This window comes from Agrobacterium sp. SOY23, from assembly GCF_027212525.1.
Classification (GTDB): domain Bacteria; phylum Pseudomonadota; class Alphaproteobacteria; order Rhizobiales; family Rhizobiaceae; genus Agrobacterium; species Agrobacterium tumefaciens_I.
Map to the genome: position 1 here is coordinate 114,676 of NZ_JAPWDT010000002.1, position 55,973 is coordinate 170,648.

General features: G+C 59.3%; 59 protein-coding genes and 1 tRNA gene (2 of these 60 only partly in view). 24 read left to right on the forward strand and 36 right to left on the reverse strand.

From position 1 onward, the window contains the following. The 10 genes from phnE to phnG all read right to left on the reverse strand — a co-directional run. Positions 1-111: the 5' portion of a phosphonate ABC transporter, permease protein PhnE gene (phnE, locus tag O3S81_RS05715; RefSeq protein ID WP_269341496.1), read on the reverse strand. The gene continues 876 nt to the left of window position 1, outside the view; 111 of the gene's 987 nt are visible here — the first part of the coding sequence; its start codon is at positions 109-111; the stop codon falls past the left edge of the window. Between the two features lie 70 nt (positions 112-181). Beyond that, positions 182-1,087 carry a phosphonate ABC transporter substrate-binding protein gene (gene phnD, locus O3S81_RS05720; RefSeq protein ID WP_060722755.1) on the reverse strand — a complete coding sequence of 302 codons (906 nt, stop codon included), beginning with the start codon at positions 1,085-1,087 and terminating at the stop codon, positions 182-184. 85 nt (positions 1,088-1,172) lie between these two features. Further along, complete coding sequence (phnC, locus tag O3S81_RS05725) at positions 1,173-2,033, reverse strand: phosphonate ABC transporter ATP-binding protein (protein WP_269341497.1); 861 nt, start codon at positions 2,031-2,033, stop codon at positions 1,173-1,175. A gap of 236 nt (positions 2,034-2,269) precedes the next feature. Further along, a complete protein-coding gene (locus O3S81_RS05730; RefSeq protein WP_269341498.1) occupies positions 2,270-2,887 on the reverse strand; it encodes a transferase hexapeptide repeat family protein in 618 nt (205 codons plus the stop codon). Further along, on the reverse strand, positions 2,884-3,591 hold the full coding sequence (gene phnL / locus O3S81_RS05735) for a phosphonate C-P lyase system protein PhnL (protein ID WP_269341499.1): 708 nt from the start codon (positions 3,589-3,591) through the stop codon (positions 2,884-2,886). The genes O3S81_RS05730 and phnL overlap by 4 nt, the downstream gene beginning before the upstream one ends. Positions 3,592-3,658: 67 nt before the next feature. Further along, complete coding sequence (gene phnK / locus O3S81_RS05740; RefSeq protein ID WP_004439249.1) at positions 3,659-4,435, reverse strand: phosphonate C-P lyase system protein PhnK; 777 nt, start codon at positions 4,433-4,435, stop codon at positions 3,659-3,661. Further along, positions 4,432-5,334 (reverse strand): alpha-D-ribose 1-methylphosphonate 5-phosphate C-P-lyase PhnJ, encoded by a 903-nt coding sequence (locus tag O3S81_RS05745; protein WP_269341500.1) that lies wholly within the window; start codon positions 5,332-5,334, stop codon positions 4,432-4,434. The genes phnK and O3S81_RS05745 overlap by 4 nt, the downstream gene beginning before the upstream one ends. 133 nt (positions 5,335-5,467) lie before the next feature. After that, complete coding sequence (locus O3S81_RS05750; RefSeq protein ID WP_269341501.1) at positions 5,468-6,577, reverse strand: carbon-phosphorus lyase complex subunit PhnI; 1,110 nt, start codon at positions 6,575-6,577, stop codon at positions 5,468-5,470. A 1-nt stretch (position 6,578) separates the two neighbouring features. Then, on the reverse strand, positions 6,579-7,187 hold the full coding sequence (phnH, locus tag O3S81_RS05755) for a phosphonate C-P lyase system protein PhnH (RefSeq protein ID WP_269341502.1): 609 nt from the start codon (positions 7,185-7,187) through the stop codon (positions 6,579-6,581). Continuing rightward, a complete protein-coding gene (phnG, locus tag O3S81_RS05760) occupies positions 7,187-7,648 on the reverse strand; it encodes a phosphonate C-P lyase system protein PhnG (protein ID WP_269341503.1) in 462 nt (153 codons plus the stop codon). The genes phnH and phnG overlap by 1 nt, the downstream gene beginning before the upstream one ends. An 82-nt stretch (positions 7,649-7,730) precedes the next feature. Here phnG and phnF point away from each other — a divergent pair, with 82 nt between their 5' ends. After that, positions 7,731-8,468: a phosphonate metabolism transcriptional regulator PhnF gene (gene phnF / locus O3S81_RS05765; protein WP_269341504.1), complete on the forward strand. Its 738-nt coding sequence runs from the start codon at positions 7,731-7,733 to the stop codon at positions 8,466-8,468. A gap of 8 nt (positions 8,469-8,476) precedes the next feature. On the opposite strand, the gene dapB is transcribed toward phnF, so the two are convergent. The 4 genes from dapB to mepA form a co-directional block, all read right to left on the reverse strand. Next, positions 8,477-9,304 carry a 4-hydroxy-tetrahydrodipicolinate reductase gene (dapB, locus tag O3S81_RS05770; RefSeq protein ID WP_269342398.1) on the reverse strand — a complete coding sequence of 276 codons (828 nt, stop codon included), beginning with the start codon at positions 9,302-9,304 and terminating at the stop codon, positions 8,477-8,479. A 135-nt stretch (positions 9,305-9,439) separates the two neighbouring features. Beyond that, complete coding sequence (locus O3S81_RS05775; protein WP_269341505.1) at positions 9,440-10,462, reverse strand: glucokinase; 1,023 nt, start codon at positions 10,460-10,462, stop codon at positions 9,440-9,442. A 21-nt stretch (positions 10,463-10,483) separates the two neighbouring features. Further along, entirely contained in the window at positions 10,484-10,867 is a 384-nt protein-coding gene (locus O3S81_RS05780) for a methylglyoxal synthase (protein ID WP_269341506.1), read from the reverse strand. 99 nt (positions 10,868-10,966) lie between these two features. Then, a complete protein-coding gene (gene mepA, locus O3S81_RS05785) occupies positions 10,967-12,028 on the reverse strand; it encodes a penicillin-insensitive murein endopeptidase (RefSeq protein ID WP_269341507.1) in 1,062 nt (353 codons plus the stop codon). Between the two features lie 201 nt (positions 12,029-12,229). Between mepA and O3S81_RS05790 the strand changes: the two genes are divergently transcribed. The 7 genes from O3S81_RS05790 (at position 12,230) to O3S81_RS05820 (ending at position 22,388) form a co-directional block, all read left to right on the forward strand. After that, a complete protein-coding gene (locus tag O3S81_RS05790; RefSeq protein ID WP_269341508.1) occupies positions 12,230-14,074 on the forward strand; it encodes an extracellular solute-binding protein in 1,845 nt (614 codons plus the stop codon). 141 nt (positions 14,075-14,215) lie between these two features. Further along, positions 14,216-15,310: a microcin C ABC transporter permease YejB gene (locus O3S81_RS05795; protein ID WP_269341509.1), complete on the forward strand. Its 1,095-nt coding sequence runs from the start codon at positions 14,216-14,218 to the stop codon at positions 15,308-15,310. Further along, positions 15,310-16,455: an ABC transporter permease gene (locus O3S81_RS05800; RefSeq protein WP_269341510.1), complete on the forward strand. Its 1,146-nt coding sequence runs from the start codon at positions 15,310-15,312 to the stop codon at positions 16,453-16,455. The genes O3S81_RS05795 and O3S81_RS05800 overlap by 1 nt, the downstream gene beginning before the upstream one ends. Positions 16,456-16,460: 5 nt before the next feature. Then, entirely contained in the window at positions 16,461-18,101 is a 1,641-nt protein-coding gene (locus O3S81_RS05805) for an ABC transporter ATP-binding protein (protein ID WP_269341511.1), read from the forward strand. 101 nt (positions 18,102-18,202) lie between these two features. After that, entirely contained in the window at positions 18,203-19,450 is a 1,248-nt protein-coding gene (locus tag O3S81_RS05810; RefSeq protein ID WP_269341512.1) for an NAD(P)/FAD-dependent oxidoreductase, read from the forward strand. 273 nt (positions 19,451-19,723) lie between these two features. Then, a complete protein-coding gene (locus O3S81_RS05815; protein ID WP_269341513.1) occupies positions 19,724-21,085 on the forward strand; it encodes a glutamine synthetase family protein in 1,362 nt (453 codons plus the stop codon). 1 nt (position 21,086) lies between these two features. Beyond that, positions 21,087-22,388 (forward strand): NAD(P)/FAD-dependent oxidoreductase, encoded by a 1,302-nt coding sequence (locus O3S81_RS05820; protein WP_269341514.1) that lies wholly within the window; start codon positions 21,087-21,089, stop codon positions 22,386-22,388. Here O3S81_RS05820 and O3S81_RS05825 read toward each other — a convergent pair. The 7 genes from O3S81_RS05825 to rirA form a co-directional block, all read right to left on the reverse strand. After that, a complete protein-coding gene (locus tag O3S81_RS05825; RefSeq protein WP_269342400.1) occupies positions 22,385-22,873 on the reverse strand; it encodes a gluconokinase in 489 nt (162 codons plus the stop codon). The genes O3S81_RS05820 and O3S81_RS05825 overlap by 4 nt on opposite strands. 108 nt (positions 22,874-22,981) lie before the next feature. Next, entirely contained in the window at positions 22,982-23,722 is a 741-nt protein-coding gene (locus tag O3S81_RS05830; RefSeq protein WP_269341515.1) for an ABC transporter permease, read from the reverse strand. Beyond that, positions 23,719-24,657 (reverse strand): ABC transporter ATP-binding protein, encoded by a 939-nt coding sequence (locus O3S81_RS05835; RefSeq protein ID WP_269341516.1) that lies wholly within the window; start codon positions 24,655-24,657, stop codon positions 23,719-23,721. The genes O3S81_RS05830 and O3S81_RS05835 overlap by 4 nt, the downstream gene beginning before the upstream one ends. Then, a complete protein-coding gene (locus tag O3S81_RS05840; protein WP_269341517.1) occupies positions 24,654-25,820 on the reverse strand; it encodes an ABC transporter permease in 1,167 nt (388 codons plus the stop codon). Before O3S81_RS05840 ends, O3S81_RS05835 begins: the two co-directional genes overlap by 4 nt. Positions 25,821-25,904: 84 nt before the next feature. Then, entirely contained in the window at positions 25,905-26,816 is a 912-nt protein-coding gene (osmF, locus tag O3S81_RS05845; RefSeq protein WP_269341518.1) for a glycine betaine ABC transporter substrate-binding protein OsmF, read from the reverse strand. A gap of 149 nt (positions 26,817-26,965) precedes the next feature. Further along, entirely contained in the window at positions 26,966-28,012 is a 1,047-nt protein-coding gene (locus tag O3S81_RS05850; RefSeq protein WP_269341519.1) for an AbrB family transcriptional regulator, read from the reverse strand. Positions 28,013-28,178: 166 nt separating this feature from the next. Further along, entirely contained in the window at positions 28,179-28,649 is a 471-nt protein-coding gene (gene rirA, locus O3S81_RS05855) for an iron-responsive transcriptional regulator RirA (protein ID WP_269341520.1), read from the reverse strand. Positions 28,650-28,822: 173 nt separating this feature from the next. Here rirA and O3S81_RS05860 point away from each other — a divergent pair, with 173 nt between their 5' ends. After that, positions 28,823-29,872 carry a Fe(3+) ABC transporter substrate-binding protein gene (locus O3S81_RS05860; RefSeq protein WP_269341521.1) on the forward strand — a complete coding sequence of 350 codons (1,050 nt, stop codon included), beginning with the start codon at positions 28,823-28,825 and terminating at the stop codon, positions 29,870-29,872. Positions 29,873-29,967: 95 nt separating this feature from the next. On the opposite strand, the gene O3S81_RS05865 is transcribed toward O3S81_RS05860, so the two are convergent. Next, complete coding sequence (locus O3S81_RS05865) at positions 29,968-31,464, reverse strand: CoA-acylating methylmalonate-semialdehyde dehydrogenase (protein ID WP_269341522.1); 1,497 nt, start codon at positions 31,462-31,464, stop codon at positions 29,968-29,970. Between the two features lie 106 nt (positions 31,465-31,570). Here O3S81_RS05865 and O3S81_RS05870 point away from each other — a divergent pair, with 106 nt between their 5' ends. The 7 genes from O3S81_RS05870 to pncB all read left to right on the forward strand — a co-directional run bounded on the left by O3S81_RS05870 (position 31,571) and on the right by pncB (position 38,447). Continuing rightward, positions 31,571-32,452 carry a LysR family transcriptional regulator gene (locus tag O3S81_RS05870; protein WP_269341523.1) on the forward strand — a complete coding sequence of 294 codons (882 nt, stop codon included), beginning with the start codon at positions 31,571-31,573 and terminating at the stop codon, positions 32,450-32,452. A 125-nt stretch (positions 32,453-32,577) separates the two neighbouring features. After that, positions 32,578-33,495, forward strand: a complete 918-nt coding sequence (locus O3S81_RS05875; RefSeq protein ID WP_442864891.1) for a DMT family transporter — start codon at positions 32,578-32,580, stop codon at positions 33,493-33,495. 293 nt (positions 33,496-33,788) lie between these two features. After that, positions 33,789-34,895: a DUF475 domain-containing protein gene (locus O3S81_RS05880; RefSeq protein ID WP_269341525.1), complete on the forward strand. Its 1,107-nt coding sequence runs from the start codon at positions 33,789-33,791 to the stop codon at positions 34,893-34,895. A gap of 364 nt (positions 34,896-35,259) precedes the next feature. Further along, on the forward strand, positions 35,260-35,604 hold the full coding sequence (locus tag O3S81_RS05885) for a MarR family transcriptional regulator (protein ID WP_010970731.1): 345 nt from the start codon (positions 35,260-35,262) through the stop codon (positions 35,602-35,604). A gap of 18 nt (positions 35,605-35,622) precedes the next feature. Further along, entirely contained in the window at positions 35,623-36,474 is an 852-nt protein-coding gene (locus O3S81_RS05890) for a C40 family peptidase (protein ID WP_269341526.1), read from the forward strand. 95 nt (positions 36,475-36,569) lie between these two features. Then, positions 36,570-36,929 carry a hypothetical protein gene (locus tag O3S81_RS05895; RefSeq protein ID WP_269341527.1) on the forward strand — a complete coding sequence of 120 codons (360 nt, stop codon included), beginning with the start codon at positions 36,570-36,572 and terminating at the stop codon, positions 36,927-36,929. 213 nt (positions 36,930-37,142) lie between these two features. Next, positions 37,143-38,447, forward strand: coding sequence for a nicotinate phosphoribosyltransferase (gene pncB, locus O3S81_RS05900; protein ID WP_003507389.1), 1,305 nt, complete (start codon positions 37,143-37,145; stop codon positions 38,445-38,447). Between the two features lie 53 nt (positions 38,448-38,500). Here pncB and O3S81_RS05905 read toward each other — a convergent pair whose 3' ends face one another. Then, positions 38,501-39,895 carry a leucyl aminopeptidase family protein gene (locus tag O3S81_RS05905; RefSeq protein WP_269341528.1) on the reverse strand — a complete coding sequence of 465 codons (1,395 nt, stop codon included), beginning with the start codon at positions 39,893-39,895 and terminating at the stop codon, positions 38,501-38,503. A 142-nt stretch (positions 39,896-40,037) separates the two neighbouring features. On the opposite strand from O3S81_RS05905, the gene O3S81_RS05910 reads away from it, so the two are divergent. Further along, positions 40,038-40,862: a tetratricopeptide repeat protein gene (locus O3S81_RS05910; protein WP_269341529.1), complete on the forward strand. Its 825-nt coding sequence runs from the start codon at positions 40,038-40,040 to the stop codon at positions 40,860-40,862. A gap of 85 nt (positions 40,863-40,947) precedes the next feature. On the opposite strand, the gene O3S81_RS05915 is transcribed toward O3S81_RS05910, so the two are convergent. The 10 genes from O3S81_RS05915 to O3S81_RS05960 all read right to left on the reverse strand — a co-directional run bounded on the left by O3S81_RS05915 (position 40,948) and on the right by O3S81_RS05960 (position 50,159). Continuing rightward, positions 40,948-41,934 (reverse strand): type II secretion system F family protein, encoded by a 987-nt coding sequence (locus tag O3S81_RS05915; protein ID WP_269341530.1) that lies wholly within the window; start codon positions 41,932-41,934, stop codon positions 40,948-40,950. A gap of 9 nt (positions 41,935-41,943) precedes the next feature. Beyond that, the gene (locus O3S81_RS05920; RefSeq protein ID WP_269341531.1) at positions 41,944-42,948 is read right to left on the reverse strand and encodes a type II secretion system F family protein; all 1,005 of its coding nucleotides are present in this window, start codon (positions 42,946-42,948) and stop codon (positions 41,944-41,946) included. A 14-nt stretch (positions 42,949-42,962) separates the two neighbouring features. Continuing rightward, positions 42,963-44,432, reverse strand: a complete 1,470-nt coding sequence (locus O3S81_RS05925; RefSeq protein WP_269341532.1) for a CpaF family protein — start codon at positions 44,430-44,432, stop codon at positions 42,963-42,965. Positions 44,433-44,465: 33 nt separating this feature from the next. Continuing rightward, positions 44,466-45,749 carry an AAA family ATPase gene (locus O3S81_RS05930; protein WP_269341533.1) on the reverse strand — a complete coding sequence of 428 codons (1,284 nt, stop codon included), beginning with the start codon at positions 45,747-45,749 and terminating at the stop codon, positions 44,466-44,468. Between the two features lie 34 nt (positions 45,750-45,783). Continuing rightward, positions 45,784-46,476, reverse strand: coding sequence for a CpaD family pilus assembly protein (locus O3S81_RS05935; RefSeq protein WP_269341534.1), 693 nt, complete (start codon positions 46,474-46,476; stop codon positions 45,784-45,786). Between the two features lie 56 nt (positions 46,477-46,532). Further along, a complete protein-coding gene (locus tag O3S81_RS05940) occupies positions 46,533-48,116 on the reverse strand; it encodes a type II and III secretion system protein family protein (RefSeq protein WP_269341535.1) in 1,584 nt (527 codons plus the stop codon). After that, positions 48,113-48,919 (reverse strand): Flp pilus assembly protein CpaB, encoded by an 807-nt coding sequence (cpaB, locus tag O3S81_RS05945; RefSeq protein ID WP_269341536.1) that lies wholly within the window; start codon positions 48,917-48,919, stop codon positions 48,113-48,115. The genes O3S81_RS05940 and cpaB overlap by 4 nt, the downstream gene beginning before the upstream one ends. A gap of 126 nt (positions 48,920-49,045) precedes the next feature. Continuing rightward, entirely contained in the window at positions 49,046-49,558 is a 513-nt protein-coding gene (locus O3S81_RS05950) for an A24 family peptidase (RefSeq protein ID WP_269341537.1), read from the reverse strand. A 97-nt stretch (positions 49,559-49,655) separates the two neighbouring features. Further along, a complete protein-coding gene (locus O3S81_RS05955; RefSeq protein ID WP_269341538.1) occupies positions 49,656-49,847 on the reverse strand; it encodes a Flp family type IVb pilin in 192 nt (63 codons plus the stop codon). Positions 49,848-49,955: 108 nt separating this feature from the next. After that, positions 49,956-50,159: a hypothetical protein gene (locus O3S81_RS05960; RefSeq protein ID WP_269341539.1), complete on the reverse strand. Its 204-nt coding sequence runs from the start codon at positions 50,157-50,159 to the stop codon at positions 49,956-49,958. Here O3S81_RS05960 and O3S81_RS05965 point away from each other — a divergent pair. Next, the gene (locus O3S81_RS05965) at positions 50,104-50,313 is read left to right on the forward strand and encodes a hypothetical protein (protein ID WP_269342454.1); all 210 of its coding nucleotides are present in this window, start codon (positions 50,104-50,106) and stop codon (positions 50,311-50,313) included. The genes O3S81_RS05960 and O3S81_RS05965 overlap by 56 nt on opposite strands. Further along, complete coding sequence (locus O3S81_RS05970; RefSeq protein ID WP_269342402.1) at positions 50,289-50,672, forward strand: pilus assembly protein N-terminal domain-containing protein; 384 nt, start codon at positions 50,289-50,291, stop codon at positions 50,670-50,672. The genes O3S81_RS05965 and O3S81_RS05970 overlap by 25 nt, the downstream gene beginning before the upstream one ends. A gap of 233 nt (positions 50,673-50,905) precedes the next feature. Here O3S81_RS05970 and O3S81_RS05975 read toward each other — a convergent pair. After that, positions 50,906-50,992: transfer RNA gene (locus O3S81_RS05975), tRNA-Leu, on the reverse strand. A 119-nt stretch (positions 50,993-51,111) separates the two neighbouring features. Further along, on the reverse strand, positions 51,112-51,417 hold the full coding sequence (locus O3S81_RS05980) for a SelT/SelW/SelH family protein (protein ID WP_269341540.1): 306 nt from the start codon (positions 51,415-51,417) through the stop codon (positions 51,112-51,114). Positions 51,418-51,562: 145 nt separating this feature from the next. Here O3S81_RS05980 and O3S81_RS05985 point away from each other — a divergent pair, with 145 nt between their 5' ends. The 4 genes from O3S81_RS05985 to O3S81_RS06000 all read left to right on the forward strand — a co-directional run bounded on the left by O3S81_RS05985 (position 51,563) and on the right by O3S81_RS06000 (position 54,397). Continuing rightward, on the forward strand, positions 51,563-52,012 hold the full coding sequence (locus tag O3S81_RS05985; RefSeq protein ID WP_269341541.1) for a DoxX family protein: 450 nt from the start codon (positions 51,563-51,565) through the stop codon (positions 52,010-52,012). 126 nt (positions 52,013-52,138) lie between these two features. Further along, on the forward strand, positions 52,139-52,837 hold the full coding sequence (locus tag O3S81_RS05990) for a type 1 glutamine amidotransferase (protein ID WP_269341542.1): 699 nt from the start codon (positions 52,139-52,141) through the stop codon (positions 52,835-52,837). A gap of 87 nt (positions 52,838-52,924) precedes the next feature. Next, positions 52,925-53,113, forward strand: coding sequence for a YegP family protein (locus O3S81_RS05995; protein ID WP_269341543.1), 189 nt, complete (start codon positions 52,925-52,927; stop codon positions 53,111-53,113). Between the two features lie 177 nt (positions 53,114-53,290). Then, positions 53,291-54,397, forward strand: a complete 1,107-nt coding sequence (locus tag O3S81_RS06000; protein ID WP_269341544.1) for a glycoside hydrolase family 25 protein — start codon at positions 53,291-53,293, stop codon at positions 54,395-54,397. A gap of 13 nt (positions 54,398-54,410) precedes the next feature. Here O3S81_RS06000 and O3S81_RS06005 read toward each other — a convergent pair whose 3' ends face one another. Further along, the gene (locus O3S81_RS06005) at positions 54,411-55,286 is read right to left on the reverse strand and encodes a DMT family transporter (protein ID WP_269341545.1); all 876 of its coding nucleotides are present in this window, start codon (positions 55,284-55,286) and stop codon (positions 54,411-54,413) included. Between the two features lie 116 nt (positions 55,287-55,402). On the opposite strand from O3S81_RS06005, the gene O3S81_RS06010 reads away from it, so the two are divergent. Next, positions 55,403-55,973 carry the beginning of an aminotransferase-like domain-containing protein gene (locus O3S81_RS06010; RefSeq protein WP_269341546.1) on the forward strand. 842 nt of this gene lie beyond the right edge of the window, so only the first 571 of its 1,413 coding nucleotides appear in the window; it begins with the start codon at positions 55,403-55,405; its stop codon lies off the right edge, out of view.

A 55,973-nucleotide genomic window follows, 5' to 3' on the forward strand; every position in this document is an offset into this window, starting at 1 on the left:
GGTATAAATCCGTCGTGTCGCAAGCTGCTGTTGATAGTGACGCATGATCGTCTTGGACGATGCGCTCAACCCCTCGGGCGCGAGGGTATCATGGTGCAGGGTGGTCGCCATGCCGCTTTTCCTTTATTGGCAAAAGCGGCGGCACCGCAAGGCACCGCCGCTTCCGGATATGATCTCAGGATCAGCCGCCGATAACGGACTTACGGGCGTCGATGATCGTCTGGTAGAAGGACGGGTCGACCTTGATGTAGGCGGTGTTCTTGCCCTGGGTGAAGCCCTGGAAGCATGCGAGGTCCTTCTTCGGCAGTTCCATGAAGAAGTTTTCGACCTTCTGCTTCATCGCGTCGCCGAGCTTGTTGGTGACCATCAGCGGGCCGTTCGGGATCAGCGGCGACTTCCAGACTTCGACGATATCGTCCATGTCGAGGTTGCCCTTCTTGACCATCTGGTAGAGGTTGCCGGCGGTGTAGCCTTCTTCCCACTTGCCAACGCCCGAACCGAAGGTGGTGCCAACGTCGAACTTCTTGTCGAGAACGGCGAGAACGAGGTTCTCATGGCCGCCGCCGAAGCCGGTTTCGGAGAAATATTCCTTCACCGGAACGCCGGTTTCCTTCGGAATAGCCACGTTCGGAACGAGGAAGCCGGAGGTGGAGTCAGGGTCGGCGAAGCCGATCTTCTTGCCCTTGGCATCTGCCAGCGTCTTGATGCCGCTGTCCTTGCGGGCAACCATGATCGTGTAATAACCGGTCGAACCATCGGCGCCAGCCGTGGTCAGGATCGGGTCGACGGCCTTCGGGTCGGCCAGAGCGATCTTGGCGTAGGAGGAGGCGCCCATGGAAGCGATGTCGATGGTGCCGCCGAGCAGGCCCTGGATGACGCCGTTATAGTCCGGCGACGGGAAAACCTGAACTTCGGAAACGCCGGTTGCAGCCTTGAGGCCATCGGCAACGCACTTGGTGTTGCGGATCTGGTCGGCTTCGTTTTCGGAACCGTCGAGACCGATGCGCAGAACCTTGACGTCCTGAGCCATGGCGGAACCGGCCAGAACGCCAAGGGCGACTGCCGAAAGAAGGACTTTCTTCAACATGGACTTTCTCCTGTTTCCCGGCGAGCCGGAGTTTGTTGTGAAATGTTGGCCCTTGACGCGGGCGCAAACGATGCTGAGCGGTTCCTCAGAGCCCGGCGAGAGCGAGCGGTTCGGGACCGGCAGATTGCTGCACCGGACGCGCGGGAAGCTGCGCGCCGGGAATATTGATGCTGGTCGACGTCATGGTCTCGTCGATGCCGGAGCCTTGTGAATCGGTTCCGTAAATCTCGGTGACGGCGGCGGCCGTCAGTTCGGCGGGCGTTCCGTCGAAGACAACGCGGCCCTGGGACATGCCGATGATGCGTTCGCAATAGTTGCGCGCCGTATCCAGCGTGTGCAGGTTGGTGATGACGGTGATGCCTTCGCGTTCGTTGATGTCGCGCAGCGCGTCCATCACGATCTTGGCATTGAGGGGATCGAGCGAGGCAATCGGCTCATCGGCCAGCACCATCTTGGGAGATTGCATCAGGGCACGCGCAATGGCGACGCGCTGCTGCTGGCCGCCGGAAAGCGTACCCGCCGCCTGCATGGCCACATGTTCTATGCCGAGGCGCTCCAGCGCGGCGATCGCCATCAGCCGCTCGTCATGGGTGAAGATGTTGAAGAGGCTCAGCGCCGTCGAACGGTGATTGAGGCGGCCGAGCATGACGTTGGTAAGAACGTCGAGACGCGGCACCAGATTGAACTGCTGGAAGATCATCGCGCAGTCGCGCTGCCAGTTGCGCAGAGCCGCACCCTTCAGCGCCGAGACTTCCGTGTCGTTGAAATGAATGGAACCCGAGGAGGGATCGACGAGGCGGTTGATCATGCGCAGCAGCGTCGATTTTCCCGCACCCGAGCGCCCGATCACGCCGACCATCTGACCCTGCGGGATTTCGACATTCACGGAATCGACCGCAGTGTGGTTGCCGAAACGGCGCGTGACTTGCTTCAGGTGAAAGCTCATTTCCCCGTCCAATCTTCTTTTGACGGGGTTCCACGTAACAGTGGTGCGTGAAGTACGAATGTCAGTTTGATGAACAAAATATTACAGATTTCCGGGGTGCGGCTCGCGCCTGTTTGCCGACAAAGCTTTCAGGAGGTATCCCGCTGCGCTGAAATCTGCGCGTGCTTCAAAGGCGTAGAAACAAAAATCCCGGAGCCTTGCCCCGGGATTTGCACTGGTTTCAGCGGAAGGGGATTTCACCCGCCATATTTCGCGACAAAATCCTCTGCCGCCAGATTGCGGAAGTCGTCCAGGGCGCCGCGCAGCGAGGCATGGTCCCAGTCCCACCATTTCAGCTCATCCATTTGCCGGCCCAGTTCGGCCGGGAACCGTTCGCGGATCAGCCGGGCGGGTACACCCCCGACGATGGTGTACGGCGCCACATCTTTGGAGACGACCGCGCCTGCGCCGATCACCGCGCCGTTTCCGACCGTGACGCCAGGCAGGATCGTCGCGCCATGGCCGATCCAGACATCGTGGCCGATCACCACCCGTTTGGCACGGCGGGCGGCAAAGAAGTCCGTCTCGTCTTCGGCATCGTCCCAGTAGCTGCGGGCGCGATAGGTGAAATGGTGCAATGTCGCCCGCTGCATGGGGTGGTTGGTGGCGTTGATGCGCACGGAGGCGGCGATATTGACGAATTTACCGATGGTGGCGCACCAGATTGCGCCATCCTGCATGACATAGGAGTAGTCGCCCATCTCGACCTCCTCGAGGCGGCAGCGCTCCGAAATTTCGGTATAGCGGCCGATCGAGGACTTGGTGACACGGGCACTTTCGTGGATGACGGGTTCGAGACCGACCTTGACGCTCATGCCGCTGCCTTTCGCGGAGAGAATTGCGAGACGTCGAGAATGCGGTCGGCAACGGCTTCGCGCACCTCCTCGTCGTGGAAGATGCCGAGCAGGGCCGTGCCCCTCTCTTTTTTCTCCCTGATCATGTCGACCACCACGCGCCGGTTGGTGGCGTCGAGCGAGGCCGTGGGCTCGTCAAGAAGCAGGATCGCATGGTCGGTGATGAAGCCGCGCGCAATATTGACGCGCTGCTGCTCACCGCCCGAAAAGGTCGCCGGCGGCAGCGACCACAATTCCTGCGGCAGGTTTAGTTTCGAAAGCAGCATGGCCGCCTGCTCGCGCGCATCTTCGGCGGCAACCTTACGCGCCAGAAGCGGTTCGGCAACGACGTCGATGGCCGCGACACGCGGCACGGTGCGCAGGAACTGGCTGACATAACCGATAGTGCGGTGGCGGATAGCGAGGATCGTGCGCGGCGAGGCATTGCCCATATCGATGACCTCACCCTGATGGCGGATGAGAATCTGTCCGCTGTCTATGGCGTAATTGCCATAGAGCATTTTCAGGATCGAGCTTTTGCCGATGCCCGACGGGCCGCCGAGAACGACGCATTCGCCGCCCGAAACGGAGAAATTGACATCGCGGACGACCGGCAGTTCGATGCCGTCGCGAAGATGCATGGTGAAGCTTTTGAAGACTTCCGAAACGATGAGAGGCGTCGTCATGGTGGGTTCTTTCTTCCTGCGCGCGATTTTATCCGAAAACCGGGGACCACTTTTCGGAGCGACGCGGCTAGACCTGCAAGATGGAGGAAACAAGCAATTGCGTGTAGGGCTCGCGCGGATCGTCTAGCACCCGGTCGGTGAGGCCATGTTCGATGACGTCGCCGCCCTTCATCACCATCATGCGATGGGATAACAGACGCGCAACCGCCAGATCATGGGTGACGACGACGACTGCAAGGCCGAGATCGTTGACGAGGCCGCGTACCAGATCGAGCAGGCGTGCCTGCACCGAGACATCGAGGCCACCGGTCGGTTCGTCCATGAAGACGAGGCGCGGCGAGGTGACGAGGTTGCGGGCAATCTGCAGGCGCTGGCGCATGCCGCCGGAAAAGGCGCGCGGCTGGTCGTCGATACGGTCGGTGCCGATTTCCACCCGCTCCAGCCATTCGCTGGCCGATTGCCTGATATTGCCATAGTGCCGGTTGCCAACGGCCATCAGCCGCTCGCCGACATTGGCGCCGGCAGAAACCGCCATGCGCAGGCCGTCTGCCGGGTTCTGGTGCACGAACCCCCAGTCGGTGCGCATCAGGAAACGCCGTTCGGCCTCGCCCATATGGTAAAGATCTCGCATGGAGCCATCGCGCATGCGATATTCCACGCTGCCGGCGGTGGGCATCAGCCGGGTGGAAATGCAGTTGAGCAGCGTGGTCTTGCCGGAACCGGATTCACCGACGATCGCCAGCACCTCGCCCGGATAAAGCTCGAAGGAAACGTTGCGGCAACCGGCGCGGTCGCCGTAATATTTGGAAACGTCCCGGACTTTCAGAAGCGGTGCGTCGCTCATTCTGCGGCCTCCTTCACATCCGCCAGCAGGTGGCCCTTGTGGCCATGGGCACGGCGGTCTTCGCAATGGTCGGTATCGGAGCAGACGAACATGCGTCCGCCCTTGTCATCCAGCACCACCTCGTCGAGATAGACATTCTCCCCGCCGCAGAGCGCGCAGGGCTTGTCGAAGCGCTGGATTTCAAAGGGATGATCTTCAAAATCGAGGCTGACGACGTCTGTATAGGGCGGCACGGCGTAGATTCGTTTTTCGCGCCCGGCGCCGAACAGCTGCAGGGCGTCCGAGAGATGCATTTTCGGATTGTCGAATTTCGGCGTCGGCGAGGGGTCCATCACGTAACGCCCGGCGACCTTAACCGGATAGGCATAGGTGGTGGAGATGCGGCCGTTGCGGGCGATATCCTCATAAAGCTTGACGTGCATCAGGCCATATTCTTCGAGCGCATGCATGACGCGGGTCTCTGTCTCGCGCGGCTCGAGGAAGCGCAGGGGTTCGGGGATCGGAACCTGATAAACGAGCACCTGGCCCGAATGCAGCTCTTCTTCCGGAATGCGGTGCCGCGTCTGGATGATCGTCGCATCCTTCGTACGGGTGGTGATGGCCACATCAGCCACCTTCTGGAAAAAGGCGCGGATGGAAACGGCGTTGGTGGTGTCGTCGGCCCCCTGGTCGATGACCTTCAGCACATCGTCGGGACCGAGGATGGAGGCGGTCAACTGCACGCCACCGGTGCCCCAGCCATAGGGCATGGGCATTTCACGGGAAGCGAAGGGAACCTGATAACCGGGAATGGCGATGGCTTTCAGGATCGCCCGGCGGATCATCCGCTTGGTCTGTTCGTCCAGATAGGCGAAGTTGTAGGCAGCCAGCCCGTCGTCAAATGAAACTTCTTTAAGCATTGCGCGTTAGCCTTGTGAAAAAAGGAGTACAAGCTCATGGAGATTGGAATTCTTGCAGCCGTGTTTTTTGCTGTCTTTGCAGCATCGACCGTCTTTTGCGCCTACTGGTTCGGCGAGCAGCACAGCCGCTGAGCTATTCGGCCGCATCGCTTATCCATTCCGCGCCATTGGCATTGATCGCCTCGAAATCAGCGCGCATCTTTCTGACCAGACCGAGTTCGGCCTGAAAATCCACGTAATGCGGCAGTTTCAGATGTTCGACAAAGCCCGTCGCCTGCACGTTGTCGGCGTGTGAGATGACGAATTCCTCGTCCTGAGCGGGGGCAACGACATCTTCGCCGAATTCACCGGCCCGCAGTGCCCTGTCGACGAGTGACATGGCCATCGCCTTGCGCTCGCTCTGGCCGAAGACCAGACCGTAACCGCGGGTGAACTGTGGCGGCGCCTTGGCCGAACCCTTGAACTGGTTGACCATCTGGCATTCGGTGACCTTGATATCGCCGAGCGAGATGGAAAAGCCAAGTTCCGGCACCTCCAGCTCGATTTCCACCTCGCCGATGCGGATTTCGCCGACGAAGGGATGGGTGCGGCCATAACCGCGCTGCGTCGAATAGGCGAGCGCCAGAAGAAAACCCTCATCACCGCGCGCCAGCGATTGCAGGCGCAGGTCGCGGGCCATCGGAAATTCCATGGGTTCCCGTGTCAGGTCCCCGGCAACATGATCGTCCGGCATGTCGCCGTCGCTTTCGATCAGCCCTTCCTGGGCGAGGATATCGGAAACACGCATGACATATTCCGGCTCGCCTTCCCGCTGGGTGGCGGGTTCGACGGCCTCGTCTTCGAGGAGGGAGGGATCAAGCAGCCGGTGGGTGTAATCGAAGGTCGGGCCCAGCAATTGCCCGCCGGGCAAATCCTTGTAGGTGGCGGAAACACGGCGCTGCACCGCCATCTTCGCGGTATCCACCGGCACCGAATAGCCAAAACGCGGCAAGGTGGTGCGATAGGCGCGCAGCAGGAAGATGGCTTCGATCATGTCACCGCGTGCCTGCTTGACGGCAAGGGCCGCAAGCGACTGATCGTAGAGTGAGGCTTCCGCCATCACCCGGTCTACGGCGAGCGAGAGCTGCGAGACGATCTGCGCCACAGACATGGCGGGCAGGTCGCGGTCTCCGCGCCGCTGGTCGGCCAGCAGCCGGTGGGCATTGGCGATGGCGGTCTCCCCGCCTTTGACAGCAACATACATCTTATGCCTCCACGGGTTTGATGCGCGTCGTACGCGGCAGGCAGACAAATTTATCGCCGGCCGTCAGGATGACATCGACGCCACGCGGGAAGATGGCGTTGTTCTCCGCCCAAAGCCTCGGGAAAATATCCGGCAGGCCGGAGGGGCTGATGATGTTGACGTGGCGGATGCCGGGGCCGGAGAGCAGCAATTCCCGCCCACCGTCCAGATCGGGCAATTCGATGATGAGCGTCGTGGAGCGATCGGGATATTCCTGGCTTCCCTGTGCGAAGAGACCGAAGGACGCGATGGCGCTTCCCGCTTCGATGACGGCGAAATGCGCAGTCCCTTTTTCTTCCGTCGTAACCGCTCCGGTGTGAAATCCGATCCAGCCCGGCACCGCACTCTTGCGCAGCGCGCTGCTCAGCCAGACTGGCGTGTCGTGGTCGCAGAGCGCCAGCAGAACAGCACCGGTGGCAACGGCGAGCGGCAGCGGCGGCGCGACCGCCGTTTCGATCGTCTGCGGCGTGCCCGGACGGGCCATGCCGTCCATCAGCTTCTTGAAAATCCGTTGGGAATCGAAGACGGCGTTGGAAAAGCCGCCCGTCAATGCTTCGGCCTTGGCGCTCATCAGTCCTCTCCTCGAACCATGGTGAAGAAATCGACCCGCGTGGCTGCGGTTTCCCGTGTTTTTCGTTCCTTCTCTTCGCTCAGTCTTTTTTCGACCGGCGAAAGAAGCTCGGTCTCGATGAAGTTCCGGGTCGAGCTTTCCTGCCAGAGCGCGTCGAAAACTGCGGCATACCAGGCCTTCTTGCGGCCGGTGCCGAGAACATGCGCATGGCCGACGGTTCCCGAGGCAAGCTTGACGGTCGCGCGGGTGACGGTGGTTTCACCGAGATTAAAAGGCGCACCGCCGCCGCCGATACGGCCCTTGACCATGACGAGGCCTGTTTCCGGGCCCCGCACGTTTTCCGTCTGCGGACTGGCATCCTGCCGGTTCCAGACCGTTTCAAGTTCCTGAACGGTGGCGCGGGCAAGAAGCGCCGCCACCCGTTTCCTTTCGCCGTGTATATTCGCAGCTTCGTTATTCATCGCTTGACCTCTAATGTCTATTGATATAGACAACTATACAATATAAGCTACAATTAACGTCCGTGAATGACAAGCGTGTGACATGAGCCCTGCGGCAGCGATGAAAAGAAAGAACGGCGTGGCGCTCTGGCGGCAGATTGCCGACCGGATCAGAGGCGAGATTGCGGCTGGCGATCACGACGAAACCGGCATGTTGCCGCCGGAGATGACGCTGGCCGAAAAATTCGGCGTGAACCGCCATACCGTCCGAAGTGCCATTGCCGCGCTGGCAAGCGAAGGCATTCTCGAGCCGATGCAGGGACGCGGCACGATGATCGCCCGCAAGGAGCGTCTGAGCTTTCCGATTTCGCTGCGCACGCGATTTACGGCAGGCATCGGCGATCAGGTGAAGGAGATGGAGGCGCTGCTTCTTTCCCATACGACCGAGCCGGCAAGTGCCGATCTGGCAGCACGGCTGCAATTGTCGGCCGGTGCGCCGCTCGTTCGTCTGGAAACCCTGCGCAAGGCGGATACCCGCCCTGTGTCCCGTTCGACCACATGGTTCCCGGCGGATCGTTTTGCCGGAATAGGTGAGGCCTATCAGAAAAGCGGCTCGATCACGGCCGCTTTCAAGATGCTTGGCGTGGCGGACTACGTGCGCATTTCCACTGTCATTTCTGCTGTCCATGCGGATACGCAGGATCTGGCCGATCTCGAGCTATCGCCCGGGGCCATCCTGCTTGTCACCCAGGCATTGAATGCCGATATGGATGGCGTGCCGGTGCAATATGCCGTCAGCCGCTTCTCGGCCGATACGGTTGAATTCACGGTCGAAAATTAAGCGGGAGGCTACTCCGCCTGTGACAGACCCAGCACATCCAGCATCGAATAGAAGCCCGGCTTCTTGTCGAAGGCCCAGACGGCCGCCGTGATTGCGCCGCGTGCGAAGATGGAGCGGTCGCCGGCATAATGGGAAAGCTCGACGCGCTCACCTTCTCCGGCGAAGATCACCGAATGTTCGCCAATTACCGAGCCGCCACGCAGCGTGGCAAAACCGATGGTGCCGGCCTCACGCGCGCCCGTGTGTCCGTCGCGCACGCGCACGGAAGAGGCCGTGAGATCGACCTTGCGGCCGGCAGCGGCGGCTTCGCCCAGCAGCAGCGCCGTGCCCGAGGGCGCGTCCACCTTGTGCTTGTGGTGCATTTCCAGAATTTCGATATCCCAGTTCTGCGCATCCAGCGCCTGCGCGGCCTGTTGTGTGAGAACACTGAGCAGGTTGACGCCGAGGCTCATATTGCCTGACTTGACGATGCGGGCATGGCGCGACGCCGCCTTGAATTTTTCTTCGTCTTCCGGTGAGCAGCCGGTCGTGCCGATGACGTGCACGATGCGAGCCTGTGCGGCAAGCCCCGCGAAGGTGACGCTGGTTGCCGGTGACGTGAAATCGATCACCCCTTCGGCATGCAGAAAGGCCTGCAGCGGATCGCTGGTGATTTCAACGCCAATGGGGCCGAGACCGGCAATTTCACCGGCATCGCGGCCGACAAATGCCGAACCCTCGCGCGCCACCGCGGCATGCAGCTGGACACCCGGCGTCTGATGAATGAGGCGGATCAGCGCCTGTCCCATGCGGCCCGCCGCGCCGACCACCACCAGTTTCATGCCGCTGCTGCCCATGCTGTCACTCACTTCTCATGTCGGGCGGATCGGAACCCGCCGGTATCGGATGTTTGATGTTTGCTGCCGCGACGTTAAAGACCGTCCGCCCGCTTCGCAAGCATCACATTTAAAGGGCCCGCCGTTCGAAAGCGGTCAGGCTCTCCAGCGCCGGCCATCCAGCGCCAGACCGAAATCGGAAGGGGTTCTGGAATAAGTGGCGAGGCCGGAAAGCGCTGCCTGGGGATGGGTGACGACGAAGGTTGGAATGGTCCGCATCAGCGCACTGTGCGGCGCCTTGTCCTCGAACGCGGCCCGGAATTCCGGGCTCTTCAGCGCCGGAATGATCTTCTGCGAAATGCCGCCGGCCAGATAGACGCCGCCCTTGGCCATGAAGATCAGCGCAAGATCGCCCGCCACGCGGCCGAGATAGGTGCTGAACAGCGAGAGCGTTTCTTTCGCCTGCGGGTTCTGGCCGGAAAGCCCCTGCGAGGTGATGTCGGCCGGATCGGAGAAGACGGCGTCAATGCCGTCAGCCTTGCAAACGGCGCGGTAAAGATTGACCAGTCCACGTCCGCACAGGATCTGCTCACCTGCAACGCGGCCTTCGATGGTTTCGATATGCGGGAAAACCGCATAGTCGCGCGCGCTTCTTGGGCCGATATCGATATGGCCGCCTTCGCCAGGCACCGGGAACCACATATGGCGGGCATAGACCAGCCCGGCAACGCCGAGCCCCGTGCCGGGTCCGAGAACGACGCGCGATGCAAGCACGTCTTTTTTGCCGGAGCCGATGGCCTCGCGATTATCGTCGTCAAGAGCCGCAATCGCCAGAGCCTGCGCCTCGAAATCGTTGATGACGATGACATCCTTCAGGCCCAAATTTGCAATCATACCCTTTGGCTTGACGACCCAGTGGCAATTGGTGAGCGGAATTTCGTCGCCTTCGATGGGGCCGGCAATTGCAAGAATGGTCGAGACCGGCTGGAGCGAGGTCTTGTCCAGAACCGCCTGCTGAATGGCGTCATCGATCGTCGGATATTCCGCCGTCTTCACCGTGGTGAGGTGCACCGGTTCCGCAAAGGAATCGATCAGAATGGAAAAGCGGGCATTTGTACCGCCGATGTCGCCAAGAAGGATGGGGAAGGACAGATATTCGGTATCGGACGTCTTCGGCATTGCCTGTTCCATATTGGTGGGTCAGTCGGCGAGGTGGAAGTCGATCAGGTTTTCTGCGGTGGCGCGGTTGAGCGCCATCGGAATGTCGTAGACGGTGGCAAGGCGCGTCAGCGCCTTCACGTCCACATCATGCGGCATGGCCGTCAGCGGGTCGGTGAAGAAGATCAGCATGTCCACTTCGCCGGTGGCGATCATCGCGCCGATCTGCTGGTCGCCGCCGAGCGGACCGCTTTTAAGGCGAATGACATCAAGCCCCGGGCAGGCTTCCTGCACACGCCCGCCGGTGGTGCCGGTGGCGACGATCTTGAACTTGGCAAGCGTCTTCTGGTGATGACGGGCAAAAGCCGCCATATCGTCCTTTTTCTCGTCGTGAGCGATGAGCGCGATACAGCGTTGCCCTTCCATGATCCCAGCCTGTCCTCAAAGAATTAAATCGATTTGAAGCCTTCTATAACAGCTTGCCGCCATTTGAAAAGGGAAGCTGTTGAATGCCTCATTTCTGTTTCAGTTCAATGTCGGACGCTGGGCGGGAAGCGGAATATCCGACGGCGGCTGCATGGCGGGCGCGGCCTGAATGACCTGTTCCACGCTTTGCTGGCGTGCGGCCGGGGCCTGAGACGGTGCCGGCGAATAGGCCTGGGCGGCAAGACCCTCGGGATTGGCGGAAGGGGCGGCGGCCACGGCGGCGCAGGCCGAGGGCAGGTCGGAGACCATAACCGGGCGCGGTTTCACCGGCTTGGCATTGGGGTCCTTCTTCGGCGGCGCCCATGGTTCCTTGCTGAACCACCAGGCAAGCGACTTGTCGCAGCCGTCGCCTTTGCCGACGGAGGCCTGCGGTTTGCAATTGGGAGCGCCGGGCGGGCATTCGAGACGGATGTGAAAATGCTCGTCATGGCCATAGATCGGCCTGATCTTGCCCATGAAGGTGCGGTCGCCAGTCCATGTCTGGCAGAGCTTCTGCTTGATGGCCGGGTTGACGAAGACACGCTCCACCTGCGGGTAACTTGCCGCCATCATCACCAGCCGGGCATTCAGCGGCGACCATTTGCGGTCATCCACCGTCAGGAACTTGCTCTTGTCCAGCATCGAGATGAAAGGCACCGTTTCGCGCTGTTCCACGGTCAGCCGGGGGGTGGGCATGGGCCGCCACCACACATCGACATCGAGGCCGATCTGGTGTGAGGCGTGGCCGGTCAGCATCGGGCCGCCGCGCGGCTGGGAAATATCGCCGAGCAGCAATCCCGGCCAGCCGATCTTCTGGGCGTCCTGCGAAAATTGCTCAAGGAAGGAAATCAGCTGCGGCTGGCCCCAGCGCCGGTTGCGCGACAGGCGCATGGCCTGCCAGCCGGGGCCGTCCGTCGGCATGGCGATGGCGCCGGACTGGCAACCCTTGGCATAGGAGCCGATCGGCTGCGAGCCCGTGGCGGAAGGCAGGGCCATGTGGCCAAACACTTCTTTCGCGGGCCTGTCTTCAGCCGATGCGGTCTCGATTTGCAATTGCAGCGCCGAGACGACCGACATCGCCAGCATGGCCGCCTTGAAAACTCTTGTTGATCCCGCCGTCATATAGCCTGCCCGTCCGATCAGGTGATTCTCTTCCCCCAAGAATAAACTGGAACGGGATTTTGTTGAAACCATGTTTCGCCTAGTCCTCGCAAAGCGGGGATAAAGACGCCGATAAAGAGCTTGTGAGGCAGCGCATCTGTTTTTTGCCAATCTTTCTTTTATGCTCTCTCCAGCAAGCACAAAAACAGGGACATTCCCCCGATGATATTGGCACCACTGAAATCCCGTATCCTTATCGCTATCGCGGCATCCGCCCTGCTGATACCGGCGGCGGCTTCCGCCCAGTCAGCGGATGTCTGGCGAAAGGGGATTTCGACGGTCGGGGAGCTGAAACATCCTGATGGTTTCGACCATTTCGACTATGTGAATACCAAGGCGCCGAAGGGCGGCACATTGCGCCTGTCGACATCAGGCACTTTCGACACGCTCAACCCGCTGCTCGCCAAGGGCGAAAGGGCGACGGGCCTTTCGCTGGTTTACGATACGCTGATGAAATCGACGGAAGAGGAGCTTTCGGCCTCCTATGGTTTGCTGGCCGAGGGCGTGAGTTATCCCGACGATATTGCGAAGGCGACGTTCCGGCTGCGGCAGGACGCCAAATGGGCCGATGGCAAGCCGGTGACGCCGGAGGATGTCGTCTTCAGCTTCGAAAAAGCGAAGGATCTGAGCCCACAACTCTCGACCTATTATACCCACGTCACCAAAGCGGAAGTGAGCGGCGAAAGAGACATCACCTTCACCTTCGATGAAAAGAACAATCGCGAATTGCCGCAGATCGTCGGGCAATTGCTGATCGTTCCCAAGCACTGGTGGGAAGGCACAGGTCCGGACGGCAAGCCACGCGACATATCGCGCGGTACGCTGGAGCCGGTCATGGGCTCCGGCCCTTACAGGATCGCAGCCGTCTCCCCCGGCTCGTCCGTCACCTATGAACTCCGTGACGATTATTGGGGCAAGGACGTCAATGTGAATGTGGGGATGAATAATTTCAAAACCATTGCCTACACCTTCTTTGCCGATCAGGACGTGGAGTTCCAGGCCTTCAAGTCCGGCACCGTCGATTTCCGGCAGGAAGCCTCCTCCAGCCGCTGGGTCACGGGTTATGATTTTCCGGCCGTGAAGGAAGGCCGCGTCAAGAAAGAGGAATTGCCGAATATCTATCGCTCGGTTGGCATCATGCAGGCCTTCGTGCCGAACATGCGGCGCGAGAAGTTCCAGAACCCGAAACTGCGCAAGGCACTGAACTACGCCTTCGATTTCGAGGAGCTGAACCGCACGCTGGCTTACGGCCAGTTCCAGCGCATCAACAGCTTCTTCATGGGCAGCGAACTGGCCTCCTCCGGACTGCCGACAGGCCGCGAACTGGAAATTCTTCAGGAGCTGAAGAATCAGGTCCCGCCGGAAGTCTTCACGACGGAATATCGCAACCCGGTGGCCGGTGATCCCGCCAAGCAGCGCGACAATCTGCGCGAAGCGGTCAAGCTGATGAAGGAGGCCGGTTACGAGCTGCGCGGCAACCGCATGGTCAATGCGGCAACCGGCCAGCAGCTGGATATGGAGTTTCTGATCGATTCCTCCGGTATGGAAAGAACCATTCTTCCCTATGTCCAGAACCTGAAGAAGATCGGCATCAACGCCACCATCCGCACAGTCGACGCCTCACAATATACCAACCGTACCCGCAGCTTCGATTTCGACGTCACGATCAAGCTCTGGGCGACGTCGGCCAATCCCGGAAACGAGCAGGCGGATTTCTGGGGTTCGGCAGCAGCCGACCGGCAGGGTTCCAACAACGTCGCCGGCATCAAGAACCCGGCCGTCGATGCCTTGGTCAGGAAGGTCATATTTGCGCCCAACCGGGATGAACAGGTGGCCGCCGCCCGCGCGCTCGACCGGGTGCTTCTGGCAAACAGCTATGTCATTCCGCAATTTTACCGTGGCGAGATGTTCATCGCCTACTGGAACACCCTCGTCCGCCCTGAAAACCTGCCCGAATATGGCGTCGGTTTTCCGGACGCGTGGTGGTCCAGCCAGGCCGGGAATTGAGGCCGGCCTTGCTTTCGCGGCGAAGGCTTGATTCACATAGGGCGAGACGAATCGCTTGGAGCGCATGCAAGGCGCTTTCACGAAAGGACCGGGTTTGACTGAAACGAAAACCGCTGGCGTAACGGCCGGGAGCAGAGGCTGATGGGCGCCTATATCCTCAGACGTCTGGCACTGATGATCCCGACGATCGTCGGCATCATGGGCATTTCGTTTCTCGTCATCCAGTTCGCGCCGGGCGGGCCGGTGGAACAGGTCGTGGCGCAGCTGACCGGGCAAGGCGACAGCGCCTCAGACCGGCTCTCGGGCGGCGGCGATCTCATGGGCCAATCCGGTGGTTTCGATGAAAGCGGCTCGAAATATCGCGGCGCCCAGGGTCTTGATCCGGAGCTGATCAAGAAGCTCGAAAAACAGTTCGGTTTCGACAAGCCGCCGCTCACCCGTTTTCTTGAAATGATGTGGAATTACATCCGCTTCGATTTCGGCGACAGCTTCTTCCGCAACTCGTCGGTGATCGATCTCATCATCGACAAGCTGCCGGTCTCGGCCTCGCTCGGCTTCTGGATCCTGATCATTTCCTACATCATCTCCATTCCGCTCGGCATCAAAAAGGCCGTGTCGGATGGTTCGACCTTCGATGTCTGGACATCGGGCATCATCATCATCGGTTATGCGGTGCCGAGCTTCCTCTTCGGCATCCTGCTCATCGTTCTTTTTGCTGGCGGTTCGTTCTTCGACTGGTTCCCGCTGCGCGGTCTGGTGTCTGATAATTTTGACCAGTTGAACTGGTGGCAGAAGATCATCGACTATTTCTGGCACCTGACCCTGCCTTTGATCGCGCTCTCCCTTTCGGCCTTCGCGACGACGACGCTTCTGACCAAGAATTCCTTCATCGACGAGATCAAGAAGCAATATGTCGTCACCGCCCGTGCCAAGGGTCTCACCGAACGCAGGGTTCTCTATGGCCATGTCTTCCGCAACGCGATGCTGATCGTGATCGCCGGTTTTCCGGGTGCCTTCATCTCGGCCTTCTTCACCGGCTCACTGCTGATCGAGAACATCTTCTCGCTGGATGGTCTTGGCCGTCTCGGTTATCTCTCGGTCGTCAACCGTGATTATCCGATCGTCTTCGGCACGCTCTTCATCTTCTCGCTGATGGGCCTCGTCGTCGGCCTCCTGTCCGACCTGATCTACACGTGGATCGATCCGCGCATCGATTTCGAGCGGAGGGACGTGTGATGACGCTTGTCCATCCCGCCGGAACTGAGACGCTGGTAAAGCCGAAGCGCCCGTGGTTTTCGCCGACGACCAAGCGCCGCTGGCAGAATTTCAAGGCGAACCGCCGCGGATACTGGTCCTTCTGGCTGTTCCTGATCCTGTTTTTCCTCAGCCTGATGGCGGAATTCATCGCCAATGACAAACCCATTCTCGCCTCCTACAAGGGCGAGCTTCTGGTGCCGGTCATGGTAGATTATCCGGAGGAGAAATTCGGCGGCTTCCTGGCCCAGACCGATTACAAGTCCTCCTTCATTCAGGACGAGATCAACGCCAATGGCTGGATGATCTGGCCGCCGATCCGTTATTCCTATCAGACGGTGAATTCCAATATTCCGCATTCGGCACCCACGGCACCCTTCTGGCTGATGGATGAAAAGGAGCGCTGCTCGGCCTACCCGCAAGGCAATGCCGATCCCGGCTGCACGCTCGGCAATCTCAACTGGCTCGGAACGGACAATCAGGCGCGCGATGTTACGGCGCGAATGATCTACGGCTTTCGCATCTCCGTGCTGTTCGGCCTGACGCTGACTATCGCATCGGCCCTCGTCGGCGTCACGGCCGGCGCCATTCAGGGTTATTTCGGCGGTTGGACGGACCTGCTTCTCCAGCGTTTCATAGAAATCTGGTCGTCCATGCCGGTGCTTTACATCCTGCTGATCATCGCGGCCATCCTGCCGCCGGGCTTCTTCGTGCTGCTTGGCATCATGCTGCTGTTTTCATGGGTCGGCTTCGTTGGCATTGTCCGTGCCGAATTCCTGCGGGCCAGAAATTTCGAATATGTCCGTGCTGCCCGGGCACTCGGGGTCGGCAACTGGACGATCATGTTCCGCCATCTTCTGCCCAACGCCATGGTGGCGACGCTGACCTTCCTGCCCTTTATCCTTTCGGGTTCGATCACCACGCTCACTTCGCTCGATTTCCTCGGCTTCGGCATGCCGCCGGGATCACCGTCTCTGGGCGAGATGATCGCGCAGGGCAAGAACAACCTTCAGGCGCCCTGGCTCGGCCTCACCGCCTTCTTCACCATGTCCATCATGCTCTCGCTGTTGATCTTCGTGGGTGAAGCGGTGCGCGACGCCTTCGATCCACGCAAGACGTTCCGGTGATCGCCATGACGGAAACAAATATCCAGCCGCTTCTCTCCGTCCGTGATCTCTCCGTCGCCTTCCATCAGGGGGGCGCGACCAGCGTCGCTGTCGATCACGTCTCCTTCGACCTGATGCCGGGCGAAGTTGTCGCTCTCGTCGGGGAATCCGGTTCAGGCAAATCGGTGACGGCGAATTCCATCTTAAAATTGCTGCCCTATCCGGCGGCGAGCCACCCATCGGGCAAAATCCTGTTCGACGGCAAGGACATGCTGACCCTGCCGGAACGGGCGCTGCGTGCCGTGCGTGGCAACGATATCACCATGATCTTCCAGGAGCCGATGACCTCGCTCAACCCGCTCCACACCATCGAGCGGCAGATCGGCGAGATACTGGAACTGCATCAGTCGATCACCGGGGCAGAGGCGCGGGCGCGTACGCTGGAACTGTTATTACAGGTCGGCATCCGCGAGCCGGAAAAGCGCCTGAAAGCCTACCCGCATGAACTCTCAGGCGGCCAGCGGCAGCGTGTGATGATCGCCATGGCGCTAGCCAACCGGCCAAAACTGCTGATCGCCGACGAGCCGACCACTGCGCTCGACGTGACGGTGCAGGCGCAGATTCTGGAACTGCTCGGTGATCTGAAAACGCAGCACGGCATGTCCATGCTGTTCATCACCCACGATCTTGGCATCGTCCGCAAATTTGCCGACCGCGTCTGCGTCATGACCAAGGGCAAGATCGTCGAGACCGGCACGGTGGAGCAGGTATTTACCGATCCTCAGCACGCCTATACGCGCCATTTGCTGGCTGCCGAGCCGAAGGGCGAGCCGCCGCATTCCGATGCGAGCAAACCGGTGGTCATGCAGGGTGACGACATCAAGGTCTGGTTCCCGATCAAGGCGGGACTGATGCGCCGGGTGGTCGACCATGTGAAGGCGGTGGACGGCATCGATATTACTCTGCGTGCCGGCCAGACCGTGGGCGTGGTGGGCGAATCCGGCTCCGGCAAGACGACGCTTGGTCTCGCGCTCTCGCGGCTTATTGCCTCGCAGGGCCGCATCAGTTTCATCGGCCAGTCGATCGACAGCTATTCCTATGAGATGATGAAGCCGCTCAGGAACCGGCTGCAGGTGGTGTTTCAGGACCCCTATGGTTCGCTCAGCCCGCGCATGTCGGTGGGCGAAATCATCGCGGAAGGCCTGAAGGTTCATGAGCGGTCTCTCTCAGCCGACGAGCGCGATACGCGTGTTGCGATCGCACTGGAAGAGGTGGGCCTCGATCCGGCGACCCGCTGGCGGTATCCGCATGAATTTTCCGGCGGCCAGCGTCAGCGCATCGCCATTGCCCGCGCCATGGTGCTTAAACCCCGTTTCGTCATGCTGGACGAGCCGACCTCCGCACTCGACATGAGCGTGCAGGCGCAGGTGGTCGATCTGCTGCGCGATCTCCAGGCGAAGCATGAACTCGCCTACCTCTTCATCAGCCACGACCTGAAGGTGGTGAAGGCGCTCGCCAACGACCTGATCGTCATGCGCCACGGCAAGGTGGTGGAGAGCGGTTCGGCGGCAGAGATTTTCGCCAATCCGCAGCAGGACTATACCAAGGCGCTCCTGGCTGCCGCCTTCAACATTGAAGCGGTGAAAACGAAAGCGGTCAGCCAGTAAGACGCATCGCATTTTCCATTAAGGCAATGATTTTTCTGTTGCTTCGCGGAAAACGCCGACCCATGTTGCGGTAAGCGTGACTGGGAAACGGATTGATTGCGATGGCAGCGGATGTGGTCGTTTTGGGAGCGGGGATCATCGGGGTCTCCGTCGCTTTGCAACTGGCCCGAAGGGGCAAATCGGTGGTGCTGGTGGACCGGCGCGGGCCGGGCGAAGAGACCTCCTTCGGCAATGCCGGGCTGATCCAGAGAGAGGGCGTGGTGCCTTATGGCTTCACGCACGACCTTGCGCTGCTGCTGCGCTATTCGCTGAACAACAGGATCGATGTCCGTTATCGGCTCTCGGCCTTGCCGAGGATTGCGCCTTTCCTCGGCCGTTACTGGTATAATTCCGCAACTTTGCGACATGCCGCGATTGCCCGCGCCTATACACCGTTGATCGAACATTCGGTCTCCGAGCACAGTATCCTGATCGACGAGGCGAAGGCTGGCGATCTGATCGTGAAAAACGGTTGGATGACGGCCTACAGGACCGCCGCAAGGCGGGACGCCGACTATGCCGTTGCCGAGGGTCTCCACCGTGACCACGGCATTTCCCACTCGAAACTCGATGCCGAGGAGCTGGCTACGGCCGAACCGTATCTCAGCCGTGATTTCGTAGGCGGCCTGAAATGGAATGATCCCTGGTCAGTACGCGATCCGCACGCGCTGACGCTTGCCTATGTCAAGCTGTTCGAAAGCCTTGGCGGAACCTTTGTCCGGGGTGATGCCTCCACCCTCAGCCAGACGGTTAGCGGCTGGACGGTGCGCACCGAGACAGGCGCGGTGGAGGCCGAACATGCCGTCGTGGCGCTTGGCCCCTGGGCGGACACGGTGACGGAAAGGCTGGGCTATCGCTTCCCGCTCGGCGTGAAGCGCGGTTACCACATGCATTATGCGCCGCAGGAAGGCACAAAGCTCAACAACTGGCTGATCGACGCGGAGCGCGGTTATTTCCTGGCGCCGATGCGAAAAGGCATCCGCCTGACGACCGGTGCGGAATTTGCCGAACGCGATGCGCCAAAATCCCCGGTACAGATCGAGCGGGCGGAACGGGTTGCCCGCACTGTCTTTCCCCTCGGCGGCAGGCTGGATGCGGAGCCGTGGATGGGTGCCAGGCCCTGCACGCCGGACATGATGCCGATCATCGGTAAGGCGCCGCGCCACAAGACCCTGTGGTTCGCCTTCGGCCATGCCCATCACGGTCTGACGCTTGGGCCGATCACCGGCCGTGTTCTGGCGGAAACCATGCTGGGAGAAGCGCCGGTTATCGCCATCAATGCCTATCGTCCGGAAAGGTTCAATCCCTGATAGCCGGAGCATCGGACCGAAAAGTGTAGTATGGTTTTCGGAAAATCCGATGCTCAAACAAAAACTTAGAGCGGCGGAACGATTCCGTTTTTATCTGCGCCGCACTAAATCCGCTGGCCTTCCTGTGACAGGCCACGTAACATGGCCCCATGCAAAGGGGAAAAGGGGCAAACGTCATCATGGTGGCGAGGTTTCTCATCTATCAGCAGCAGGACGACTTTCGTTAGCGAAACTCGCTGCGCATGAAACGAGATGGAAACGGCTTGCTGGTGCATGATGGATGATATTGAAAACGCAAAGAAATTTTTCGCCGATAACCCCGATATCGAAATTCTCGAAGCTTTTGTCATAGACGCGAACGGCGTTCCGCGCGGCAAATGGATTCCGCGCGAACGGGCAATCGACGTGCTTGAAAAGGGAATGGCGATCCCGCGATCCGTTTATGCGCTGGATATCTGGGGCAGGGATGTGCACGCCGCAGGTCTCGCCGAAGGCACGGGTGATCCGGACGGCTTTTGTTTCCCCGTTCCCGGCACGCTGTCACGCGTAACATGGCTTGGCCGTCCGACGGCGCAGGTTCTGCTGGCGATGAAAAACCCGGATGGAACCGGCTTTTACGGGGATCCGCGCCATGTTCTGTCGCAGGTTCTGAACGCCTATAAAAAGGCTGGCCTCACGCCGGTCGTTGCTACCGAACTGGAATTTTACCTGATCGATCCCGTTCGCTCGGCGCTTGATCCGGTGCGCCCGCCGCATAGCCGTGAGGGGCGCTGGCACACCGGCCAGACGCAGGTTCTGTCGATCTCCGAATTGCAGGATTTCGAGGATGTCTTCCATGATATCGCGACAGCCTGCCGCGCCCAGGGCGTGCTTGCCGATACGACGCTGCGGGAGAATGGCCCCGGGCAATACGAGATCAACCTCAATCATGTGCCGGATGCCCTGCAGGCCGCCGATTTCGCAGTCTTCCTGAAACGTATCGTCAAGGGCGTGGCGCGGCGGCATGAACTTGACGCCACCTTCATGGCCAAGCCCTATGGGCTACAGGCCGGCAACGGCATGCATGTGCATTTTTCCGTTCTCGACAGGGACGGCAGGAATATCTATGCCGGGGAAGACGGCCCTTCGGATGCGCTGATGCATTCGGTCGGCGGCCTGTTGGAAAACATGGGGGAGAGCATGGCGATCTTCGCACCCCATGCCAATTCCTATCGCCGCCTGACCCCCAGCGAACACGCTCCCACCTATGCCTCCTGGGGCATCGACAATCGCTCGGCGGCGGTGCGCGTGATCGTTGCCAGCAAGGCGGCGACGCGTATCGAGCATCGGGTGGCCGGCGCCGATACCAATCCCTATCTGGTCCTCGCGATGATCCTCAGCGCCGCACTTGCGGGCATGAAGGAGAAGCGCCAGCCCGGCGGCGCGATCGCCGGCGACAGCCACGCGATCAATCACGAACCGCTTCCCACCAACTGGGATTACGCGTTGCAGCGCTTCACGCGGTCGAGTTTTGCCTATGCAACGCTTGGCCAGAAGTACCGGACGCTGTTTTCCGCCTGCAAGCAGCAGGAGCTTTCCGAATTTTCCCTGCGTGTAACCGACGTCGAATATGACGCCTATATCAGGACGGTGTGAGATGGCTGAGGTAACGAATATTCCAAATCCCGGTCATACGTCGTCGTGGTATGCCGCCTCCGCCAATGTGAAAACCGTGCGGCCCTCGCTGGAGGGGACGCTGGAAGCCGATGTCTGCATCATCGGTGGCGGTTTCACCGGAATTTCCGCCGCGCTGGAACTCAGTGAACGTGGTTATTCCGTCATCGTTCTGGAAGGCGTGCGGGTCGGCTTCGGCGCTTCGGGCCGCAATGGTGGCCAGATCGTCAATGGCTATAGCCGTGATCTCGAAACCATCGCCCGACGTTACGGTCACGAAAAGGCGGTGAAGCTCGGAGAAATGTCGCTGGAAGGCGGCGCGATCATCCGTGGTCGCGTCGCCAAATACGGCATCGACTGCGATCTCGTCGATGGCGGTTTCTTTGCCGCCTTTACGCCGAAGCAGATTCGCGAAATGGAGGCTCACAAAGCCCATTGGGAAAAACACGGCCATGGCGGTCTCGAAATGGTCTCCACGGCGGATGTCAGCCATTATGTGAAGACCGACCGTTATGCCGGCGGCATGATCGACCGCTTCGGTGGCCACATCCACCCCCTCAATCTGGTGCAGGGTGAGGCCGTGGCGGCCGAACGCCTTGGAGCCCGTATATTCGAAAACTCCCGCGTCATCGCGGTGGAGCAGGGCGCCAATCCCATCGTGCGCACGGCAACGGGCAGCGTGAAGGCGAAATATGTTCTCGTCTGCGGCAATGCCTATCTCGGCACCCTGCTGCCGGAAATCGGCGAGCGGATGATGCCGGTCTCGAGCCAGGTCATGGCGACGGAGCCGCTTGATGCCGACTTGATCGAGGCCCTTCTGCCTGCCAATTATTGCGTCGAGGATGCCAATTACATTCTCGATTATTACCGCCGCACGTCGGATAACCGCCTGCTTTATGGCGGTGGCATCGGTTATGGTGGCAGCGACCCGGCCGACCTGACGGGTGTGATCCGGCCGAACATGCTGAAGACCTTTCCGCAACTGGAAAAGACCAGGATCGAATTCGCCTGGAGTGGTAACTTCGCGCTGACCCTGACGCGCATCCCGCATATGGGCAAGCTTTCGGATAATATCTACTTTTCACACGGCGACAGCGGCCATGGCGTGACGACCACCCATCTGCTCGGCAAGATATTGGGCGAGGCCGTTGCCGGCCACGCCGAACGTTTCGATATCTGGAGTTCGCTGCCGAACTACCCGTTCCCCGGCGGCAAGACGTTCCGCGTGCCGCTGACCGTGCTCGGCGCATGGTGGTACGGCTTGAGAGACAAGCTGGGGCTCTAGAACGTTACCGTCTTCAGGCCGGCAAGCGCGTTTGCGGTGATCTCTTCGGGTGTGGTGTCGATGCTGACGGTTACGACGCCCGGCTCGCCGGTCGGCACTTCCAGCGTGGCAAGCTGGGTCTGAAGCAGCGAGAGCGGCATGAAATGGCCCTTGCGTTCACCCATACGCCGGCTAAGCAGCTCCAGGCTGCCATCCAGATAGATGAAAACGAGCGGACCACCGGTCGCTTCGCGAAGACGGTCGCGGTAGATTTTCTTGAGTGCGGAGCAGGAAACCACGACACCCTTACCTTCGCTACCCTTGCGCAGTTCCGCACCGATCAGGTCGAGCCACGGCCAGCGATCTTCGTCCGTCAGCGGAATGCCCTCGGACATTTTATCGACGTTGGATTTCGGGTGAAGCTTGTCGCCCTCTATGAAGGCAACGCCCAGTTTCTCAGCTACCGCTTCCGCGACCGTGGACTTGCCAGAGCCGCTCACTCCCATCACGACAATTGCCTGTGTCACCCGAACCTCGAATGTTTCTGTTTCGACGGTCAGCCCCTACCATGTGCGGCGGGTGGCGGGAACCTTAAATTTGGGTGGCTCCGTATGTCAGTGCCCGGTTTTGCCGGCTGCGGACCTTTCCAGTGCGGAAAAGCCGGCGTGGATGAGGATCGCCAGTGCCGCGACGATCAAACCTCCCTGGAGAATGAAGGCGAGATTGTTGGATTGCAGGCCGGCGATGATCACTTCGCCGAGCGTGCGGGCGGCAACGGTCGAACCGATGGTGGCGGTGGAAAGGCTGATGACCGCCGAAAGGCGGATGCCGGCGAGAATGGCCGGAAGGGCAAGCGGCAGCTCCACTTTGACCAGCCGCTGCCAGCCGGTCATGCCGCTGCCTCTGGCGGCATCCATCACCGTGGCCGGTAGGGTGGTCAGCCCGGTCAGCGTATTTTCGAACACCGGCAGAAGCGCATAAAGAAACAGGGCGATGAGCGTGGGTTTTTCGCCAAAACCCATCATCGGCACGGCCAGTGCCAGCACCGCCACCGGCGGAAAGGTTTGGCCGATATTGACGATGCTGCGCGACAGCGGCAGGAAATCCGCCCCGAAAGGCCGGGTGACGAGAACCGCAAGCGCCCCCGCCGTGAGCGTGGCCAGTCCGGTCGCGATCGCAACGGTGGTCAGATGCGAGAGCGTCAGGGAAAAGAGATTGGCCTGCGTGTAGATGGCTGGCGCATTGGCCTGCACGAGAGGGCGAAAGATCGGCGCGAAGATTTGCGGTGCGGCAAGAAAGATGATCAGCGCCAGCACCAGAAGCCCGAGAGAAAGAAATGAGAATGCGTTTTTCATGGGGCGCCAGTGGCGCGCTGGAGGAGAACATCACGCCGCACCCGGCCGACGGGTTGCCCATCGTCTTTTATCACAGGCAAGACATCGCAGCCCGCCCACAACATGGCCGACAGGGCATCGCGCTGGCTGGTGCTTTCGGTGAGCGGCGTACCTTCCGCACTTCCCGGCTCCACGATGTCGGCGACGGAGAGAACCGAAAGCAGTTTCAGCGCGCGTTCGTTTTCGCCGATCATGGTGCGGACGAAATCCGTCGCCGGTTTCAGCACCAGTTCCGCCGGCGGGCAATCCTGCACGATGCGGCCTTTGTCCATCACGGCAATGCGATCCGCCAGATGGAAAGCCTCGTCCATGTCGTGCGTGACGAGGACGATGGTGACGCCGAGCTTCTTCTGGATATCGAGAAGGTCGTTCTGGGCCTTGGCGCGGATCACCGGGTCGAGCGCGCCGAAGGGTTCGTCCATCAGGAGAATGTTCGGTTCTGCCGCCAGTGCGCGGGCCACACCGACACGCTGCTGCTGGCCGCCGGAAAGCTCATGCGGAAAACGATCCGCATAAAGCCCGGGATCAAGCTGGAAGAGGTGCATGAGTGCATCGATCTTGGCCTTTATGCGCTGGCGGTCCCAGCCGATCAACTGCGGCACGGTCGCGATATTTTCCGCCACGGTTCGGTGCGGAAAAAGTCCATGGCCCTGAATGGCGTAGCCGATCTGACGGCGTAGTTTGAAACCCGGAATGGCGCTGACATCTTCGCCGTCGATGCGGATCGCACCGGAGGTCGGTTCCACCAGCCGGTTGATCATGCGCAGCAGGGTGGTTTTCCCCGATCCGGACGTGCCGACGATGACGGTCACGGTGCGCGGCGCAACGGTCAGTGATACCTGATCCACAACGGCCGTATCGCCATATCGTTTCGTGATGGTGTCGATCTCGATCATGGCTTCTGCCTTTCGCCTGCGCTGAAGAGATTGCTGTCTATGAGGGCGTCGAGTGTGATCGCGGCGGCAAAGCCAAGGAGAACGGTCGGCACGGTGCCGAGCAGCACAAGATCCATGGCTGTCTGCCCGATGCCCTGAAACACGAAAACACCAAAACCGCCGCCGCCGATCAGGGCGGCGATTGTCGCGAGCCCGATATTTTGCACCAGCACGATGCGAATGCCGGTGAGAATGACCGGCATGGCGAGCGGAAATTCCACCTGCAGCAACCGCTGCACCGGTGTCATGCCAAGCCCGCGTGCCGCTTCCAGGACCGCCTGGGAAACGCCGGCAAGACCGACCACCGTGTTGGAAACGACCGGCAGCAGCGAATAGAGAAACAGCGCCACGAAGGCCGGCGCCATGCCGATGCCGGCAATGCCGATCCTCGCCGCGCCCGGCACGGTGGCTGCAATCCATCCGAGCGGGGCGATCAGAAGGCCGAACAAGGCGATGGAGGGGATGGTCTGGACGATATTGAGACTGTTCAGAACGCCTGCCCGCAGCCGCTCGACCTTGTAACAGAGGACGCCCAGAGGAATACCCACGACGGTCGCGGCGATCAGTGAGCCGATGGCAAGCTCCACATGCCGCACGGCCTCGGTCCAGAATATGTCGGCCCGGCTGGTATATTCCTTGATGATGGAGAGGTCGTTCCAGAGGCCGCTTGCCAGCAGCGTGGAAAGTGCGGCGGTCGCCAGCAGCAACAGCAAGATCCGGATGGCGGGTTTCGGCTCAAGACGTGCGATACAGTCCGTGGCGAGCAGAGCCAGCCCGGCAAAGAGCAACCAGAAACCGCTCGACGGCGAGACGCGGGCAAAACCGTTTCCTTCCGGCGTGAGAAAGGAGGCCGCCTGTCCGACAAAAACCGAGAGCGCCGCTAGACCGCCCAGTGCGGCTGCAAGCTTCAGCCGCGCGGGAAAGCGGAAAAAGGCGATGAATGCCGCAAGAAGAATGATCGCCGCAAGGAGTGTCGCGGCCGGCGATGGTAGGGCCTCGAAGATTGTTCGTGTTTCCCCCTGAACAATCCGGTTGGCGCGAAACGTCATGAAGGGCGATGCAAAAAGCGCATAAAGAAGCAGGCACGAAATCAGCACGCCCACCTTGTCAGGCCATTTCGTCAAATCCTGCTCCCCTGTACCCTGGGTTGGGATCGGATGATGAGACCGCTTCCGTTCTCATCCCTCCTCTTCCAGCGCCATGAGCCACTACTTGACGAAACCGTTCTTTGTCAGGAAGTCCAGCGCCACGGTCTTCGCCTGCTCGCCGCCTACCTGCACGCGGGCATTCAGATCCTGCAGGGTCGCAAGATCAAGCTTTTCGAACACGGGTTTCAGCAGCTCCTCGATATTGGGGTGCTTTTTCAGAACCTCTTCGCGAATGATCGGCGCGGGCTGATAGACCGGCTGCACATGCTTGTCGTCTTCCAGAACCACAAGACCGGAAGGGGCGATGCCGCCGTCCGTGCCATAGACCATGGCGGCATTGGCATTGTTCGTCTGGTTGGCGGCAGCGGCAATCGTGGCCGCTGTGTCACCACCGGAAAGCGTGATCAGCTGGTCCGGCTTCATGGTGAAACCATAGGTCGTCTGAAACGCCGGCAGGGCGGCGGCGGAATTGACGAATTCGGAGGAGGCGGCAAGAACCACCGCACCGCCATCGGTAATATATTTGCCGAAGTCGGAAAGCGTCTTCAGATTGTTCTTGTCGGCGACGTCCTTGCGCAGTGCAATCGCCCAGGTGTTGTTGGCCGGAGATGGCGTCAGCCAGACGATCTTGTTGGCATCGTAGTCGAGCGTTTTTGCCTCTTCATACCCCTTGGTGGCGTCCTTCCAGAGCGGATCATCCGCCTTGGAGAAAAAGAAGGCGGCATTGCCGGTATATTCCGGATAGATGTCGATCTCACCTGCGGTGATTGCTTTTCGAACGACCGGGGTTGCGCCGAGCTGGATGCGATCCGTCGTCTCGATCTTGTTCTGGTTCAGGACAGCGAGGATGATGTTGCCGAGAACGCCGCCCTCCGTGTCGATCTTCGACGACACCACCACCTGCGCCTGAGCGATGGAAACAGAAAAGGCAAGCGCAAGTCCGGCGCCTGTCAACGTCATCAAGCGGTTCATGAATAGTCCTCCGGTGGGTCAGCCTGCCGAACAGGCGAAAGATCGCCGCCGCAATTGCGGCAGAGTATCAACGGCCGGGAGGAAAAAAGGTTGCACGCCGTCCGAATTTTCGCGTCGAGGGTCCGGTTGGCACCGAGAGCCAGCGCTCGTCAGGCGTCGCCGTCCCGCTTGCGGGCATCCTTACCCATGACGAGCGGCATGAGAACGGACAGGAAGAGAAGCCGGATGACGTGATGTGAGCCGACATAGGCGGTATCGGCATGCATCATCACCGCCATGGCCGCCATGGTTTCAAGACCACCCGGCGCATAGGCGATCATGACCGCATTAAGCGGCACGCCGGTCACGCGGGAAATCAGCCAGGCAATGCTGCCGGCAATCACCATCACGGCAATGGTGACGACGAGGCCGGCCAGAAAGCCCTTGCGGACCTCCATCAGCGAGACATTCGAAAAGCGCGTGCCGATAAGGCAGCCGATCAGCACATAGACCGGCAGGCTGAGCCAAGTGGGCACGCCACCTTCGGTGAGGCCGGTAATATGCGTGCCGATGGAGATCGCAACACCACCGAGCAACAGGGCGGCGGGGAATTTCCAGCGCAGGAAAAGCCATCCGGTCAGAAGCGAGGCGGCGATGGTGAGCGCCAGCGTAAAAAGGCCCATTGGCGGGTTTGTGATCAAGGGTTCCGTACTGACCAGATCGAAATATTCGACGATCAGCGGCACGGAAAGCGTAAGCGCCAGTACCCTGACACTTTGCACGATGCTGACGGTCGCAAGGTCGCTTTTCGTCTCGGCACCGAGGCTGATGATGTAGCTGAGATGGCCGGGGGAAGCGCCGAGCATCGCCGTCGTCCGGTCGTAACCGAAACCGTAATGCAGGATCCAGTAAGCGACATAGAGCATGATCACGACGGCGACGAGGACGACGGCGAAGCTCAATGGCCATGTCTTGGCGGCGTCGATGACCGAGGGCGTTACGCTCGTTCCCATGGAAATGCCGACGACAACGAAACAGGCATTGCGGATGAAGGCGGGAACGCCAAGCCTTATGCCGGCCAATCCCGTGATCGTCACGGCAAGTGCCGGCCCGGAAAGAAACGGCGCTGGAATATTGATGAGGCTGGCAAGCAGTGCACCCATGCTGCCGACAAGCGCGGTAAGCGCAAATGTGTGGAATTCAGGCTTGATGATCATTGCGACGCTGATTGGTTGCTTGAAAAAGCTCGCGACCAAATGCGCCGCTTCGTCTCGCGGCGTCAACCTTGAGGGCTGAAAATATTACATTTCATGAGCATTTCATAAAAAAAGCCCGTGACCTGTGGCACGGGCTCTGGATGTCGCCGTTTGGGCAACGAAAAGGTCAGGCAGCCGGAAGTGCGGCAACCTTCGGCATTTCCGTATCGAGCCCAAGCAGGAAGTTGATCTGCGGGCGCGCCTTGACGAGATCGTCGATCGAATATTCCGTCAGCACGTCGAAGAAGGCATTCAGCGCCTTGCGCAGCGCTGAATTCAGGCCGCAGCTGTCCACGAGCGGACATTCAACAGCGCCGTCCTCAAAGCACTCAGCCATGGCGAAGCTGTCTTCCGTCACCCGCACGACGTCGAACAGGCTGATCTTGTCGGCAGGCTTGCCAAGGCGCACGCCGCCATTGCGGCCGCGCACGGTTTCGACGAGGCCCGCTTTGTTGAGCGGCTGCAGGATCTTGAACAGGAACAGCTCAGATACGCCATAGGCCCTGGCAATCTCTGGAATGCGGCTCAGCTTGCCTTCATTCGCAGCGCAATACATCAACATGCGAACGGCATAGTTGGTCTGTTTGGTCAAACGCATGCTGGTCTCCTAACTCTCAATGTGGAGTTATATAGTCTCTTTTTCAGTTTAGAACAATTCCAGAAACTGAAAAAACTGGCACCCATCCGATATTTCTCGAACCACCTTGTTGACCGCCTCGATGATTCATGAACAAACAAGTCAAGAATCGGAATGTAATGGAGGCATTCATAATGGCAAGCTTGAAATCATGCTTTTCCGCTGCCGTTTTTTCAGGGCTGACGATCCTTTCCTTCGCGCCCGCCGCTCTGGCAGAGGGCGAGGTTAACGTCTATTCCTATCGCCAACCTGAACTGATCCAGCCGCTGCTCGATGCCTTCACCAAGGAAACCGGGATAGAGACGAACGTCCTGTTTCTCGACAAGGGTCTGGTGGAACGTATTCAGGCAGAGGGCGTCAATTCACCTGCGGATGTGCTGCTGACGGTCGATATCGCCCGTCTCGTCGAGGCGAAAGAGGGCAAGGTCACGCAGCCGGTTCTGGGTGATCCCGTCATCGAAAAGGATATTCCCGCCAACCTGCGTGATCCCGAGGGTGAGTGGTTTGGTCTCACGACTCGCGGCCGGGTTGTCTATGCTTCGAAGGAGCGGGTGACCCAGAAGGACATCACCTATGAAGAGCTTGCCGACCCGAAATGGAAGGGCAAGATATGCATTCGTGATGGCCAGCATTCCTATAATATTGCGCTGATCGCCTCGATGATCGCCCATCACGGCGTCGATTATACCCGCACATGGCTGACGGGCCTGAAGAATAATCTCGCCCGCAAGCCTGATGGAACCGACCGCAGCCAGGCGAAATCGATCTTTTCCGGCGAATGCGATATCGCGCTCGGCAATACCTATTATGTCGGCCTGATGCTGACCAATGATCGCGAGCCGGAAGAAAAGGAATGGGCGGGTTCGGTGCGGGTGATCTTCCCCAATGCCGGTGATCGTGGCACCCATGTGAATATTTCCGGCATGGCGCTGACGAAATATGCGCCCAACAAGGACAATGCGCTGAAGCTGATGGAATTCCTCGCCTCGCGTGAAGCACAGGAAATCTACGCCAGGCAGGTTTTCGAATATCCGGTGCTGCCGGGTGCGGAGCCTTCCGACGTGGTGAAGGGTTTCGGCCCCATCCATCCGGACAAACTGCCGCTGACGGATATTGCCGCCCATCGCAAACAGGCTTCGGAGCTGGTGGACGAAGTGGGTTTTAATGACGGCCCGACGAACTGAAGGTCACGCTATTCTCAGTCACTCTTCTGAGTGCCAGCAAAAAAGCCCCGCTGCAACAACAGCGGGGCTTTTTGTTCTCTTGCCGGCTGTTCGGCTTATTTCATCGTCGGCATGACGAATTCAGCTCCGGACTTGATGCCCGACGGCCAGCGCGAGGTGATCGTCTTGGTCTTCGTCCAGAACTTGATCGAATCCGTGCCGTGCTGGTTGAGATCGCCGAAGCTCGAAGCCTTCCATCCGCCGAAGGAGTGATAGGCGAGCGGAACCGGGATCGGAACGTTGACGCCGATCATGCCGATATTGACGCGGCTTGCGAAGTCGCGGGCGGCATCGCCGTCACGGGTGTAGATCGCGACGCCGTTGCCGTATTCGTGCTTCATCGGCAGTTCAAGCGCGTCTTCGTAGTTCTTGGCGCGGACGACGGACAGAACCGGTCCGAAGATTTCCGTCTTGTAGATGTCCATGTCAGGGGTGACGTGGTCGAACAGGCAACCGCCGACAAAATAACCGTCTTCATAACCCTGCAGTTTGAAGTCGCGGCCATCGACCAAGAGCTTCGCACCCTGCGCGACACCGCTGTCGATCAGGCCCTTGACGCGCGTCTGCGCTTCCTTGGTGACGAGCGGACCCATATCGGCCTTGTCGTCGGTATAGGGGCCGATTCTCAGGCTTTCGATCTGCGGGATGAGCTTTTCGACGAGACGGTTTGCCGTCTCCTCACCAACCGGAACCGCAACGGAAACGGCCATGCAGCGCTCGCCGGCCGATCCGTAACCTGCACCCATCAACGCATTCACTGCCTGGTCGAGATCGGCATCCGGCATGATGATCATGTGGTTCTTCGCGCCGCCGAAGCATTGCGCGCGCTTGCCGTTCATAGCTGCGGTGCCATAAACATAGCGTGCGATCGGCGTCGAGCCGACGAAGGAGACTGCGCCGATGTCGGGATCGGTGAGGATGGCATCGACAGCGCCCTTGTCGCCATTGACGACGTTCAGGATGCCGGCCGGAAGACCGGCTTCGATCATCAGTTCGGCAAGGCGGATCGGCAGCGACGGATCGCGCTCCGAAGGCTTGAGGATGAAGGCGTTGCCGCAGGCGATTGCCGGGGCGAACATCCACATCGGGATCATGCCTGGGAAGTTGAACGGGGTGATGCCCGCGCCGATGCCGACCGGCTGGCGGATCGAATACATGTCGATGGCAGGGCCAGCACCTTCGGTGAACTCACCCTTCTGCAGATGCGGAATGCCGCAAACGAATTCGCAGACCTCGAGACCGCGAATGATATCGCCCTTGGAATCTTCGACGGTCTTGCCGTGTTCGCTGGAAAGCAGCACCGCCAGCTCGTTTATGTCGCGGTTCAGAAGTTCGACGAACTTAAAGAAAACGCGGGCGCGGCGCTGCGGGTTGGTCGCGGCCCATTTCGGCTGCGCCGCCTTGGCGCTTTCCACGGCGGCGCGCAGCTCGGCGTCGTTGGCAAGCGCAACGGTTGCCTGCACTTCGCCCGTGGCGGGGTTATAGACATTCGATGTGCGGCCGCTGGTGCCCGGCACATGCTTGCCGTTAATGAAATGACCGATTTCCTTCATGGGTTTTCCTCCAGAATATGATGGCGCAGCATTACCTTTCGATTTGCACAAATCAATCGCCTGAAATAAGCATCCATTGTGCAGAAATAGACATAAGGAGGGTGCCGTGAACTGGGATGATGTGCGTTTGTTCCTCAGCGTCGCGCGAAGCGGCCAGTTTCTTTCGGCGGCCAGAAAGCTCGGTGTGAACCATGCCACCCTCAGCCGGCGAATTTCCGCGCTGGAGGCGGCCATCGGCACGCAGCTTTTCCTGCGAAGCACCAATGGCTGCGAGCTGACCGAGGAGGGCCAGAGCCTTCTTGCCGGGGCCGAGCGCATGGAAACCGAAATGCTGAATGCCCAGGCCAATCTCGGCCGTGTCGATACGGCGGTGGCGGGAACGGTGCGCATCGGCGCGCCGGATGGTCTTGGTGTGTCCTTCCTCGCGCCAAGGCTTGGCCGACTGACGGCTCGTTATCCCGACCTGAAAATCCAGCTCGTGCCGGTGCCGCGATCCTTCTCCCTGTCGCAGCGCGAGGCCGATATCGCCATCACCATCGAGCGGCCGGAACAGGGCAGGCTGATGTTTTCGAAGCTCACCGATTATTCACTGGGCCTCTATGCCTCGGCGGGTTATCTGGCCGACTACGGCACGCCGGTGGATGTCGATGCGCTGAAACGCCACCGGCGCATCGGATATGTGGAGGACCTGATCTTTTCGCCCTCGCTCAATTATACCGGTGAGATCATGCGCGACTGGGACGCCGCCTTCGAAATCTCCAGCGCCACCGGCCAGACAGAGGCGGTACGGTCGGGGGCGGGGATCGGCATCCTGCACAATTACATCGCCGGGCAATATTCCGAACTGAGGCGGATCATGCCGCATCTCGGTATCAGCCGGTCCTACTGGACGGCCTATCATGAATCCGCCCGCCAGCTGGTCCGTGTCCGCACGGTCGTCGATTTTCTCCAGGAACTGGTCGCGGAAGAGCGACGAATCTTCATCTGACATCCGGCCGCCGATCCATTAGTACTATTAATTGCCGGTGACGGGTCGTTCCGGGCTTGACAAAGGGCTGCTGGCTGGACGACCAATGCAGCCATTGGGAGAAATCGGAATCTGACATGTCGACTATGATAAAAAAGCTTTCGCCGACCGGTCTCGGCGTGGCCGTCATGCTGCTTGGAATGCTGCTCTTTGCATTGAATGACGCCATGGGCAAATGGCTGGTCGCAACCTATAGCCAGGGTCAGGTCATTCTCATCCGAAGTGCGGCAGCGCTTGTCATTCTGGTTCCCATCGTCTGGAGAGCCGGCCTTTCCGGCCTCGTGAACATCGAGCGGCCCGGCCTTCAGGTGGCGCGCGTGTTCTTCTCCACGGCCGAGCTTTTCTGTTTCTATTTTGCCGTGGCCGCCCTGCCGCTGGCAGACGTCATGACCTATTGGCTTGCCGCTCCGATCTATGTGGCGGCGCTCTCGCCGTTTCTGCTCGGGGAAAAGGTCGGCTGGCGGCGCTGGACGGCCATTGCCATCGGTTTTGTCGGCGTTCTCATCGCGCTCAAGCCCAGCTCGGCAAGCCTCACCTCCGCAGCGCTCTTTTCCATCCTCGGCAGCGCCGCCTTCGCCTTCATGATGTTGTCCGGCCGTCAGCTGCGCAATACGCCCGATACTGTGCTGGCCTTCTGGCAGATCATCGGCGCAGGGCTTGCGGGCATCGTCGCAGTGTTCATGACCCCATCCGGCTGGCTGCCGGTTCAATCCAGCTTCGATCTGGCGTTTCTCGGCCTGCTCGGCGTGGTGGCGATGACGGCACATGTGCTGGTCAACCGTGCGCTCAAACTTGCCGATGCCGCTACTGTCGCGCCGCTGCAATATACGTTGCTGCTCTGGGCGGTCATCTTCGGCTGGCTGTTCTTCGGCGATGTGCCGCAGACCAGTATCGTTGTCGGTGCGGGCCTGATTGTGCTTTCCGGCCTTTACATCTTCTTTCGAGAAAATTCACTCAAACGACGCCGCGAAACCGCTGAAGGACTGGCTGCGGAGCAGGTTTGATCTTTCTTGTTCGTCGTGGTCACAATCACGGGACTTGACGACGGCGTGATCTTCAGGAAGTAAGAAGGGGCCCTGCGATGATTTGTCTCGCAAGGGCAGAGGAAACAAAGGTGCCGGGCCCCTCTGGCGAGAGTTTTACGGCGCTCTCGCGATGTCGGTACCGCCTGCAAAAATTTGGCCGGCGGATTAAAAACTATGAAAAACCTGAATGTGCTTCGCGCGCGTGCTTTCTGCGTGCGGCCTGACGCCCCGCGTCGGTCCGTGAATGTCCTCGTTATCGGAGGCGACCGGACATGAGCTCTGCCCAGAAAACCACGCTTTCCTACTTCAAGTGGGCTTTTATCGTCACCGTTCTCGGCTTGATTCTCGGTGGCTATCTCGGTTGGGAAATGACCGGAACGGTCGGCGGCACGGCGACGATCTTCTTCATCTGCGTCGTCCTCGCGGTGCTGGAAATCTCGCTCTCCTTCGACAACGCCATCGTCAATGCCAACAAGCTGAAGGACATGACACCGGTCTGGCAGCACCGCTTCCTGACCTGGGGTATCCTGATTGCCGTTTTCGGCATGCGTATCGTCTTCCCGCTGCTCATCGTCGTCGTTGCGGCCAATGTCGGCCCCTGGACGGCGCTCGTCATGGCGGCCACGCAGCCGGAACGTTATGCTGAAATCATGCAGGACGCCCATTTGCCGATTGCGGCTTTCGGCGGCACCTTCCTGATGATGGTCGGTCTCAATTTCTTCTTCGACCATGAAAAGGACGTGCATTGGGTGCGCTGGATCGAGGAAAAGGCGGCGATCTATTCTTCCGTCAAGGGCATCGAGATCGCCTTCGTGCTGATCGTCATGCTGATCTTTTCCCGTATCATCGGCGCAAGCGACAATCCGGAGCTTGGTCCGGTTGCGGCCAACACCTTCTTCCATTCGGCGATCTGGGGTCTCTTGACCTTCCTCCTGGTGGAAGTTGTCGGCGGCATTCTCGATCGCAGCCAGGAAATGCTGGAAGGCGCTGCAAAGGGCGGTTTCGGTGCGTTCCTCTACCTCGAAGTGCTGGATGCCAGCTTCTCCTTCGATGGTGTGATCGGTGCTTTCGCGCTGACGCAGAACCTCTTCATCATCGCCATCGGTCTTGGCATCGGCGCCATGTATGTGCGCTCGATGACCATCATGCTGGTCGAAAAGGGAACGCTGGCCGAATATCGTTATCTGGAGCACGGCGCCTTTTATGCGATCCTGATCCTGTCGGTCATCATGTATGTGCAGACCATGGTGCATATACCGGAGGTCATCACCGGCCTTGGCGGCGCGGGCCTGATCGGCATCTCGCTCTGGTCGTCGATCCGCTATAACCGGCAGCAAAATGCCGATGCGGTCGAAGCCGCACGCGGCGCGGAAATCTGATCCGTGATCATCCTTGCCTTCCGCCGTGCCGGCGGAAGGCAGTTTTTAAGCATTACGTCACCCGTTGCCTGTTTTTATTGCCATTTGCTCTTTGTGGAAAATTTGGCCATAGAGCCGGACATATACTCCAAGTACCTGCTTTTGCTTGTATTTGTGCGACGCAACAAAACTGGCACGCTTCCTGCATCTCATCTTGCAAGTCCAGAGGGGACGTGAAAACCCGAAAACGGGTCGATAAATACCGCCGTGCCGCGCGATCTTCCGAATCTGCGCCGCACGGCGGTTTCGTTTATGCGGGTTGGTTCTTGAGTTTTCCCCTCCGTTGAATGAAAACAGTGGAACAACGACTGGAAGGGTCACTGGCTTGCCTGCACAATTGTCGCCCACGGAGGCCTTGGGGCTCTGGCACCGTGTATCCACGGCGCAGGTCATTGACGATCAACCGGATTTGACCTTGCGTCAGACGGCCATCCTGCTGCAGATTTATCTCGTGCCACCGCCGCATACCGTTCGGGGCCTCGCCGCCATGCTGGGCGTCACCAAACCGGTCATCACCCGCGCACTCGACAGTCTCGGTGCGCTGGGATTGGTCGACCGGGTGCGGGATGAGCGGGACAGGCGCAATGTCGTGATAAAACGTACCGTCGCCGGTGCGCTTTATCTGGAAAAATTCGGCGATCTGATTATTGATCAGGCACGCAAGATTTAATTTCTGGAAGTGAAAACCATGATGCTCGACCGTCGCCTGAATGTCTTCCGCCCAGATCTCGCCGATGCGAAACTGCAGGGCGTGGTGCAGGCCGAACGTTTCGTCAGCGGTTCGCCCGCGCAGGTCACCGCACCGGTCATTGGCCTTCGGCCTACCCCCGATCTCGCCACAGGCATAGACACAGAACTTCTCTGCGGCGAAACAGTGCGCGTTTTCGACCGGGCGAATGGCTCGGCCTGGGTGCAGGCGGATGTGGATGGTTATGCTGGTTATGTGCCGGAAACGGCTATCGGCGATGTTGTCGCCGCCACGCATCAGATCATCGCGCCGCGCACGTTCCTCTATCCCTCGGCCGAGTTGCGCAAGCCTCCGGTCGCGGCGCTGTCCATGGGCAGCTTAGTCCGCATTGTCGGTGAGGCGGAGACGCGCGGCACCCGCTATCTGATGACCGAAAAGGGCGAAGGCATCATCGCCGCCCATTGCCGGACCGTCGATGCTTCGCTTGAAGAAGACTATGTGGCGGTGGCTCTGCGATTTATCGAAACACCCTATCTCTGGGGCGGCCGCTCCGGCTTCGGTATCGATTGTTCCGGCCTCGTGCAGCTTTCCATGGCGATGACTGGTCGACGGGTTCTGCGCGACACGGATATGCAGGTGAAGTCGCTCGGCGTGGAAATCGAGCGTGATGAATTGCGCCGCGGCGATCTCGTCTTCTGGAAGGGCCATGTCGGCCTCATGGAAAACGAGGAAACGTTGTTGCATGCCAATGGCCATACGATGAATGTCGCGCGCGAAAATCTCGATGCGGCGATCGAGCGCATCGGCTGGCTTTATGAAAAGCCGACGGCTTTCCGCCGTCTGGAAGGCTGAGACGGCAGCTTTCACGAAATTGTGCCTGCCCGGCCCTTTGTGCGAAAGCCACCGACAGCCTACATCCATTGGATGATGGTACGGGACCGGCATCGATGAAGACAAGAACGGCAACACGACTGGCAGTGATCCTCACGGCGGCTTTGCTGAGCGCCTCGGCGCAGGCGCAGACCGTTTTCCAGAATGGTTTTGCTCCTGCCCCGGATGCCTACGCGAACCTGCCCGGCGTCAAGGACCCGCGCACGCTGCAGCCAAAGGTCCGTTACAATTGCCATAGCGAACTCGGCAGGACGGGATATTCCCGAGGTTCCTACAGGAATGTTTTCGGCAGCCGTGGACTTCCGGTTCAGGGTTACCGCTGTACCGACGAAAACGGCATTTCCAGTTTCGGCGGCAGAAATCCGGTTTCCAAGGACTGGTATCCCGGCATCAATCCGGTCGACCCGACCTTCTGAAGCGGCGTGACTTCGGCCCCGAACCAAAACGGCAATGCGGCTCCTTCGGAAAATCGATGCGCAGGCGGGCGCCCGAGGCATTTGCCCGGCCAGCGCTCTGGACTTGTTGTCGCTTTTTCAGATAAATCTTCCGCGTGACAGGTTGAAACCTGCCGGGGTGCGGAGTGAGATCGGCTGTTTTTTGACCTTTGGCCGATATTGGGGAATGCAAGTATGACGAAGACCGATATTGCCACCCGTGTCCATAATCATACCTGGAAGCTAGACCCGATCGTCCGCAGCCTGATCGATACGGATTTCTACAAGCTGTTGATGTTGCAGATGATCTGGAAACTTTATCCGGAAGTCGATGCGACGTTTTCGCTGATCAATCGCACCAAGACGGTGCGGCTTGCGGAAGAGATCGACGAGATGGAGTTGCGCGAACAGCTCGATCATGCGCGCACCCTGCGGCTCTCCAAGAAGGAAAATATCTGGCTTGCGGGTAACACGTTTTACGGCCGCTCGCAGATTTTCGAGCCGGAATTCCTCTCCTGGCTTTCGAGCTATCAATTGCCGGAATACGAACTTTTCAAGCGCGACGGGCAATATGAGCTGAACTTCCATGGCCGCTGGATGGATACGACGCTCTGGGAGATCCCGGCGCTGGCGATCATCAATGAATTGCGTTCACGCAGCGCCATGCGCTCGCTCGGTTATTTCACGCTTGATGTGCTTTATGCCCGCGCCAAGGCCAAGATGTGGGAGAAGGTCGAGCGGTTACGGGAACTGCCGGGCCTGCGCATCTCCGATTTCGGCACCCGCCGCCGCCACAGCTTCCTTTGGCAGCGCTGGTGCGTCGAGGCGCTGAAGGAAGGCATCGGTCCAGCCTTTACCGGTACGAGCAACGTGCTCCTCGCCATGGATTCCGATCTTGAAGCCGTGGGCACCAACGCGCATGAACTGCCGATGGTGGTTGCGGCGCTGGCGCAGACCAATGAGGAGCTGGCCGCCGCGCCCTATCAGGTTCTGAAGGACTGGAACCGGCTTTATGGCGGCAACCTGCTGATCGTGCTGCCGGACGCCTTCGGCACGGCAGCGTTCCTGCGCAATGCGCCGGAATGGGTGGCGGACTGGACGGGTTTCCGTCCGGACAGTGCGCCGCCGATCGAAGGCGGGGAAAAGATCATCGAGTGGTGGCAGAAGATGGGCCGCGACCCGCGCAAGAAGATGCTGATCTTCTCTGATGGTCTCGATGTCGACGCCATCATCGACACCTACAGGCATTTCGAGGGTCGGGTGCGCATGAGCTTCGGCTGGGGCACCAATCTGACCAATGATTTTGCCGGCTGCGCGCCGAAAACCATTGCCAGCCTCAAGCCAATTTCCATCGTCTGCAAGGTCAGCGATGCCAATGGCCGCCCGGCGGTGAAGCTCTCGGACAATCCGCAAAAAGCCACCGGCGATCCGGCCGAAGTGGAGCGTTACCTGAAGTTCTTCGGCGAGGAAGACCACAAGGAACAGAAGGTTTTGGTTTAAGGCAACCGGGCGCTCCGGTTGGGGAAGCGCCCGTCGGATCCTGACTAGGCCGATTATTTTGCGAATTGATGTGCGATGTAATGGAAGAGTGCGCGGATACCCTGCGCTTCCCCGCCGATCGATGAATGGTGACGCTCGCTGAGCGACCAGCCGTAAATATCGAAATGCGCCCAGCGCTTGGTATTGGTGACGAAGCGCTTCAGGAACAGGGCGGCGGTGATCGATCCACCCATGCCGCCAGAAGGCGCATTGGTGATATCGGCTGCCCTTGAGCGGATATCCTTGTCATATCCCATATAGAGCGGCATGCGCCACAGCGGGTCATCCGTATCGATGCTGGCTTCCGCGATATCATGGGCCAGATCCTCGTCATCGGTGTAGAAGGGCGGCAGATCGGGACCCAGCGCCACGCGTGCTGCACCCGTCAGCGTCGCCATGTCGATCATCAGGTCCGGCGCATCCTCGTCGGCATAGGCCAGCGTATCGGCCAGAACGAGACGGCCCTCCGCATCGGTATTGTCGATCTGTACTGTCAACCCCTTGCGGCTCCTGTAGATATCGCCGGGACGGAAGGCATTGGCGGAGATGGAGTTTTCGACCGCCGGCACGAGAACGCGCAGATCGACCGGCAGCTTGGCATCCATGATCATCAGCGCAAGGCCGAGAACATTGGCGGCGCCACCCATATCCTTCTTCATCAGCGCCATGGACGCGGCGGGCTTGATATCGAGACCGCCGGTATCGAAGCAGACCCCCTTGCCGACGAGAGTGAGGCGCGGATTGCCCTTCTTGCCCCAGTTCATTTCCAGAAGGCGCGGTGCGCTTTCACTGGCGCGGCCAACGGCATGGATCAGCGGGAAGTTTTCTTTGAGCAGATCGTCGCCGGTCGTAACGTTCACCTTCGCCTTGTAATGGGCGGCAAGCGCACGAAAGGCAATCTCGAGCTCGTCCGGTCCCATGTCATTGGCCGGGACGTTGATGAGGTCGCGGGCAAGGAAGACACCTGCCAGAATGCGCTTGATCTCGCCGTCTTCGGCATCCTGCGGAATGAGAAGCTTTGCCCCGTTGGTCTTGGTGGTCTTGTATTTGTCGAAGCGATAACTGCCGAGGCCGAAACCGAGCGCGAGGCGATTGGCCGTCAGGGGCGCGGTTTCGATGTGCCACTCACCCTCCGGCAGCTCACGGGCGAGTTTGCCGGTGATGAAGGGAATTTCGGAAGGATTGCCACCGAGGCCGAGAAGCACGCCGCCCAGTGATCCGTCAGCGGAAGGAACGAGCAGGACGGCGCCAGCTTCCGCCTTGAACCCCGCCTTTTTTGCCCAGTCCAGAGCGACCGGGTCTATGGCACCCTGTTCGATATGGGCTGGCGTGACGGCGAAAACCGGCAATGTGCTGCCTGCCTTCGAGCTGAAAGGGGTGGGGCGTTCGATGAACTGATAGGGCGCCATGGTATGCTTCCGTAAATATCGAGAATCGGTGCGATTAACGCTCTGTTAGGGTTAACAGATTATTGCTTAAGCGAAAGTTGCGTCATGTGAGTCTGTCGTGTGTCGGGCGCAAGATCGATCATTCTCGGGCGGGGGCGCTGCCATGACTGCATTTTCTTTGGCTAAGACAGGCCGGACAGGGTTGCTGCGGGGCACATGTCTCGCGGCGCTGGTTCTTGCGGTTTCAGGATGTGCGAGCACCAACAAGCCAGATCGCATGTCCACCGGCTCCATTCCCGCAGCCACGCGCTCCTACGACCATCTGAACATGGAGCAGCTTCGGCAGGCGGAAGAGGCTGCCGGCAAAACCTATGAACGCAACCCCAAGGACAAGTCCGCCGGTATGAATTACGCCAGCGTGCTGATGATGACCGGCAAGAATACGCAGGCGCTCGCCGTCATGCAGCAGATCGCCATCGCCAATCCAGCCGACCGTGATGTGCTTGCCGCCTATGGCAAGTCGCAGGCGGCCGCCGGCCAGCTGGAGCAGGCGCTTTCGACCATCCAGCGGGCGCAGACGCCTGATCGTCCCGACTGGCGGCTCTACTCCGCCGAGGGCGCCGTGCTCGACCAGCTTGGCCGCTCGAACGAGGCACGTTCCAGATACCGGCAGGCGCTCGACCTCAAACCGAACGATCCGAGCGTGTTGTCCAATCTCGGCATGTCCTATGTCCTGTCGAGCGATCCGCGCACCGCCGAAACCTATCTGCAATCGGCGATCGCCCAGCCGGGCGCCGACAGCCGCGTCCGCCAGAACCTTGCGCTCGTGGTCGGTCTCCAGGGCCGCTTTGCCGAAGCCGAGCGCATCGCCGTTCAGGAACTTTCTCCGCAGCAGGCGCAGGCTAACCTGACCTATCTGCGTGCAATGCTGTCGCAGCAGAATTCCTGGCAGCAGCTGGCGAAAAAAGACAGCAAGCCGGCTGGCTGAGGCATTTTCAGAAACATTGATGGTGTGGTCCGGCAGGCAAATCACTGCTGCCCCCTGCGCGCAAATTTTCGGCGTGTTTCTTGCCTCAGAACGAATCGGCCACCCGAATACCAGCCGGCCCGAGAATGACGGCGATGAGGACCGGCAGGAAAAACACGATCATAGGCACGGTGAGTTTCGGCGGCAGTGCGGCGGCTTTTTTCTCAGCTTCATTCATCCGCTCGTCGCGGCCTTCCTGTGCGAGAACACGCAGCGCCTGAGCCAGCGGCGTACCGTATCGTTCCGCCTGGATAAGGGCCTGCACCACGCTTCTGACGCCGTCCAGCTGGGTGCGCATCCCAAAATTCTCAAGCGCCGTGCGCCTGTCCTGAAGGAAGGACAGCTCCGCTGTCGTCAGGATCATTTCCTCCGCCAGTTCAGGCGACTGCTCGCCCATTTCCTCGGCAACGCGGCGCATGGCCGCTTCCATGGACACGCCGGACTCGATGCAGATCAGCATGAGATCAAGCGCATCCGGCCAGGCTCGCTTGATGGAGGCCTGCCGCTTGGTCATGCGGTTCGAAACGTAGATATTGGGAGCGTAAAAGCCGACATAGCCAAAAAGAAGCACCGCCATCAGCTGAACGATAAAGGTCTGATTGGCGAGGTTTCCAAGAACGAAAACCCAGGTGAACGCCACCGCCAGAAAAACGAACGGCAATACGAACCGGGCGGCAAGAAATGTATTGAGCGCATTTTGCGACCGAAAACCGGCCGCGCGCAGCTTGTTCATCGTGTTCTTGTCGACAAGGGCTTCCTGAAGATTGAATTTCTCCACGATGCGCCGCGCGGATTTATTGTTGTTGCCACGCAGGGAGGACCTGTTCTCTCTCGTCACGGTCGCCAGTCGCTCGCGCTCGCGGCTGCGGATGAGTTCCCGTTCCGACGAGACGGCTTTCATGCGCTTGGCGAGATCTTTCCGCTCCAGGAAAGGCATGATCAGCGTATAGAGGGTCGCGAAAACCGCCAGTGTGACGAGAATGGCGATTATCGTTTGCGGATCCGTCAGGCGGGAAAGCAGATTTCCTGTCATGGTCGCTCCTCAAATATCGAAATTGATCATTTGGCGCATGATGAAAATTCCGATGAGCATCCATAGTCCGGATGCCCCCAGAATGATGTGTCCACGCAGATCGGTGAAAAGCACCGTGAGATAGTCGGGCGAGGTGAAATATACCAGCATCATCACGATGAAGGGCAATGCACCGATAATCACGGCGGATGCTTTTGCCTCCATGGACAGGGCGTTTACCTTGGCGCGCATTTTTCTGCGGTCACGCAATACCTTGGAAAGGTTGGACAATGCTTCCGAAAGGTTGCCGCCTGCCTGTGCCTGGATATTGATGACGATACTGAAGAAACTCACTTCGAAAAGTGGCATGGTCAGCATCATGCGCTCGATCCCCTGCGGGATGCCGATACCGACCTGCTGTGCGTCGACGACCCGCTGGAACTCCGATTTCACCGGCTCCTGACCATCCGATGCGATCAGTCGCACGGCATCGTTCAGCGGCAATCCGGATTTGATCGACCGGCACATGACGTCCAGCGCATTGGGAAATTCCTCAAGGAATTTTTTCTGCCGGCGCTTGAGAAGAAATGCCAGCACCCAGCGTGGCATGCCCAAAGCCGCGACCGCTCCGATGAGCAGGGCGAAGATTAACGACAGACCATAAAGAAGTGCGACGAGAACGGCTAAAACCGAAGCGCCGGCACTCAGGACATGAAACCGCCGAACGGAAATCGCCAGTCCGGCCTGCACCAGCTTGTCGCGCAGGCTGACATTCTTTGCTTTCTTCGCCTTCTCGGTCTGTTTCTTTTCCATTTCCCGCAGGTTGTCCTGCATGGATTTGCGGCGTTTGCTGAGTTCCTGGACGCGATCCCGCGCAGCCTTGATGTTTGTGTGATCCGTCTCGGCGGCCTGGACCCGCTTGAAGCGGCTGTTGGTCTTTTTCTCGACCTCTATCTGCTGGAAGAGAAAGGCATAGGCGAGCGCTCCTGCCGAGATGGCGACAAGTACGGCCAATAACACTATTGTCGGGTCCATGGCAGTCGCTTTCCTTAGGATGTCTTTTCCATCTCATCGAGCGCGGCCGCCAGACGCTTTTCTTCACCGTAATAGCGTGCACGATCCCAGAAATTGGGCTTGCTGATGCCGGTCGATACGTGCCTGCCGATCAGCCTGCCCTGTGCGTCCTCGCCTTCGATTTCGTATCGCATCAGATCCTGGGTAACGATGACGTCACCTTCCATGCCGATCACTTCGGTGATCTGCGTTATCCGGCGGGAACCGTCGCGCAGGCGCGCGGCCTGGATGACGACATCGATCGAGCCCGAGATGATTTCGCGCACGGTCTTGGCCGGCAGCGTGAACCCGCCCATGGCGATCATCGATTCGATACGGCTGAGGCATTCACGCGGCGTATTGGCGTGCAGCGTTCCCATTGAACCATCGTGGCCGGTATTCATGGCCTGCAAAAGGTCAAAAACTTCCGGTCCGCGTACTTCGCCGACGATGATGCGTTCGGGCCGCATGCGAAGGCAGTTCCTGACGAGATCGCGCATGGTGATCTCGCCTTCGCCTTCGATATTCGGCGGCCGTGTTTCGAGCCTCACCACATGCGGCTGCTGAAGTTGCAGTTCGGCGGTGTCCTCGCAGGTGATGATGCGTTCATCCCTGTCGATGAAACTCGTCAGGCAATTGAGAAGCGTGGTCTTGCCGGAGCCGGTGCCGCCCGAGATGACGACATTGCAGCGCACGCGGCCGATGATCTTGAGCAATGTCGCGCCTTCGGGCGTGATCGCTCCGAAACGCACGAGCTGGTCGAGCGTCAGCTTGTCCCTCTTGAATTTTCGGATCGTCAGCGCCGGGCCGTCGATGGCGAGCGGCGGCGCGATGACGTTGACGCGCGATCCATCCGGCAGGCGGGCGTCACATATGGGGCTCGATTCATCCACACGTCGACCGACCTGACTGACGATGCGCTGGCAGATGGAAAGCAGCTGGTTATTGTCGCGAAAGCGGATGTCGGATTCGATGGTCTTGCCGCCGACTTCGATGAAGGTCTGGCCGGAACCGTTGACCATGATATCGGCAATGTCGTCGCGGGCGAGAAGTGGCTCCAGCGGTCCGTAACCCAGGACGTCGTTACAGATGTCTTCGAGCAGTTCTTCCTGCTCGGCAATCGACATGGCGAAATTCTTGATCGTGATGATATCGTTGACGATATCACGAATTTCCTCGCGCGCGCTTTCCGCATCGAGCTTGGCGAGTTGTGAAAGGTCGATCGTATCGATGAGTGCGGAAAATACCTGGCTTTTGGTATTGTAATAATCTTCCGTGCGGGCACGTTTTTTCTGCACCGGCTGTGCCGTCGCCGCCTGCCGTGTTGCGGGCGATTGGCCCGGCTCAAGGGTGTCGATCGCGAGAGGGCGCGGCTCGGGCGCCGTCGCCACCTGCATTGGAACAGGTGCGGCAAGATCTGGCTTCGTGCTTCTGGCTGGGCCTTCAGACCCGCGTTTTCCGAACATCGGCGTTTCCGTCTAAAGGCGCAGAGGGAAGCCCTACTTGCGCTTGAGAATGCTTTTTAATTTGTCCAGACCACCGCGTCGGCTTTTGCGCAGTACGGTGCGGCCCGTAATGGTATGGGCAATTTGCGAGAAGGTTTCCGCGGTCTGGGATTTTTCATCCATCTCGCTGATCATGCGTCCGCTATTGGCGGCGTTTCCGAACAGCTGGGCGTCGAACGGAATGATGGCAATCGGCTCGATTTCCAGCGGCTCGAGGAAATCCGCGGGGGCGATTTCCGGACGTTTCGGCATGCCGACCTGGTTGAGAATGAGATGCGGCGGCTTATCGTTGGGCCTCAGTTTAATCAGCGCGTCGAACAGGTTCTTCGTATTGCGCAGATTTGCGAGATCGGGAACCGCGGTAATGACCACCTCGTCGGCTTCCGCGAGGACAGCCCGCGTCCAGTCGGACCATTGGTGGGGAAGATCCAGAACCGCAACCGGTGCGCTGCGCTGCAGAACTTCCAGGATCGGCAGAAATGCCTGACGGTCGAGATCGTAGGTTCTGTCGAGAAGAGATGGCGCCGCCAGAAGCGACAGATGGTCGGAACATTTCGTCAGAAGGCGGTCGAGGAACACCTCATCCAGCCGCTCCGGTGAAAAGACCGCTTCAGCCATGCCCTGGGCGGGATCCTGATCGAAATCGATATTGGCCGTTCCATAGGCAAGATCCATATCCGCCAGAATGGTCTCGGTGGAAAAGAGGTTGGAAATACCGAAGGCGCAATTATGCGCCACGGTCGAGGAACCCACTCCACCCTTGGCGCCGATGAAGGCGATGTTGCGGCCCAGCGGCTCCGCTTCCGGATCGACGAAGATCGCTGCGATCGAGGCCAGCAGATCGGCCATATTGACGGGCGCGACGAGATATTCGGAAATGCCGTTGCGAATGAGATCGCGATAAAGCGAGATGTCGTTGTGCCGGCCGACGATGATGACACGGGTGGAGGGGTCACAAACCGCTGCGAGGGGAGTGAGATCGTCCAGCAGCGAGGCGGGGACACTTGCCGTTTCGAGAATGATGAGATTGGGCGTGGGCGATGCGGCAAACATCGTGGCTGCCGCATTGATATCACCCTTGGTCACACGCAGCGTGACCTTGCTCATGCGCCGATCACCGGACAAGGCGTCCATGACACCCTGCATGTTGTCGCTGACGCAGAAAGCGTGAACGGAAATGCGGGGCAGGGGCCGCAGGTGGTCCATATCCGCAGCGCGCACTGGCTGCTCGGATTCGTCACCGCCGTTTGGCTTGATATCGTATTCTACAGCGCTCATCGTCTTTCCTGCCGTGACAAATGTGAAAACCGCATCAATCTGTCGCCGATGTCGAAGGCTTGCCGCGATAGTTTTCGATGACGACCGCTCGGCGCTCGGCATCGATCGGGCTCATGCCACGTGGACCGACCAGATCCATGGGATTGGCAATCTGCGCCGCGAGATTGCTCTGGGAAGCGCATCCGAAATTGTACCAGTTCTTGTTTGCGAAGGTATTATCCGAAAGGTCCTCGGGCCATTGGCCGCATTGGCCGGTCATGGCGGTAACCGCGACATAGCTCAGGCGGATGGGGGCGGAATCGCCATTCGGAGAAGCGGCATAGCGCGTCTCCATGATCTTGCCCGGCGCTACACCCGCACCGGAAAGCGTCGTGCGAATCTGTTTCGCCATTCGTGACGCGGCCGCCGAATTGGCCGATCCCGACGGTGTCTGAATATTGATGATACCGGTCGACATCGACGCATAATTCTGGGCGAAACCACGGACATTATCCGCCATGGCCGTGGTCAACCGGCTGTCGCTGGCCGAAACCGGAATATCCAGTGAATGCTCTGCTTCCGACAGGGTAATCGGATGGCGTGTGCGATAATCATCGGGAATGGCGTTGGTGGTCATCGGATCGCGTGCACAGCCCTGCAACAGGCCGGCGGCGAGCGCGGCAACGGCGACGAGACCGGCCCTTCTTCCGGACACGTGAAGGGGAAGGGAGGACGAGGTTTCCTGCATGACGTTTCCTGCCCGGATCGGGCGCGCTGTGAAGAGGGGATTTCGTGCACGTATCGTCATTTGTAGATGAACCCCACTGATCCCTGATAGGGAGCGGCCTGAACCTGGTCCTTACGGCCATAGACCTTGTTGACGCGGTTCATGAAATACATGGCGGCATCGTTTTCCGGGTTGAAGTTGTCATCCGGCCGGGCGATCTGGTTGCGGGCAACGGGGCGCACAAGATAGGGCGTCGCGATGATGACCAGTTCCGTCTCATTGCGCAGAAAGTCCTTGCTGCGGAAAAGCGTGCCGAAGATCGGGATTTTCGAGATGCCGGGGAGCCCGGACATGGCCTGTCGGACATTGTCCTGAACGAGACCTGCAATCACAATCGACCCGCCGGAGGGAAGCTCGACCGTCGTGGAGGTTTCGCGCTTGCGCACCGACATGTAGGTCGAGCCGGGAATCGTGCGGCCCGCATTGCCGGTCACAACGTTGCCTTCATAGGTCGGCTCGGACACATTGGTTTCAATTTTAAGACTGATACGGCCGGGCGAAAGCACCACCGGCTTGAAGTTCAACGTGATGCCGTAGTCGACGGTATTGGTTGTACGCGTAATCGTCGGCCGTCCGGTACTCGCGTCGATGTCGACTTCCTGTTCGGCAGGCAAGCGGAAATCTCCACCGACGTAGAATTTGGCCTGCTCCCCGGATATGGCGGTCAGACTTGGCTCGGCGAGAGTGCGTACCACGCCCGCCTGCTCCATTGCATTGAGATATGTTGCAAAACTCAGCGACCCGGAACCGATTGCTCCGCTGGCAATTCGCGAAGCGCCGCTGATGGCATTGCCAAGATTGGACGGATTTGCGAATTCGAAACCATTGCCGCTTGTCGAACTGCTGATCGAGCCGTTGAAGCCGAGCTGCTTCAGAACCTGCCGGCTTACTTCGGCGACGGTGACCTTCAGCGTCACCTGATCTTCACCTTCGATCGTCAGCATGTTGACGATTTGCGATACCTGCCGTCGCTCGGCAAAAATCGCCGCATCACCGCCGTTGTCGCCACCCGTCAGCGATATATTGCGGGTGGTGGCCTCACCACCCTTCAGGAAGGCTTCGGCGAGCTGCACGGCGCGCGCGGAGTCCTGCGGTGTGCGCACGGAGCCGGTAAGAACGATGTTGTCCGAAACGATTTCCACCTTGATGTCCGAGTCGGGAATAAAGCGGCGGATATTGGTCTCGAGCCCCGAGATGTCGCGCTCCACTTCCAGGTCGAGGCTGACGATTTCCCGGCCGCCTTCACCAAAAATGAAGATGTTGGTCTGTCCCACCGTTTTACCAAAGAGGTAGATGCGTTTCGACGTCCGGGTCACGGCGTCGGCAAGGCTCGGATCGGCAACAAGAATGTCATGGGCGTCTTCCGGCAGGTCGATGACCAGCGCCTTGTTCAAGCCCAGTTTCAGGCGTTTGCGAATGCCTGTGCCGCTTTCGGTGATCCGCACGATGCTTGCGCTTTGCGCCATTGCTTGGGTGATACGCAGAAACGCGGGCGAATACTGGCCCGGGATCCCTGAAAAAGCCATGCAGAATGCTAATCCGCCCGCCATGGATGAACGCAGGTGTTGTTTGAGACGTTTTGCCATGAGCCCTCCGGTCATTGCGATGCTCCCTGGCCGCTCTTCACAATCGAGCCGGATTTGATCACCTGAATTTCCGGCTGGCCGGACCCGCCATTGAGAAGATAACCGGCCGAAAGCGTGTCGTTTTCCTGGGCGTCGGCGACCGAGCGCAAAGCCAGTGTGAGGCGATCCGCCATTTGTTGCGCCACAGTTATGATCTTGGCCTGTTCGGGTGTCAGTTCCAGCGTGGCGGTTGCGCCAACCACGGCCGACACACCGTCTTCGCCTTCCTTGATCTGCTGGTCGATCGCCAGAACGCGGACGTTGTTCAGAACATTTTCGGTCAGAAAATTACCGTTATCGCCCTTGCGAACCATGATCACATCGACCCGGTCGTTCGGCAGCACGAAACCGCCCGCGCCGGTGGAAACGGAAATCTCCGTGGCGACGGCGCGTTTGCCGGCCGGCAAAAGCGAAGACATGATGCGTGTGCTGGAATCGACCACTTTTTCCGGGCGGATCGGTTCGCCTTCGAAGAGGGGCAGGCGCACGACCGCGCCCGTGAGTTCGGTGATGGCGTCGGGGCTTTTCGTTTCGGTTATGAAGCTGTCGACGACATTGCCCTGCGGCCATGGCGCCCAGCGCACCGAGCTATCGTTCAGTCGGCTGCCGACGGGCAGGTTAACCGAAGAAACGAGAACATTGACCGTCGGCTCTTTCTGGATGATCGTTTCCGCTTTTTCGATGACCTGCTTCGTGCCGGAAATCTGCATGGCGACGATACCGGCAAGACCGGCGGCCACCAAAGCAACGGATAGAATAACGATACGCGACGGTTTCATGCTCGATCCTTGGGGGAATCAGATTCTTCTCCCGTCAGGATGGCGCGTGATTGGTATAATTATGGTTAATATTGTTCTTTGATTTGTGGTTAACGGTTCGTGAAACTAGGCGACTGAAATAATCACCTAGTAAAGGCTTGCGATCGCTGCCTTCACGAGAGGGCTTTCCCCGTAGGTCAAGAGCCCTGCCGCGGCGATGCCGATACCGTAGGGAATTTTCTGCGCAACCATCAGGGAATCGGGAATTGGGATGCCGAAGGCCATGATTTCCTGTGAGCGTGATCGCAAAACCAGGATGCCGACCGTCAATATGCCGCCGATCAGTGTCACGGCCATTAGAAATTCTACGAGAGAAATGTTGAAGCCGTACCACACCGCCGCTCCCGTCAGCAGCTTGGCGTCGCCGCCGCCCATGACATTTGCGGCGAAGAGCGCGAAACAACCGAGAAAGACGGCCAGACCGGCAGCCAAGCTCAGGCCAAAGGTCTGCAAGTCCATTCCCGTAAAGGGCGCGACGAAGGCGAAAGACAACAAAAGCACGACGGCTATCACGTTAGGGATCGTCATGCTGAAAAGATCGTTCAAGGCAGCAAAACTGAGGCAGAGCGGAAGAATAAGAAAAATCGCTGCGACGATCATGATTAGCCTACCTTTGCCGACCTGAATCCGGCGAACGCCAAAAAATGCAGGTGATGCCCACGTTTTGGGGCATCACCTGCATTATGTTTTTCAATAATCAGACGCCGCCGGTGGAAGCCTTGGAGTTCGTAAACGACGTGTTGATGAAGTTGAAGGTCTCCTTGAGCTTGCCGCCGAGCGCGGTCGTGCCGCCAATGATGGCTACGGAAACAAGCGCGGCAATCAGGCCATATTCAATCGCCGTGGCGCCGGATTCGTCTTTAAGGAAACGAGCAAAAATCTTGGTCATAGGGTCTCTCCTAACTCTGTGTTGGTTCAGCACGCCGACAACTGTTCTCCGTTGTTCGGTTGCGTTCAAATTACAGTCGAGCGATTTCCAAGCGCTTAAAAAAAACGATTAACTCAAAGTAAACGGCAGGATGAGTTTCTCTTGGTAAATAAAAGAAAAAAGTATTCCGCTCATTTTTATATTTGCTGATAAACAAATATATTCCGGGGTCGGCAATTTCTCATTTCTGGAGAAGCGTTGTCTTAGAAAGCCGCGAATGTTCAATTTTGATGCGGGACAACCGGAAGCGAAAAATACCACCACCTCAGGCATGGTTACCATCCGCGTTGCAGATTTCCGCCATTTAACGCTTCATTCACTAAAACCGCGCATTCTGTGGCGCAATAAAGTGCGGGTAGAGCAAGGGCCAAACGCGTGTCATCCGGAAAACTGGCGAAAATTGTGGTCGGCTTGTCCGTCTTTCTAGGGGCCGCGTCGCAGCCTGTTTTTGCCCAGGAAGACATATTGCGCGTTTCGATGAATCACGCCCGCGTCCTCCGTCTCGACCGGCCCGTAAGCAAGGTTATCGTCGGGAACTCCAAAGTTGCCGATGCCACGGTTGCCGATGCGACCACCATCGTTCTGACAGGTCGCAGTTTCGGCACCACCAACCTTGTGCTTCTTGATGCCGAAGGCAATCCGATCGTGGATGAACGCATTCTCGTCTCCATCGACGAGGGCAATACGGTTCGTGTTTTCCGCCAGACGGAGCGCACCGTGCTTTCCTGCACGCCGAATTGTGAGCAGCATTCCCAAAACAGTGGCGATAAAGACGCCCAGCCGTAACTGCCTGGTCTCAGCGAGGCTGGAAGACGCCACGTTACCGCCTCACGAGCGGACGCCTTTGCATGAGGGGCAAAGGTCTCGCATCCATCGGTACGATATCAGTACGGTGGTTTTTTCCTGAGAAGAACGAATAAAACGAAAAAACCGCAACATGCTTCCCGGTATTACCGGTCGGCTTGTATGTTGCTGTTTTTTCGTTTGATTTCTTGATCTGGCTAAGATCAAAAATGGAATGGTGCCCAGAAGAGGACTCGAACCTCCACACCCTTTCGAGTACCAGCACCTGAAGCTGGCGCGTCTACCAATTCCGCCATCTGGGCGACGGAGAGCGATGTACGAGGGCAGCCGCCCGGTGTCAACAGACTTTTTGAACTTTTATGACGATCATTGATTTTAAAGGGAAAAAACTTGTTTGACACTGTTGAAACATGTCGCCGGGTCAGGTGTCGAGGCCTTCATGCTTCGTTCTGTCGACATGACCGAGGTCGCGCTCCGGGTCGATGATGTCACGGATTCTCTGTTTGAGTTCTTTTGGACCGGGAAAACCGCCGTCGCGTTTGCGTTCCCAGATGGTCGTGCCATCTACGGTGATCTCGAACACACCGCCGGTCGCGGGAGCGAGACTGACTTCGCCGATGTCCGAAGCGAAGGTCTGCAAGATTTCCTGCGCCATCCAGCCTGCGCGAAGCAGCCAGTTGCATTGCGTGCAATAACGGATGGTTATGCGGGGTTTGGTCTCGGTCATCCTCACGTCTCCTTCAGCGGTCAGGGGCAATCATGCTCACGACAATGTCAACCATAATACTCATGTTTTTACCGGGCGCCTGCTTGTTCTTATCACGCGGCTTTGCGAACAGAGAAGCTGTCGAAGGCTGAAACGTGGAGATACTATGGCCCAGTTCGAGAATAATCGTCAGCGTCTTTTCGTTCCGGCGGTCGCTCCGCTTTATGGTGCGGCGCATGATCTGGTGGAGACCGTTCTGCGCGTCACGGCCGGGCTTCTTCTCGTTACCCATGGTTTCGGCAAGATCGTCAATCCCTTCGGGGCTGTCGGCATGGTGGAGAGCCTCGGCTTTTACCCCGGCGTCTTCTGGTCGCCGCTCCTTGCCGCCACGGAATTTTTCGGCGGAATTCTGGTGGCCATCGGGCTCTTCACGCGGCCGGCATCCTTCGCCGCCATGATCGTCCTTCTGGTCACGGTCTATTTTCACGGCATCGTAAAGGCGGAAGGTCTGGGTGGTGCGGAAAAATCGATCCTGTGGGCGGCGATTTTCCTGTTCTTCGCCATTCGCGGCGGTAATCGGCATTCCGCGGATGCCAGGCTGGCGCGTGAATTCTAAGGCACATCGGGTCTATTGCCGCCCTGGCGATGTTGCGGCTCTTGAAAATCGACTTTTCCCGTGGTGAAGCTGGATTCGATCGGCAATCGTGGCCGATCGAATCCTTTTTCGTTACCAAGAGGCCCCATGCGCGTTGCAATCATCGAAAACATGGCGGGCACGCCGCATGGTCAAATCGGCATCGCGCTGGAAGAGGCGGCGGCGGACGTGCATGTCATTCGTGCCTATGCGGGTGAACCACTTCCGGCAGATGCGGGTGATCACGATGCGCTTGTGGTTCTGGGCGGCGAGCAGAACGCGCTTGACGATGCACTTTATCCCTATCTTCCAGATCTGGCGCTTTTGATGAAGAGGTTTGGCGATGCGGGCAAGGCGGTCATGGGCGTGTGCCTCGGCAGCCAATTGCTGGCACGCGCCTATGGAGGAGACAATATTCTCTCGGGCCCGCCGGAATTCGGCTGGGAAGATGTATCCCTGACGGAAGAGGGCGCGTCCGATCCGCTCTTGGCCGGGCAGGAAATGACCTTTCCCGTTTTTCAGTGGCACTGCGATACATTTACGCTTCCGCAAGGTGCCACGCACCTTGCGACAAACGGCGCGACCCGGAACCAGGCCTTTCGTATCGGTCGCGCGGCCTATGGCACGCAGTTTCATTTCGAGGCTTCCACCACGGTGGTCGATGGCTGGTGCCGGACCTTCCCTGCTTCCGTTGAAAAAATGTCACCCGGCTGGCTCGACAATTACCGCGACCACCGCGGTATTCGCGCGCAGATGGCCGACATGGCCGGTCTGGAAATTGCCCGTGCCTGGGTGCGGTTGGTCTGACTGGCGCGATTATCGGTTGCGAATTGAACCGAGGCTGCGCAAAATTGCCGTCGGTTCATCCTGATTTGCAAACGAGGCGCAAGGATCATGTACAAATTCGAAATCTACCAGGACAAGGCTGGCGAATATCGTTTCCGCTTCAAGGCATCCAACGGAGAAACGATGTTTTCATCCGAAGGATACAAGGCGAAGGCATCGGCCATTCATGCGATCGAATCGATCAAGAGAAATTCTCCCGGCGCAGATACGGTTGATCTGAGCTCCATGACCGCCTGAGCCCCGCCATTTGTGCGAGGGCTGGAATATTGGCCTGCCAGAAATGACGGGCATTTTGGCAGACGCCCGCGTAAAGATAAGATTCAGTCTTTTTTGATAATCTTCCGTTAGCATTTGTATTTCGAGGTTTCCGGGCGGCGTCAGAGTGCCCCCGATTTGTTTTGCGTACGGGTTCTCATGCGTTCATCGGCTGTACCAGCACTTCTTTTCGGTTGCCTTCTGCTTGGTGGCTGCACGTCCAGTTCCGGGCCGGAAAGCCTGATGGCAGGCTTGCCTTCGAAGGAAACGACGAGTTCGGTCACGCCGGCCCCGGTGCCGCAGGCAAGTGTCGGCACTCAGGTCATCGCGGCCCAGCCACGCCAGGAAGTCCTGGCATGGGGCGGGCCCGTGCCCCAGGAACCCAAGGCCTTTTCGGCTGTTACCCCGCACGCATCCCTGCCGCAAAATGCGCCTGAAATCCGTTTGCCGGTTCCGTCACAGACCGGAATGGTGCGGCCGGCGGAACGTCCCACGATCAACCAGATGGACCGTCCGGTGCAATTGGCCATGGCCGCGGCGCCGGCTGCGAGCGCCGGCGCCCAGATCCGCTCACGCATTTTCCGCTCCAGCTTCAGCGACGCCAAGCCAATCAATTTCGGCAGGGTTCAGCCGCGCCATTTTCAGGTCCACGGGGTGGATGTGTCCCGCTGGCAGGCGAATATAAACTGGCCGCAGCTGCGCACGCGCGGAGCCAATTTCGCCTTCATCAAGGCGACCGATGGCGGTGATCATCTCGACCCGATGTTCCGCACCAACTGGCAGCGCGCAAAGGAAGCCGGCATCCGCCGTGGCGCCTATCATTTCTTCTATTGGTGCCGCAACGCCAGCGAACAGGCGGACTGGTTCATTCGCAACGTCCCGCGCGATCCGGACGCGCTGCCGCCTGTCATCGACGTGGAATATAACGGCGAATCGAGCTGCAAGATGCGCCATTCCCGCGAACGCGTGCTGGAAAAGATGCGCGTCTTCATGGACAAGCTCGAGCGTTATTATGGCCAGCGGCCGATCATCTATACGGCGCCCGATTTCTACAAGGACAACCTCCAGGGTGAATTCCAGGATTACCCCTTCTGGCTGCGCGCCGTCGCGCAGCACCCGTCGGTGGTTTATCCCGGCCGCAAGTGGCTGTTCTGGCAATATTCCGGTTCCGGCCTGTCGCATGGTGTCGACGGCCGTATCGATCTCAACGTCTTCAACGGTAGCGAGGATGCCTGGCATCGCTGGGTGGATCGCCGTTCGAGCTGACGAATAGCTGGCATCAGCGCGCGAATTTTCTGGCGCCCGCAACACACAGAACCACCACCAGCGTAACGCCGATCATGGCCGGGCTCACCTCCTCGTGCAGCAGGGTTGCAGCCAGCGCGAGCCCGAAGAAGGGCTGGAGCAGCTGCAACTGCCCCACCGCGGCGATGCCACCCTGTGCCAGCCCGCGATACCAGAAGACGAAGCCGATCAGCATGCTGAACAGGGAGACATAGGCAAGGCCACCCCAGGCCTGCGGGTCTATGCCGGCAAGCGTTTCCGGCCCCGTGAAAAAGGCAAGCGGCAGCATCACCGGCAGGGAAAGAACCAGCGCCCAGGAGATGACCTGCCAGCCGCCCAGCTTGCGGGAAAGGGCTGCTCCCTCCGCATAGCCCAACCCGCAGACGATGATTGCGCCCAGCATCAGAAGGTCGCCGGCAAGCGAGGCCTCGATCCCGGCGGAAAAGGAATTCGACAGGGAGAAGCCCGCAACCAGCGCACTGCCCAGGCAGGAAAACAGCCAGAAGATGGGGCGCGGGCGTTCCCCGCCACGCAGCACGGCGAAGATTGCGGTTGCGAGCGGCAGCAGCCCCACGAAAACAATGGAATGTGCCGAGGTGACATGCCGCAGGGCCAGGGCGGTCAGGAGCGGGAAACCGACGACGACACCGAGCGAGACGATAAAAAGCGACGTTAGATCATCACGCGCCGGGCGCCTCTGCCGGAACAGGAAAAGCAAAGCGAGCGCCAATAGCCCGGCAATGCTGGCGCGGGCAACGGTCAGGAATACCGGATCGAAACCCGTCACCGCAATGCGTGTCGCGGGCAGTGAGCCGCTGAATATCACCATGCCCGTCAGGCCGTTCAGCCACCCGCTTGTCGTCTTGTCCATTCTCATCTCCTGCGTTTTGCTTTTCTTGATCCCGAACGGCTGGCGCGAACAGCGACAGTCCGATACAATTTCAAGAAACTGTTATGGTTGTGAGAGCAGTACGGTTGGGAATGGATGTGGACGGACAAGTCGCGGCAGGCACACGCATAGACAAGGTGATGGCCAGCATTCGCCAGCGCATCGCCGCACGCAGCCTCGTTCCGGGAGCGCGCCTGCCCTCCGTGCGGGCATTGGCAAAGACCATGCAGGTTTCCACCTCCACCGTCGTCGAGGCTTACGACCGGCTCGTGGCGGATGGGACGATAAGCTCACGGCCCGGTTCCGGTTTTTTTGTCTCGGGTCCGCTTGCGCCCCTGTCGCTGGCCGATATCGAGCCGCGGTTCGACAGGGCGGTGGATCCCTTATGGGTTTCGCGCCAGGCGCTGGATGATGGTGTGACCCTTGCCAAGCCCGGTTGCGGCTGGCTTCCCGCATCATGGATGCCGCAGGAGGCATTGAGGCGGGCGATGCGGGGGCTCGCCCGCGCCGATGCCGCCTTGCTGACGGATTATGGCAGCCCGATGGGGCTGTTGCCGCTGCGCCAGCTTCTGTCGCGCAGGCTGGCCGAACACGGTGTGCAGGCAGGCACAAGCCAGATCATGCTCACCGATTCCGGCACGCAGGCGATCGATCTTCTCTGCCGTTTCC

Coding starts and splice junctions, on each gene's coding strand:
- O3S81_RS05995 (WP_269341543.1), top strand. CDS start 52,925: ATGTACAAATTCGAAATCTACCAGGACAAGGCTGGCGAATATCGTTTC.
- O3S81_RS05810 (WP_269341512.1), top strand. CDS start 18,203: ATGGCAGCGGATGTGGTCGTTTTGGGAGCGGGGATCATCGGGGTCTCC.
- pncB (WP_003507389.1), top strand. CDS start 37,143: ATGACGAAGACCGATATTGCCACCCGTGTCCATAATCATACCTGGAAG.
- O3S81_RS05745 (WP_269341500.1), bottom strand. CDS start 5,334: ATGCTTAAAGAAGTTTCATTTGACGACGGGCTGGCTGCCTACAACTTC.
- O3S81_RS05925 (WP_269341532.1), bottom strand. CDS start 44,432: ATGTTCGGAAAACGCGGGTCTGAAGGCCCAGCCAGAAGCACGAAGCCA.
- O3S81_RS05905 (WP_269341528.1), bottom strand. CDS start 39,895: ATGGCGCCCTATCAGTTCATCGAACGCCCCACCCCTTTCAGCTCGAAG.
- osmF (WP_269341518.1), bottom strand. CDS start 26,816: ATGAACCGCTTGATGACGTTGACAGGCGCCGGACTTGCGCTTGCCTTT.
- O3S81_RS05895 (WP_269341527.1), top strand. CDS start 36,570: ATGAAGACAAGAACGGCAACACGACTGGCAGTGATCCTCACGGCGGCT.
- phnF (WP_269341504.1), top strand. CDS start 7,731: ATGAGCCCTGCGGCAGCGATGAAAAGAAAGAACGGCGTGGCGCTCTGG.
- O3S81_RS05910 (WP_269341529.1), top strand. CDS start 40,038: ATGACTGCATTTTCTTTGGCTAAGACAGGCCGGACAGGGTTGCTGCGG.
- phnH (WP_269341502.1), bottom strand. CDS start 7,187: ATGAGCGCCAAGGCCGAAGCATTGACGGGCGGCTTTTCCAACGCCGTC.
- O3S81_RS05875 (WP_442864891.1), top strand. CDS start 32,578: ATGATAAAAAAGCTTTCGCCGACCGGTCTCGGCGTGGCCGTCATGCTG.
- phnD (WP_060722755.1), bottom strand. CDS start 1,087: ATGTTGAAGAAAGTCCTTCTTTCGGCAGTCGCCCTTGGCGTTCTGGCC.
- O3S81_RS05880 (WP_269341525.1), top strand. CDS start 33,789: ATGAGCTCTGCCCAGAAAACCACGCTTTCCTACTTCAAGTGGGCTTTT.
- phnK (WP_004439249.1), bottom strand. CDS start 4,435: ATGAGCGACGCACCGCTTCTGAAAGTCCGGGACGTTTCCAAATATTAC.
- O3S81_RS05965 (WP_269342454.1), top strand. CDS start 50,104: ATGTTCAATTTTGATGCGGGACAACCGGAAGCGAAAAATACCACCACC.
- O3S81_RS05835 (WP_269341516.1), bottom strand. CDS start 24,657: ATGATCGAGATCGACACCATCACGAAACGATATGGCGATACGGCCGTT.
- O3S81_RS05815 (WP_269341513.1), top strand. CDS start 19,724: ATGATGGATGATATTGAAAACGCAAAGAAATTTTTCGCCGATAACCCC.
- O3S81_RS05820 (WP_269341514.1), top strand. CDS start 21,087: ATGGCTGAGGTAACGAATATTCCAAATCCCGGTCATACGTCGTCGTGG.
- O3S81_RS05915 (WP_269341530.1), bottom strand. CDS start 41,934: ATGACAGGAAATCTGCTTTCCCGCCTGACGGATCCGCAAACGATAATC.
- dapB (WP_269342398.1), bottom strand. CDS start 9,304: ATGGGCAGCAGCGGCATGAAACTGGTGGTGGTCGGCGCGGCGGGCCGC.
- phnG (WP_269341503.1), bottom strand. CDS start 7,648: ATGAATAACGAAGCTGCGAATATACACGGCGAAAGGAAACGGGTGGCG.
- O3S81_RS05935 (WP_269341534.1), bottom strand. CDS start 46,476: ATGCAGGAAACCTCGTCCTCCCTTCCCCTTCACGTGTCCGGAAGAAGG.
- O3S81_RS06005 (WP_269341545.1), bottom strand. CDS start 55,286: ATGGACAAGACGACAAGCGGGTGGCTGAACGGCCTGACGGGCATGGTG.
- O3S81_RS05805 (WP_269341511.1), top strand. CDS start 16,461: ATGACGGAAACAAATATCCAGCCGCTTCTCTCCGTCCGTGATCTCTCC.
- O3S81_RS05955 (WP_269341538.1), bottom strand. CDS start 49,847: ATGACCAAGATTTTTGCTCGTTTCCTTAAAGACGAATCCGGCGCCACG.
- O3S81_RS05865 (WP_269341522.1), bottom strand. CDS start 31,464: ATGAAGGAAATCGGTCATTTCATTAACGGCAAGCATGTGCCGGGCACC.
- phnL (WP_269341499.1), bottom strand. CDS start 3,591: ATGACGACGCCTCTCATCGTTTCGGAAGTCTTCAAAAGCTTCACCATG.
- cpaB (WP_269341536.1), bottom strand. CDS start 48,919: ATGAAACCGTCGCGTATCGTTATTCTATCCGTTGCTTTGGTGGCCGCC.
- O3S81_RS05790 (WP_269341508.1), top strand. CDS start 12,230: ATGATATTGGCACCACTGAAATCCCGTATCCTTATCGCTATCGCGGCA.
- O3S81_RS05920 (WP_269341531.1), bottom strand. CDS start 42,948: ATGGACCCGACAATAGTGTTATTGGCCGTACTTGTCGCCATCTCGGCA.
- O3S81_RS05960 (WP_269341539.1), bottom strand. CDS start 50,159: ATGCCTGAGGTGGTGGTATTTTTCGCTTCCGGTTGTCCCGCATCAAAA.
- rirA (WP_269341520.1), bottom strand. CDS start 28,649: ATGCGTTTGACCAAACAGACCAACTATGCCGTTCGCATGTTGATGTAT.
- O3S81_RS05795 (WP_269341509.1), top strand. CDS start 14,216: ATGGGCGCCTATATCCTCAGACGTCTGGCACTGATGATCCCGACGATC.
- O3S81_RS05825 (WP_269342400.1), bottom strand. CDS start 22,873: ATGGGAGTGAGCGGCTCTGGCAAGTCCACGGTCGCGGAAGCGGTAGCT.
- mepA (WP_269341507.1), bottom strand. CDS start 12,028: ATGACGGCGGGATCAACAAGAGTTTTCAAGGCGGCCATGCTGGCGATG.
- O3S81_RS05985 (WP_269341541.1), top strand. CDS start 51,563: ATGGCCCAGTTCGAGAATAATCGTCAGCGTCTTTTCGTTCCGGCGGTC.
- O3S81_RS05750 (WP_269341501.1), bottom strand. CDS start 6,577: ATGTATGTTGCTGTCAAAGGCGGGGAGACCGCCATCGCCAATGCCCAC.
- O3S81_RS05890 (WP_269341526.1), top strand. CDS start 35,623: ATGATGCTCGACCGTCGCCTGAATGTCTTCCGCCCAGATCTCGCCGAT.
- O3S81_RS05980 (WP_269341540.1), bottom strand. CDS start 51,417: ATGACCGAGACCAAACCCCGCATAACCATCCGTTATTGCACGCAATGC.
- O3S81_RS05990 (WP_269341542.1), top strand. CDS start 52,139: ATGCGCGTTGCAATCATCGAAAACATGGCGGGCACGCCGCATGGTCAA.
- O3S81_RS05850 (WP_269341519.1), bottom strand. CDS start 28,012: ATGATCATCAAGCCTGAATTCCACACATTTGCGCTTACCGCGCTTGTC.
- O3S81_RS05860 (WP_269341521.1), top strand. CDS start 28,823: ATGGCAAGCTTGAAATCATGCTTTTCCGCTGCCGTTTTTTCAGGGCTG.
- O3S81_RS05780 (WP_269341506.1), bottom strand. CDS start 10,867: ATGGAAGGGCAACGCTGTATCGCGCTCATCGCTCACGACGAGAAAAAG.
- O3S81_RS05830 (WP_269341515.1), bottom strand. CDS start 23,722: ATGAAAAACGCATTCTCATTTCTTTCTCTCGGGCTTCTGGTGCTGGCG.
- O3S81_RS05950 (WP_269341537.1), bottom strand. CDS start 49,558: ATGATCGTCGCAGCGATTTTTCTTATTCTTCCGCTCTGCCTCAGTTTT.
- O3S81_RS05775 (WP_269341505.1), bottom strand. CDS start 10,462: ATGCCGAAGACGTCCGATACCGAATATCTGTCCTTCCCCATCCTTCTT.
- O3S81_RS05800 (WP_269341510.1), top strand. CDS start 15,310: ATGACGCTTGTCCATCCCGCCGGAACTGAGACGCTGGTAAAGCCGAAG.
- phnC (WP_269341497.1), bottom strand. CDS start 2,033: ATGAGCTTTCACCTGAAGCAAGTCACGCGCCGTTTCGGCAACCACACT.
- O3S81_RS05940 (WP_269341535.1), bottom strand. CDS start 48,116: ATGACCGGAGGGCTCATGGCAAAACGTCTCAAACAACACCTGCGTTCA.
- O3S81_RS05730 (WP_269341498.1), bottom strand. CDS start 2,887: ATGAGCGTCAAGGTCGGTCTCGAACCCGTCATCCACGAAAGTGCCCGT.
- O3S81_RS05930 (WP_269341533.1), bottom strand. CDS start 45,749: ATGAGCGCTGTAGAATACGATATCAAGCCAAACGGCGGTGACGAATCC.
- O3S81_RS06000 (WP_269341544.1), top strand. CDS start 53,291: ATGCGTTCATCGGCTGTACCAGCACTTCTTTTCGGTTGCCTTCTGCTT.